The sequence below is a fragment of the Lentilactobacillus farraginis DSM 18382 = JCM 14108 genome (genome assembly GCF_000583655.1).
Classification (GTDB): Bacteria; Bacillota; Bacilli; order Lactobacillales; family Lactobacillaceae; genus Lentilactobacillus; species Lentilactobacillus farraginis.
Genome location: NZ_BAKI01000012.1, coordinates 1 through 57,671, shown reverse-complemented (window position 1 = coordinate 57,671; position 57,671 = coordinate 1). Strand labels below are relative to the sequence as shown.

The following is a 57,671-nucleotide window of genomic DNA, read 5'->3' as shown; positions in this document are numbered from 1 at the left end:
CTTCTTAGTTGTAATGGTTGCCTTTATCGTACTACTTAAATTTCATGACTCAACAATTGCGAGTCCTGCAATTCTACTGGGCAGCTTTGCCCTAATCAGCTTGATTCGCGATTCATTGTCCGTTAAAAAATTAGCGGTTGAAAAATAAGGGATTCAACCAACCGGTATCGAGAATCGGTTTATGTAGCAAAGCCCACCAACGTCAAATCAAGATGTTGGTGGGCTTTGTTTTACTTTCATTTAAAGTTTAAACAACGGCAACTGTTCCAAAAAAAGAATATCGTTACGTTTGGCAGCGTCGCCTTCCGCTAAAATCGCGCATTTAACCAATACTTCTGCACCAGCCTTTTTTAAAAGCTGTTCGGCAGCTTCAAGTGAGCCGCCGGTGGAGATAACATCGTCTACTAATATCACCCGTTTACCACGCAGGTAATCAGCATCATATCCGTCCAAAACCAGCTTTTGTTGGGTAGTCGTCGTAATTGACTTTACGGAAACTTTAATCGGGTCTTTCATATAAGCTTTCGCACTTTTCCGTAACACAATAAATTTCGGATGACGAGTGATTCGGCTCAACTCTTCTGCCAACGGGATTCCCTTGCTCTCTAGTGTAACGATACAGTCGAACGGCTTTGAAATCCTAGCTGCCAATTTACCCGCCGCATAGTGTGCCAATTCGGAATCGCCAAGCAGTACAAACGACGCAATGGCTGTCGTTTGATTAACCGGAATAATCGGTAACGTTCGTTTTAATTTTCCAACAGTCAATTCATAAGTTTTTTGCATGATTAAACCCCCAAGCCAATTAATGGTAAACCAAATTTTAAAATTGCGCCGGTCATTAAGCCGGCGAACGGATCAATAATTGCTGTGATGACCAACGTTAAAGCCGCAATTACATTATCATTTCCCTGCATTGCAGTCGCTGCGTTTTCCGGGAAAATAACAACTGCTCCTAAAATCAATAGGAAACCAGCAATTGAGGACGCTGGCACATACCTGCCGATTTTTGGCAGCCAACCAAGTAACAGAATAACTGCCATCATTAACATCATCATAATGCCGGCAATTACCGGTTCGGGCGCGCTGGCAGTCGCGGAAATGATGGTTTCTACTGGTGCGCCACCCAACAGACTGGTTCCCATATCGGCAAACGCTTGCGTTCCGGTTAATAAATTCAAATTAACCGGATTCGGCTTAATTCCCGTCATTTGACCTGTAATCAGCCCATAGGAAATATTAGCCCCAACGTTTAGGCAGGCTAAACTTAACGCGCCGCGGACAACTTTCAAACTAAAACCGGTTTAAAAATCGAAGCCGGCGTTCGACGACATGTTCAGGTAAGTCAGCTCGGTAATGGGTCCCAAACACAGCTATTAAGCTTGAGCCAATAACTGAAAGAACAATCGTCCAAACCAGGTCTTTAGTCACCAAATAACTTAAAACAGCAATCCCGATTGACGATAACCCCGAAATCCGTTCTTTTCGGGCCATATCAACCGCAATTTTCGCTAACATAATGCCAACCCCGGCCATCATGCCAGCCATAATCCCGTTTCCAAGGATTGCCACAATTTTAGTCAACGTCCCGGTTACACCAATAACTGCCATAACCAGCGAACCACCAAAAATAATCGATGTCCGCTCCCGGGGCGTTTCCCCCAGATTTCCCGTCAAAGCTAAAGATTCGGCTTGAAACGAAATTGGCGCCACCGATCCGAATACGCCATTAACAGCTGATGCAAACGCAAACGAAAACGTTGTTGGAAATACCGCAAACCCCAAGGTCATTGCCATAATGCCCTGAGGAATCCCGTTTAAGACCACCCCGACTGCCGCAAGAAAGTCTGCCAACCAATGCATTTAATTAATCCTCCATATCCGAACACTACAATTATAAACCACTATATAGTTCGTTAATATCTATTATAATAACGCATTTAACGGTAACAAGCCATTTATTTTTGGCTTAAAGAGGAACAATGATGCCCATAATCGCTAAATCATTTGATAGTTTGTAAGTTAGCCCCCGCTTAACTGTTACCATTATTTACTACTGTGGCAAGATCCCTCAATTAGGGTTAAGATTAAGCTATATGTGAATTTATCAGTCAACCATCTAAGGAAGCGACAAACTATATGAAAGAATATCGAGATCAGTATTTCGAAGGGGAACGCCCACTCTTTGGCGAGCAGGACGCCACAATTGTCAACACGACCTTTGGCAAAGGTGAATCACCATTAAAAGAAAGCCGCAATATCACCCTAAAAGATTCTATTTTTAAGTGGAAATACCCGCTTTGGTACACCAACCATGCAAAAGTTGATCGCACCATTCTGGAAAAAGTCGCCCATGCCGGCATTTGGTACACTCACGATATTGAGATGACCAATTGCTCGATTCAGGCAACCAAAACTTTCCGTCGCAGCAGTCATATCAAGTTGGTTGATGATCACTTTTCAAACGCCGCCGAAACGCTTTGGAACTGCGAACACATCAATATCGACCACGTTCAAGCCAATGGTAACTATTTTGGCATGAACAGCAGCGATATTTACATCGACCATCTTGACCTGATCGGCAACTACTGTTTTGACGGGGCTCGAAATGTTGAAGTTCATCATTCAACATTGGTTTCCAAAGATGCGTTTTGGAACTGTAAAAACGTTACCGTTTACGATTCGGTTATTAATGGTGAGTACCTGGGCTGGAACACTAAAAATCTGACTTTGATTAACTGTACTATTGAAAGCGATCAGGGATTGTGCTATATCGATCACCTGACAATGCGCAATTGCCGGTTGTTGAAAACCGACCTGGCCTTTGAATACTGCTCAAATATTGATGCAGATATTAAATCAACCATTGTCAGTGTCAAAAATCCCATCAGCGGTCGAATTCACGCCCACGCAATCGGTGAAATCATCTTGGATCCTGCCAAAATTGATCCAAGCAAAACCACGATTACAACCGACACCAAAATCACAAAAAGGAAGTCAGCTTAATGTACGATTTCAAATCGATTATTCCCCGTCGCAATACCAACTCTGTTAAATGGGATGTTAAACCTAATGAATTACCGATGTGGGTAGCCGATATGGACTTTAAGGCCGCTCCCGAGATTATTGAAGCCATGCAAAAAAAGGTGGCTTTTGGTATCTTTGGCTACGAAGAACCCCATGCCGACTATTTCAATGCCGTAGCCGATTGGTACGAGGCCGAACATCACGCCCGCCCAAACGTTGATTGGATGCTTTTTTGCACCGGCGTTGTGCCGTCAATTTCTTCCGCGGTTCGCCGAGTCACAAACGTCGGCGATAATATAGTCGTTCAAGCACCCGTTTACAATATTTTCTACCATTCAATCGTCAATAACGGCCGCCATGTCCTCTCAAACGATTTACTTTATAATCGGCGTCAACACACATACAGTGTCGACTGGGCCGATCTGGAAGCTAAATTAGCAGACCCGTTAAGCACGATGATGATTCTATGTAATCCGCACAACCCCGTTGGCAAAGTTTGGTCGCGTGATGAACTTATCCGCATCAGCAAGCTTTGCGCAACCCACCACGTTACGTTGTTCAGTGACGAAATTCATGGTGATTTGGTTGTTGGCGAACCTGCCTACACCCCACTTTTTTCGCTGCCGGAATCACTACTTCAAAACGCGATCATCAGTGTTTCCCCCAGTAAAACATTTAATGTAGCCGCCCTTCACGCCGCAACGGTGATTGTTCCCAACGAAGGTCTGCGAAACATTGTTAACCGGGGAATCAATAATGATGAACTTGGTGAACCCAACCTCTTGGCGATTCCCGGTACGATTGCGGCCTATACCAAGGGCCACCAGTGCTGGCTGAACTCAAACAGCAAATTAGTCGGAACCGTGAAACCTTCACGAATTATTGCGAGTCGTTTATTCCCCAGGTTAAAGTCGTTGCCTCAAACGCAACCTATCTGGTTTGGATCGATTGCAGCGAAATAACCGACGATTCCAGTCAGCTTGAGGCATTCATCCGGCAGGAAACCGGCCTCTATGTATCCGCCGGGACCGTCTATGGTGGCAATGGCAATCAATTCCTAAGAGTGAACATTGCCTGCCCGCAACTCATGCTCCAGGACGTTTAAAACGTTTCAAACGCGGCATTCAAACCTACGTCAAGTCCCAAAAATAAATTCCGGTCTTGTGTCCCGTTTCAAAAGTCAGTATGATAGAAATTGTCGGCCGCTTTTAATTTGGAGGTCCACTTCCATAGCAAATCAGGTTGCGGGCAACCCGTTAAAAACCAAATAATTATGGAAACTCATAAAACTAACGGATAGTTGTTTTAAGACAACGGAGCGTTAAATTTTTTTGAGGCCTAACGATCCCTTGTCACTATAGGGCTGACTCGATCATCTGCTGAATTTTGCCGGGCACAATATATTGATTATCAGCTCCCGTCGAGATACTATATATAGTGTTAACTCGAACGAATTACGAGAATCAATATCAGCATCAATCGACGGGAGGAATCGTTATGCAAGCAATGAAATTGTCATCAGTCTCACTCTCTGATGAGTTTATCAATCAAATTAAAAACGAAATTACACCGCACTGGGGAGAATTGGGCTGGGTTACATATAAAAGAACTTATGCCCGTTGGATCCCGGAAAAGCAACGGACGGAAAATTGGGATGAAACCGTTAAACGAGTGGTTGAGGGTAATATCAACCTCGATCCACGGCTCCATCAGGATAACGTTGATCCACAAGTGATTAGCGAACTAACAGCTGAAGCAAAGAAACTTTATAAGTTAATTTACGGTTTGGCCGCAACTCCTTCAGGACGGAACCTCTGGATTTCCGGGACACCTTACGAGGCTCGAAACGGTGACGCCTTGAACAATTGCTGGTTTATTGCCGTTCGCCCACAACCGTACGGCGACAGCCATATTGTGCCGGAATATCTTAAGGCCAACCAGCCGGCCGTTTCCATGCCTTATTCATTTATGTTTGACCAATTGATGAAGGGCGGTGGCGTTGGCTTTTCCGTTACTAAAGAAAACGTCCACAAGATTCCACTGGTTAACAACAAGGTCAACTTAACCGTTGTTATCGATAAGAATAGCGCTTCATACGATGCCTCTTTAAAAATGGGTGCCGTTGATAAGGACGCCTACTTCAAAGAACACGCTGTAACGGATGCCGCTTACTATCGATTGCCTGATACCCGTGAAGGTTGGGTATTGGCCAACGCGCACTTAATTGACTTACACTTTAAGTCAACCAACCCCAAGGGACAGGAAAATCTGGTTCTGGATGTTAGTGATATTCGACCAAAAGGCGCTAAAATCAAAGGTTTCGGTGGGACTGCTTCAGGTCCAATGCCGTTAATTGAAATGCTTTTTGATATTAATGACGTTCTCAACAATCGATCCCGTCGCCACCTTTCATCCGTTGATATGACCGATATCGGCAATATGATTGGTAAAACCGTGGTTGCCGGCAATGTCCGCCGTTCCGCAGAATTAGCTCTGGGTTCAGCCGACGATGAAGCCTTTATTACCATGAAACAGGATAAGGAAAAGCTGTACCATCACCGCTGGGCTTCCAATAACAGCGTGGCGGTTGATTCCAAGTTTGATAATTATGGTCCAATTGCCGATTCTATTCGCCACAACGGTGAACCCGGAATCGTTAACTTGGAGCTTTCCAAAAACTACGGTCGTAAGATCGATGGGCTGCAAAAGGATATCGATCCAAACGTTGAAGGGACCAACCCTTGTGGCGAAATTTCCCTTTCAAATGGTGAGCCGTGCAACCTGTTTGAAGTCTTCCCTTACGTGGCATCTCAACAAAATTGGGATCTCGATGAAGCCTTTACGTTGGGCACTCGTTTTTCTAAACGCGTAACGTTCAGCCCTATGACTGGGAAGTCTCCCGAAAAGCAATCCAAAAGAATCGGCGAATCGGGATTTCAATGTCCGGTATTCAAGATTGGATTCTAAGTGAACTTGGCAACCGGGTCGTTACAGGCTATGAAGACGTTACTGATCCTGAAACCGGCGATTCATATAAGAAACCGATTTATGATCAACGTGCCATCGATAAAGTTAATGATTTGTATCATGCAGTGGTTAAAGCTGATAAAGACTACTCCGATGAACTCGGCTGCCAGCCTTCTATCAAGCACACAACTGTTAAGCCGTCCGGTACTGTAGCCAAGTTAGCCGGCGTTTCTGAAGGCATGCATTTCCACTACGCCCCATACTTGATTCAACGAATTCGTTTCCAAGATTCTGACCCGTTACTACCAGCACTAAAGGCTTGCGGTTACCATGTTGAAGCAGACATTTATTCCAAGAATACAATGGTTGCTGAATTCCCAATCCGGGCAGCTCACGCCGACAGCAAGAAATTCGCTTCGGCTGGTAACGTTTCGATTGCGGAACAGTTCGCTACTCAGGCATTCCTGCAGACTTACTGGTCCGATAATGCGGTTAGTTGTACCGTTACCTTCCAACCGGATGAAGGCGAACAAATCGCACCATTAATGAAACAGTATCGTTACACAACCAAGTCAACATCGCTGTTGCCATACGTTGGTAATGAATTTAAACAAGCACCAAAAGAGCCGATTGATAGTAAGACCTATGAAAAGAAAGTTATGCAGATTCATGGTGACGTTCAACGTGTCTTCAATCAGTTAAACAATAATCACGATCAAAAGGGTGCCGAAATCATCGGCCAAACCGACTGTGAGGGTGGCGCTTGCCCAATTAAGTAATTGGCCGGCATGAATCATGTTTATTTCCCGCACAATTAAACCCGAATTCAAATGATCAATTCCTTTTTGATCAGCCAAAACGGAAACCCGCTTCAAGGTTTCCGTTTTTACATACTACTATCGACTTTTAAACAACCGGATGGCTTTGTTAAAAAATTACCTTGGTGTTATCGTATTATATAGTATAACAACTTTTAGTAACCAGGAGGATTCAGATTGCAACCCTTTAAAAAGCCAGGAAAAGAACCGGAAAATTTCCTAAAGAGTCTCCGCTTTATCGATCCACGCGATTTCCAGCAATTCAAACCGGATGCCAGCAATGATTCACAGACAGAACTGATTCGAATCAAACGCGTACACCGGGAATACCGCCACGAAATCAGACGGGAAAAAGCTGAATTAAGAATTATTCATTTTAAACTTTTTTTGCTGGGCCGCGAGAGCCTGATAAGATTTATCCGTCACATGATTACCGGGCGAAACATCTCCTAAATTTTTGCAATTAACTATCGCAAATTTTTCAAAATTCACTTATGATTAAACTACTTACTTTTTATAAAAGGAGCCTTGAACAACAATGGTTAAAATTTACACTAAGGTTGGCGACCACGGTAAAACCAAACAAGTAACCGGTAAAATGGTCCCCAAATATGATCTGCAGATTGAATCGTTGGGTGCTATTGACGAACTGGACTCTTGGATCGGTTACGTTATTTCAATTCTTTCACCCAAGGCCCAATCATTAGCCCCCAAGCTGAAGACCGTTCAGCGAAACCTTTATGAACTTCAGGCTGATATTACCGTTAAACGGCATCACAAAATTTCAACCGCGGATACCCAGCAGCTTGAAACCGAAATTGACGAGATAATGGCCCAACTTCCAGTCATCAAGGCATTTATTCTACCGGGCGGCCATCCTTCGGGTGCTTCACTTCAATATGCCCGAGCGCTGGCTCGAAAAGCCGAACGGTTGGTTGTTGAATTAAACGATAAACAGCAGCCGTTAAATGCCGAAATCCTGGAGTATTTAAACCGGCTTTCCGATTATTTATTTGCGTTAGCTCGTTACGCCAACCTTTTGGAAGGCTATGACGAGGAAAAAAGTAAACTGTAACGGGGTGTGAAACAGTGCCAGTCAAAGATAATCAAAACTTCAAGCCGCTCAGCCTTGCCGACCAGGTTTCCCAACAGTTACAATCCGACATTTTAAATCACCGTCTCAGTATTGGTGAACGCCTGCCAACAGAGCCCAAATTGATGGCCCGGTTTAACGTTGGTCGATCTACCGTTCGAGAAGCCGTCAAAGTATTGGTAAATTTGGGCTTAATCGAGGTCAAACAAGGACGGGGGACAACTGTTATTAACGACTCACTGCCCGATCAAACGATGTCAACCACGCTAAAAAAGGCGTCGGTAATTGAAGTTTGTGAAGCCCGTAAGGCTATCGAGACAGGGATCGTCTATCTCACCTGCCATAACCGTAACGCAACAGATTTAAAAGCAATGACCTACTATCTGGAAATTCGGGTTGCGGCCGCAAAGCTTCGATCTTTGGATTCCTATCAGCATGCCGATGAACAATTTCATGAGGCAATCGCAAAAGCAACGCACAACCTGGTAATGACCAATCTTTATGCTGATTTTTGGCATTCGTTTAAACTTCGCTTTGGCGAGCAGTTCGCAAAGGCCGAGCTGTCTCAGGAACAGACTCCGATTCACAAAAACATTTTAACAGCTATTGAACAGCGAAATGCGCAACAGGCTGTTTATTGGATCGAACAAAACATTAACCTGTTGGAACAAACAGTCAATAACTAACTGCCAAAATATCCTGATAATCGGGATATTCAAAATAAATACTGGAGGTAAAAATAATTGAATACAAAACATGGGGGCATTAATTTTACATTCGAGGTCTTTCTGCTGGCCGCTAACTTACGGCTGGCAATTATCGGCATTCCGCCAATCGTCACCAAAGTGCAATCATATTTTCAACTAACGACCGCACAAACCGGTGTCTTAACGACAATTCCGTTACTTTGCTTCGGTTTCTTATCCGTGGCAACAGCACCCGTTATTCGTAAGCTGGGAACTAAGCAAACCATTTCCTACGCCCTTTTAATGCTGGCAATTGCCAATCTGCTTCGTACATACGTTGCCTGGGGAATGTTTGTTGGTACTATCTTTGTCGGTGCCGGCATTACGATGCTGAATGTTTCACTGCCGGCATTAATCGTTGAACGACATCCCGAGCAGTCCGCTAAATTAAATGGCGTCTACACTGCCTCAATTAATTTGATTTCCGCGATTGTTGGCGGGATTGCCGTACCGGTTGCCAATGCCATCGGCTGGCAGTTCACAGTTCAATTGTTCTCAATTCCGGCAATTTTAGCCTTTCTGGGAACTATGTTATTGCCACATCAACGTACCAAGCAGTCTAAGCAATCAACCAAAACCGCTGCCGGCAAATCACTCACGCCAATTTGGAAGCGGGGGCACGTCTGGCTGCTGGCCATCTTCATGGGGCTTCAATCCCTAACCTTTTATACCGTTGTCGCTTGGCTGCCAAGTGTTCTAACCTCTCACGGCCTATCCGCGACTACTGCCGGTTGGTTATTTTCCATCTTTCAGATTATCGGCGCACCGTTCGCCTATCTGGTTCCACGGGCAACCACAAGTGCTGCTCACTTAAAATCGCTGATGATCGCGCTACTAGCCGGTTACTTGGCAGGAATCGGAATCCTGATCGCCTTTAACGCGACATGGCTGCTAATTATTGCCTGCATGATTGTTGGGATTACAACCGCATCCGTCTTCACGCTGTCGCTAACCATGATCACAACTATTTCAACAACCCCACAAGAAGCCGGTTCCGTCGGTGGAATTGTCCAATCAATCGGTTACCTAATCGCCAGTATCGGCCCCACTATGTTTGGTGTTATCAAAACCACACTTGGCAACTGGCCGCAAACTTTAATCGTGCTTATCGCGATTGCTGTCGTTAACATTGCAGTTGGTTTTCTTTTGATTCGGGTTGTTCGGAAGAACCGATTTGTTTATTGATAATTAAAGAAGTCCGGCATTAGCATGGAATATCACTACTAGTGCCGACTTTTTTAATCTCGAAAGTTCCAAACGATAAAAGCGAGCTATTTCATCCAAAACCAAGTTTAAATTACACAACATCTCATTCTTGACACAAAAAACCGGAACATAACCGTTCCGGTTTTAAACATGTGATGGTTCGAGTCACATTCTTATTAATTTACTTTTCGCCAAATGCCTTGGCCGTTCGAATCATGTTTGATACAAAACCATATTCATTATCAAACCAAGTGGCTGTTTTGACAACTTGGAAGTCACCATTACTGGTTACTTCGGTTTGGGTTGGATCATAAACAGCCCCGTGGGTATCGCCAATGATATCAGACGAAACAATTTCGTCTGCATTCCAGCCAAATGCCGGATTATCCTTCGTGTAAGGTTTAACCGCATCATTGACCTGTTCAGCAGTAACGCCTTTCTTATTAAAGACGGAAACCAATTCGCAAACTGAGCCATCAACAACCGCTACCCGTTGTGCGTGACCATTTAAATGACCATTTAATTCCGGGATAACCAAACCGATTGCTTTTGCGGCACCGGTTGAATGCGGAATTGTATTGGCCGAAGCGGTTCGGTTTGGCCGTGCTTTCTTTCCCTTGGGACCATCAAGAATCATTTGAGAACTCGTAAACGCGTGAACAACAGTCATCGTTCCGACTTCAATTCCAAATTCTTTATTCAGGGCATAAGCCATTGGTGCCAATGCATTTGTCGTGCATGAGCCGGCAGAAACAATCTGATCGTTGGTGTTTAGCGTATCATCATTAACGTTATAAACAATTGTCTTGATCGGGCCGGCCGGTGCAGAAATCAAAACTTTCTTAGCGCCGGCATCCAAGTGCGCCTGGGACTTTTCCTCGGAAGTGTAGAAACCGGTACATTCAAGTACCAATTCAACACCATCATTTTTCACCCAAGGAATCTTTGAGGCGTCACGCTCAGCATAGACGTGAAATTCATGACCGTTGACAATGATTGAGTCGTCGGTTGAACTAACATCATATGGCAAAGTACCATGGGTTGAGTCATATTTGAACAGGTAAGCGAGCATTGAAGGTGTTGTTAAATCATTAATAGCTGTTACTTCAATTTCAGGATCGTTTACTTCCAAAATCCGACGAAGTGCTAACCGACCGATTCGTCCAAAACCATTAATCCCAATTTTAACCATATTCATTTCCCTCCTAGACTATCAAAACAAGCACAATTAAACTGTGCCCTAACTTTTAACAAGTAAAAGTATATGCCGGATTGTATTTTTAGCAAGCATTTCGACTTATCAGGCAGCATAATAGAAGTTAGCTATTTTTAATAATCTTTTTCGTAAAATCACTTGCTGATGACGTTACGTCATGCGGTATAAAAAGAGTCGGAGGTGATCTTCAATGCCAAACTACACTACTGGAGAAATCGCTAAACAGGCACAGGTTTCAATAAGAACCGTTCAATATTACGATCGTAAAGGGTTGTTAAAACCGGCAGCTATTTCTGAAGGCGGCAAACGACAATACACCGATCGAGAACTTGAACGCTTAAAGTTAATTCGTCTGCTTAAATCGTTGGGCCTGTCACTTAACGATATCCGTTCATTATTGGCTAGTCCTGATACAACCAACGTGCTTAATTCTTTATTAACAGAACAGGCAGCCACTTTGACACAGCAAAAGCAGGAAATTGAGCAACAACTCCGAACAATCCACCAGGTTCAACGAAGCATTACGGATCTAAGACTGGTTTCTTCAAATAATCTGATCGGCATTGAAAAGATTATGGAAAGTCAAAAGCATTTGAGAAAGCTGCATGCAACCATGCTGTTATTGGGTCTACTGATGGACGTCATTGAAATTGCAACGCTGGTATTTTGGCTGATGACCGGAATTTGGTATCCGGTATTGATCGGCTTTGGATTCGTGATTATAATGGCCGCCTGGCTTCTTAACCATTACTACCAGCAGGTCAGATACGTTTGTCCCCATTGTCACACAACGTTTCAACCGTCCTGGCGCCAATTTTCATTTTCAAAGCATAACGCCAAAATGCGCAAACTAACTTGTCCGCATTGCGGCTATCGGGGGTATTGTGTTGAGATCAGCCAAGTCTCATAACTCAAAACAGGCGTCGACAATTAGCGTCAACGCCTGTTTCATTTAGCAAATTAATTTGTAAAAGATGGTCATTACTTTTGATTTAATTCACGCTGGGCTTTTTGAGCAGCCACGTTAATAATGTTCCATGGCCGATCAAATCCTGGTTGGAAGAAGAAGTCAGCGTATGCCAAATCATCAACCGTGAGCTTCTGTTGAATGGCCAACGAAATAACATTCATGTTGGCAGTAACATCAGCCTTTGACATGATTTGGGCACCTAAAATCCGGCCGTCTTTTGGATCAAACGTTAATTTGAACTGAACCTTTGGATTTTGGTCCTTAGGTACAAACGGTGGTCGATAGGTATCTTCAACGTAAACGGATTGGGTTTGAACGCCGAATTTATCGGCAGTCCCCTCTTTAATTCCAGTCGAAGCAAAGTGGTAGTCAAAGACACTTAAAGCCGACGAACCGGAAACTGCCGGAGTTGGGTATTTGGCATCCGTTAAATTCTTCACGGCATAACGCCCCTGACGACGGCCATTAGTTGCCAAAGCAATTTGAGCCGGTTTATCGGTTGGTGCAAACTTAACTTTGGTTGCATCCCCAACCGCAAAGATATCCGGCTGGCTTGTCCGCTGGTACTCATCGGTCTTGATCGTACCGTTACTGTTCAAGTCCAATGTATCGGCAAGCCACTTGGTATTTGGTTTAACCCCAACAGCTTCAACGACTAGTTCAGCGGGATACTCAGCTTGATCGGTCACAACTTTGGCAACTTTACCGTCCTTGCCGACAATTTCCTTAACCGTTTCACCCGTAGCGGCGTGAATGCCATTAGCTTCCATTTCTTTAGTTAAGACGCTCGTAAATTCTTTATCCAGGTAAACACTCAACAGGCGTGGCAAAATATCCACAACCGTGACGTTTTTGCCGGCTTTGGCAAAAACCTCGGCTGCTTCAATGCCAATGTAGCCGGAACCAATTACCACCACGTTTTTAATGGTTGGTTCAACAGTTGCCCGCTTTAATTTCATTGCCCAGTCACGACCACGCATGTAGTAAACGTTTTGCAGATCGTTGCCCGGAATTGGCAATGCGACCGGTACTGCACCAACACTCAGGATTAACTTGTCATAGCTCTCATCACGTTCAGAACCGTCTGCCAGATTCTTAACGTGAACTTCATGCTTATCCGGTGAAATCGAAGCAACTTCTTGACGTACAAAGACGTGCACGCCCTTTGACCGCATCCCTTCTGCCGTTGCGTAACGAACGCTGTTAACATCTTTCACAACGCCTTCAAGGTACAGCTGCATGCCGCAAGAAAGAAATGAAACAAAGTCGCCCTTCTCATACCATTGAATCTCGCATCCGGTTGTGTTGCCAATAATTCGCGAACAGCTTCGTAACCACCATGTGATGAACCAACAACAATAACTTTCACGATAAATCCCTCCTGTTTTTTAACTACATCTACATTGTAACAATTCTAAACTAGGAATTCAACCTAATTTAGAATTGTTCTAAATAAAAATCAATGTGCCTGCTATTATTTATAGTAGCAAGTCCCTCAGATAAAGCCAAGCGCAAACATTTCAAATCGTGGTTAGGCAAAATATTACGTAGAATGTTACAAATTAATTTGAAATGTAAACTAATTGTTGCTTGTTTTACCGCCTAAAATCAATTATAGTAACATTAATTAATGATAAGAAGCACAAAATATCGAAACGCACACAACCATTGCCGGAGGTGGTAACCATGTTAAAAGAACTTATTTCTCGTCTGGTTAATTCCCTGTTACTATCAGCGATCTCTTTGGGAACCATTCTATTTATCGTGAAAGGAATCGTTGATTTGTCCTATACCGGCACGTATGCCTGGGGGCAATACACCACTTACTTTGTCACCGGAATTGGTTGGCGTTGGCATTATTATGTTTGCGTTTGAAATGATCGAAATCCTGACGACTCGCAATCGCCGTTGACTTTCTAAAAAACCAACTCCGGATTTAACAGCGACTGCCTAAAAACGTTCGATTATTTGCCTTATTTAATCATAGAATAAGGCAGTTAATCGAACGTTTTTTATTTAATCAGCTTTATTGCGTAACGGCGCCCTTGGCAAAATCGATAATTTCCTGCTTTTGATGACCATTAATGTTGCCCATCTTTGGCATCAAGCCATGCAGGAACAAATGCTCATCGGCAACCGGAATTTTACGCTTTTTCAAGACTTTGGTTAATTGCCGCTCAATAGTGAATACGCTTCCAGAAGTTCCAAACAAAATAACTTCCTTAACCTTTGTAGGATCCAAATCAGCCGCGTAGGCTTTCAGATGCTTATCGGCGCTCATGTTATAAACACCACCGCCCAAGAATAGTCGGTCAACAGGTTCATCAATGGGCGAATCAATTGACTCAGCTTTAACATGTAACTGTTCGCCTAATAAGTTAGCCAATTTTTCAGTATTTCCCGTTCTTGAATAAAATCTAATTGCATCCATTATGCCATCTCCCAAAATTATTCAGCAATCGATTCTCTGTCTTTAATTATAGTTCTGTATCCGCTTTCTTTCAAAGATTAACAGCTATTTGGGTTATCTTACGTGAACTAAAAAGACTGAAAACAGCGTAAATCTGCCATTTCAGTCTTTTCATGATTTTGATTATTTTTTATCAACCGTTAATTTTTGTTTGGTCGTGGCTGATAAATCATCATTCATCCGGCCACTCTTAAAGCCGGCCATGTCCACCGTGATGTATTTAAAACCAAATGTTGTTAACGCTGCCTGAATTTGGTCATGCTTGGCAATTAACGCCGGCAAATCAGTTGTTGGCACTTCAATTCTGGCAATCTCATTATGATAACGAACCCGGACTATTGGAAAGCCAAGCTCCCGTAAGTATTTTTCCGAACGCATTACCTGATTGATCTTAGCAGGCGTTAACGGCGTGTAATACGGGAAACGAGACGAAATCGAGCAGCTGGCCACTTTATTCCAGTTATGAAGGCCAAGTTCCTTAGCCAGTCGACGGACATCGGTTTTATAAAAATCAGCTTTTTGCAGGATACTGATGGCGCCCGCTTCGTTTCGGGCAACCAGTCCCGGCCGAAAGTCGTTCAAATCGTCCATAATCATCCCGTCAAAAACTGCCTGATAACCGCCTTCTTTGGCAATCGCCGTTAAGTGTTCGTAAAATAACTTCTTACTATAATACCAAGTCTCCGGTTCATTGGCAGCAATGTGTCGATTTGAAAGGTAATCAATCGTAATCCCCCTGACATTGGCACCCAGTTCCTTTGCCAGTGACAATGCCTTTTGGTATTCCTCGTCACTAAAAAGAACCGAGTTGGCGACTACCGCCAATACGTGGTCCTTTCCCAGCACCCGCAGCGCTTCTTCAAGAACCAGTGTACTGTCAATACCACCGGAAAAGCCGACAACCACCTTCCCAAAAGGCTTGATTAATGATTCCAACCGTTGTTGCTTGTCACTTAATCTAGTCATATCCGTATTCATCCTTTCCATTAATCCATTTATAAACTTTGATAAACTGCCTGATAAACGTCCTGCAGTGATACCTGGTACTTCCTGGCAGCCTTTAAGCAATCCTCGAATTCCGGGCTGGTCTTTTCAATGCCGTGAAATTTGGCTGTTTTGACTTTGATGACCCCGTATTTTGTCATCACTCGTCTAAAACTGCGGGCCATCACAAACCGGTCAAGAAATTGAAACCAAACCCCGATGGTTGTCGTCATTTTAAAAATCAAAGCGGTTAGTCTATCGAGGTCTTGCGGTGCCATTAGAACTGTCAGTTCGATGGCTGGCCGGTTTTTCTTCATTTGAATCGGCGTAAAATATGCATCCAACGCCCCTTTTTCCATTAACAGATCAATCATCGGTCCCAATGTTTCGGGAGATTGATCATCGATATTGGCAGCCATCGAAATAACCTGATCGCGGTGTGCATCGACAACCTGGTTACTTAGCGTTTTTTTTTACATTTTAAGACCCGTAATGCATTGAATTGTGGAATCTGCCGATTACCGAAGCCGTAACCAACGCCCGTAATTTCCCAGTCCTTCGGCAAGGGGCCAAAGCCGGTCACGATTTCTTTGATAATCCCCATTCCCGTTGGCGTGACTAATTCCGTGCGAATGTTGGTTTCTTGACGAATAGGAATGGTTGTACCGACCGCATCTGCATTACCGCGGGCACTGGGACCGGCATTATCCCATGGGCAACCTTAATAAAGCCTGAGCCATCAGCGATCTCTGAGCAGTAAACGTCGGTTACGTCCAACATTTCCAGATCTACAAACGCCCCCACAATATCAACAATGGAATCCAATGCGCCTACCTCATGAAAATGAACCGCTTCCAAGGGCCGATCATGAACCTTGGCTTCCGCTTGGGCTATATCGGTAAAAACGGCAATGGCATGAGCTTTAACCAAATCACTCAGCTTACTTTGGTTAATCAATTGCTTAATATCGCTTAAATGCCGGTGTGGTTCGTGGTGGTGATGGGCTTGGGCTTCTTCTGCCGTCACCACCGCGTCATCTTTACCCGCCACACTTAAAACTGTATCAAAGTTGGTCCCATAAATACTGCTGTGGGCAACCCGTTTCGCGTTGATTTCATATCCGGGAACGTTTAAAAGCGCCAATCGTCGTTTAAATTCGTTAAAATCAAGCCCCAAATCCAACAGCGCGCCAATAAACATATCCCCGCTAATCCCTGAAAATGCATCCAAATATAAACTAGTCGCCATTTTTACCTCCCAAATGATTAATCATACTGGCTGAATAAGCCGCACCAAAACCGTTATCAATATTGACCACCGTCACGCCGGACGCACAGCTGTTCAGCATCGCCAATAATGCCGTGACACCTTGAAAACTCGCACCATAACCAACGCTGGTGGGCACGGCAATCACCGGTTTGGCTACCAGGCCGCCCACCACGCTAACTAAAGCACCTTCCATTCCGGCAATTACAATCACGACTTTGGCCTTTCGAATGGTTTCAATGTTAGCCAGCAGCCGCTGCAGGCCGGCAACCCCAACGTCGTAAATCCGCTTTATCCGGTTACCGTACAATTCAGCCGTTACGGCAGCTTCTTCGGCAACCGGAATATCGGTAGTCCCTGCCGTCACGATCGCAATATAAGAATCGGTCGGCACTGGTTGATTTAGCATTACGGTAAGACACCTGCCGGCAGCGTGATACGTCGCTTCAGGAAATTGCTTTAAAATACCGGCAGACTGCTCTTTTGAAATTCGGGTTGCCAAAATGTTCTGACCATTCCCCTTTAACGCCGTCATAATATTAATAATTTGTGAAACAGTCTTGCCCTCACCGTAAATCACTTCCGGATAACCGGTTCGCCGTTCCCGTTCCAAATCGACCTTGGAAAAAGCCAAGTCCGAAATCGTCAGCCCGGCTAACCGGTCAGCCGCGTCATCAACGCTGATTTGATGTTGGGCCAATTGTTTCAAAACGTCTTTAAGTGACTCTGCCACGCGCTCACTTCCTTTAAATAGTTTCAATAAATTAGTGATTCGAAGCGGCAGTTGAAATTTCCGGCACCGTTAGTGAACCGGCCGGCAATACGATAACCGACGCATTCGGGCCCTTTTCGGCCAATGCTTTTGAAAAAGCGGTTTTTAAATCATGAAACGGCTTAAAATGAACGTTTCGCATTTCTTCATCAGTTAATTCCGTAACCGCCCAAGTCGAGGCCCAAGTGTCAATTTGAGCCATCTTAGCCGCTTTGTGGTAGCCGAGATGCCAACTTTGGTCAATCTTCTTGAGTACCCCCTCAGCCGTTTTTTCCGAACTCAGCAGGTTATAAAACGGCTTGGGACCAATGCCGGTTCGACAGGTCGCGACCAAGATTAAAATGCCGTTTTTATTCAACGCTAATTTACCATTATCCAACGCCTTTTGGGATTGATACAGGTCAACGTCCATTGGATAAGGTGCCGCTGAAATCACAATATCAGCCTTATGCGGAATTTGGACGCCGAAAACTTCTTTGGCTTTGTCAATGCCGGCATAAAAGGAGCCGTTCAAATCCCCCGTCGTAACGGCATATATATCATGATCACTGTCCAGCACCGTTTCGATCGCAAAAATATTGAGGTTCTTCAAAACATGCATCGCATCCATCATATCCTCATGGACCGGATTGCCTTTTAAATTCATCGCTCGGGCTGAATCCATTAATGCCAAATGATGATTTTCCGAAATCGTTTTATATGATGCCACCCCTGGTAAAAAGGACTTTCGACCACCTGTGTAACCGGCAAAGTAATGCGGTTCAATCGAACTGATTGGTATCACCCGGTCAGCTTCGGCAACAATCTTATTAATGTACATTTCGGTGCCATTCTTGGACTTGCCCAGATAATCCATTGGATCGTTCTTACTGTCATGGCTATGAATCAAACCACGGGCATGCAGCTCTTCATAGATTTTGTCACCAAAAATAAATCGATATTCCTTCTCGGTCGGTGCCCGGTGAACGCCAGTCGCAACGATAAAGGAAATATTTTTACCTTTTATTTTTGGATAAATCAGCTTTAAAATTTTAGCTGTCGGCGTCGGCCGAGTACCATCATTAACAATAAAAACGATCTTCTTATCCGTATTGATAAAATCATCAAACGACACCGAATCAATTGGATGATTTAACGCCGAATCAATTACCTCGGTAGCGTCCGGCTTCGTAACCGGGTTGGGATTATATACACCAACCAGCTGATCAGATGGAACGTCAATGTCAAAAGCATCCTTTTCACCATACGGTACAGTTACTTCCATGCGACAGGCACCCTTTCTTTTTGGCTTTAATAATTAAATCACATAATTGTTTGCTTCCAGATTACCATTAAATTCCGGCAATATCATCATAAATTTTTGTCATGAACGCACATTAACTATCTACGGACAGAAAAAAGACCATCCTTTCACAGATGATCTTTTAAATATGATTTGATAATAATTATTATTTCGCAGCCATCACAATTTCAGCCATTTGTTTAGCCGACTTCTTCATCTTGTCAATTTCATTATCGGAAAGTGGTTCTTCAATCACCTTGGCAATTCCGCTGGCGTTAATTACAGCCGGGTTACCAATATAGATATCCTTTAAGCCATATTGACCGGTTAGCGGCGCACTTACCGGCATTACAACATTTTGGTTGTACAGAATCGCTTTGCTCAGTCGCATCAGACTAATGGCAACCCCGTAGAATGTGGCACCCTTTAAGCCGATGATTTGACCACCTTTACGTCGAACATCCACCTCAATTTGGGCCAGGTCGTCATCGGAAATATTCTTTTCCATGGCTACCATTCGAAGCGGTCGACCTTCAACAGTTGCTTCATCATAAGCAGCAAAGGAACTATCGCCGTGTTCGCCTAAAATCATGGCATCGATATTTTGAGTGCTGACATCAAACTTGTGGGCCAGTGCAACCTGCAGTCGAGACGTGTCGAGGGATGTCCCGGTTCCAATCACTCTTTCTCGAGGGAAGCCGGAAATTTCCTGGGTAATGGTGGTTAAAATGTCAACCGGATTACTGGATACCAGGAAGACGCCGTGAAAGCCGCTCTTTACAATTGGTTTGACAATTGATTCAAGAATCCGTGCGTTTTTGGCAACCAAGTCCAAACGGGTTTCGCCGGGTTTGCGGGGAACACCTGCTGTGATAACAACTAGGTCCGCATCTGCCGCGTCTTGGTACGAACCATAACGAAGTTTCATTGGGCTGGTCATTGGTAAGACATCTTCAAGATCCAAAACGTCACCACGAACATGGTCTTCTTTCAAATCAACGATTACCATTTCATCTGCGCCATTATTCTGCAGCATCGAAAAAGCATACGAAGAACCAACAGCACCGTCACCAACAAGAATTACTTTTTTAAATTTTTCTGCTTTATTTAACATCATTGAGCATCTCCATTTTCCGTGCGAGCCAGATTAACCAGACTTAATCTTTTTATTAAACGCTACTTGATTGTGCCATACAAAAATGAGGATAAGTTTCCTACTTGTGAATTCTCATACATTGTACAATGCTTTTTAAAAAATGTCAAAATAAAAGCTATTTTTTATAAAAGTTAAAATTACTTATTAAATAATCATCAAAATAAGCCTTTTTTCAGCAATAATTATGCAAATGATTGAAAATCAAACTGAAAATAATGGTTAATTTTGAAACAGTTGTGATGTTAATCACTAATTCAAATATCCTTAGAATCATCCTTATTTTTATCAGACAGTCTTTTTTAATAAAAATACTTTGATAAGCGTTAATTTTTATAATTATAAACGTTTAGCCACTAGTCTTGGCAACTTATAAATTAAGGTTAATTATTCTCAACTATCCGGTCATAAGCCCTATTTTGATTAGCCATTTCCTTTGAAATTAATAAGAAATTTCAAATTTCAATTTTTGAAAGATACTCGATAATTACATTTCAGAAATTTATTCAGCTACACAATTTGATTAGCAAAGGGACTATGTGATAACTACCCAAACAATTTAGATTACTGCTGTACTATTGGCAATTATAACGATAACCGGTGCAATTCAAAGTAACTGGAGGAAATATTGATGAAAAAGAAATGGGGTTTTAGTTCCATTGGTTTTTGGATTGCTATGGGGTGGCTTTTCATTGAATCAGTTTGATGCACATGCAGCAGCTGATCCTTCTGGTGATTCAGCTTGTCTTAATGATTCAACAGCATGGATACACTATTTTTATAACAAAAAACGGTGGGCCCACATAAAACTTGTATTTGGAATCCCACACATACAAAACGCCTGCATAATTTAAACAATTATAAAAATACTGACTGGTACGCTTACAGTTTTTATAACGGCTAAAAGAATGTTTTTCACCTGCACTTTAAAAAAAGAAATAAAAAGTATTTTAGGATCCGTTCTCCTCTTTCGTTTGGATGTTCCATTGACCCTGTTTTGTTTAAAATGGCTCTAAAACATTTGAAAGAACCTATTAGATGCTTATATTATTTTTCGTTAGATTTTTATATTAACCTAACCCAATAACAGTTAATAACTTTGCAAATGTCCCCTGACTATTAGATAATTTGGTTATTGAAAGGGGATTTAATAATGAATCAGAAGGTGGTCACCATAAAAAGGCAAATAAAATTCTTAACGCTGCTAACTTTGAGCCTGATCATTGGATTGGCTACAACGATGATTTGTACTAGTGCTGATTCGGGATATACCATTGTCAAAAAAATTGTTGGTAATCACCCTAACAGTGCTTATCATCTAACTAACAGGTCTAAAAATACTTACTTATGGAACAGTAATCATACAAAAGTTAAAGCTAATTTAAAACATTTTAAGAATTACAGTTGGCGTTATTATGATCAAAGTGTCATTCTATCGCATAATTCTAAAAAATCAGTTTATTACTATGTTCAAGGAATTACGCCTAATGGTAATGAGGGCAGTAAACTGCAGGGAATTGTTTGGCATGGGTATCTAGCTCCGGGTGTTAATCCCAACTATCAGCAACTTAATAATATTAACTTTCGTTATTTCAATAATGACAAGGAATATTTAAGTTATATTCAAAAATCACCCTCACAAAAATTAACCCGCGAAGTTCTAAAACTATTTCCCAACACCCAGCTATCCATTCAACTTACTAAAGCCGCTGGGGGTGCCAGTGCTTGGGACTTTAACGATCCGACTGTTAAAGGATATAAAGATGTTCTTGAATTTCCAACGGTACAAAGATACTTTAATAAGCGCTTTTATAAGCAGAATATTTCTGACAATAAGAGGTTTAAATTAATCAAGTCCGCTTTGGACAAAAGTGGCTACAATCAAACCAAACGGGTTGCGTTGGGTCAATATCAAATTGGCATTTATTACTACAATAATCCACATCGGCTAATCACCGATGAAGCCCCTGGATTTACTATCGCAGTTCCAGAATAAATAGTGGACTAGTGGCACAGTATCAGCTAGCTTATTTTTATCACCCCAAAATCAGGCGCCGGCAAAATTCGGCTCTTTGTCAAACATCCTAAAGTAAGAGGTATCAAGATTGTGACGGTAATGAAGTATACCCCCAAATTGCCAATCTTGGAAAAGATCGCAGCTCTGTTTAAGGTTCAAGCCAATGATCTATTACAGTATGATTTAAGTCGCTTAGATAAAAGCCGCGATATTTTACCCATGTATACACAACTGGTTCCAGAGCGTCAACAGCATGTCTATGAAGTGGTTGCTCAAGAACTGCAACAGCAACGAGACGCTGCCAAGGCAGTCGAATTACCTCTAGAAATATTAAATATAGCAGGAGTTGCTTCTGCTGGTACTGGTGAAGAATTAGTTGACGAACGCGATCAAATTAATTACCGCGGCCAACTACCTAAACTTGACTTTGCCATTAAGATTAATGGTGATTCCATGGAACCGCGGTTTCATGATCAACAGGTCGCCTTGGTTAAGAAAGCCTTTGAAGCTGAAAATGGCCAAATTGTGATTGCTTATGTCGATGGCTGCAGTTATATTAAACAATTCGAGCAGACAGAACGAACCTGTCGACTAATTAGCTTAAATCGTAAATATGCTCCCATTGAGGTTCAAGATAATCCTAGTTTTCAAATTAAAGGGATTGTCGTCGGCACCCTTAGTAATTAAACCGGTTATTTAAAAGCTCCCGCATCAAGAATTTCCTGATGCGGGAGCTTTTGGCTATCTAAATTGGCGGTACCCTGGCGTTAAGTGGTCGTAAGGATGGCGCACTATTTAGCTGAAATGACGATATGCTATAAGCGTCAAATCGATTTGATGCAAACTGCTAATTCAACTCCGGAATTGGATTAGCAAAAAAATTAATGAAAGCGGGTTTTTATCATGACAGAAGCAGATTTAACATATCGGTTACAAAACTTAAAGTATGGACACACGGTTGTTCAAAAAGCGTATATTGGAACATCTTATATTTACGCATTACAGTTAATTAATGATCAAACTGATGCATTACTCACCCGAACACCCAAAAAGTCGAAAAAACAAAACGTGAGTTTTAAAGATGCTCCTTCAAAATTAATGAAGGGGTTTCATCACGGTCAAACATTGGATTATGCCGGCAACAATAAATGGTTTATCGCGGTAAATCCAGGTAAGGATGGCATCTGGGATAAGCAGATTGGTCGGATCGCTTTTGATACCACCACTTTGACTTCCCATACGCAAGTACCACGATTGGCTAACTTGGACAGTATTGACGGTACTTTCAGTCTTAAACGGGTCGAGGCAGCGGTTTCCACTACACGGAAGTACTTCTTAATTGCGGCAATTGATAACAGTGGGAATGCTCATTTTGCCTTATACAATTTAGCTGATATTAATAGTGCCTTAGACGGTGTTGAAAGTAGTCATGGCTTTGTGGATGTAACAACAATCAGTAAAATTGATTCTTTTGAAGTTCCTAATATTGGTAGTGTAATTGGTCAAAATTCAATTCAAGGCTTTGAAGTCTCTGATGGCAAGGCAATCTACATTTCTAGTGGCGCTCCTGGAGATCCAACTAAAGTTGCTAAAATCCTCTGGGGACACACAACAGCTAAAACAGTCACGCTTAGAAACAGTCATTGGGAACCCTATTTAATTGAAACTGAGGGCTTACAATTGGGAAGCAAAATGTATATTAATATTGCCTACCATGATAAGGAAAAAGTTACACAACAAAATCGAGTTTATGAATTTGATAAACATGCTCTTAATTAATGAAGAACAAGTTTAAGGGAAACAAAAATGAGATTAAGCTTCTTTCGCTTACACGGAGAAGCCCAATCTCATTTTTTGGGATTCATTTCTGTGTTGGTGGTAATAGTTTAATAACAATTACACCGTAGTACAGACTATTTTTAGGAAAGGCATAGGCGCCAATTGACCATCCTGAAAAATCAGTAAATTTCTTTTTCTCAGAGGCTAAAGCTTTTTGTATCCAAGATTTTTCAAAAGGCAAAAAGCTAATTCGATTAGTTCTAAGTGGTTTGTATGCATTTTTAGCTGCTGTGTCGTTTATTAATCCAAAAGAAGCATTAACTTTTTTAGCGCCGAGAATCGACATTTCGTGATCATAATATGAGTCACCTGATTCCGTAGTCTGAATCGCATAGATGTAATATTCAGTCAGTTTTTGTAATTGCTTATTTGGAATAGTCCCCGGAAATAAGCTGATTAGCTTTTGATTTAGTTTTTTATCAATTAAACCGGCGGGATAATTTCCTTTGGTAATTGGACCCTTAGACAAGTAGCCTTTCCAAACGTATCCCTTAGCGAACCCTCGAGCATTAGAAACTTTATAAAAAATACCTGTTTTACGGCCATTGGTCATTTTTAATGACTTAGAAACGTACCAAGTCGTTACCGGATAGTGAGCCAGACGATGCTGGTGCTTGGTAAGGTTGTAATTCCATAGATAGGCATTGCTACTGTTTCCATTCCAGTGGTAGGGAATGTTATTGAAACTTTTCGATTTAATAGGATGGTACACTCCGGCAGCGCGAGTAGTGATCGAAGTGCTTCCTAAAACTCCTAAACCTATTGAAATAATTAAAAACAATAAATATCGTTTCATTGGTTAAACTTTCCTTTCAAACGCTCACTCTCATAATCTCGCAAGTATTTAATCTTTGAATTTAGATGGTTAAACACTACGGAATTAATTTTGGCGGATTTTTACATAAAAGTCAAAAATATAATAACAAGCAAGCGGTTTACTATTACGTTGGTGCCAGTGCTGATTTCAAAATTAAAAGTTGGATCTGGAGTGGCTATCTTACTCGTTTACTTGCTAAGTCACCTGCAGATTTTAAAACAGAACCAACATTTATCAATTATGTTAAAACGGATCGAAAGCTTGGAGTATTAATTTAGCTAAACCATTGTAACTTTCAAAATAACACGATAAAGGAGGAACTAAAACGCATTTATCTTATCGCGCTAGTTCCTCCGTTTATTTTCTTAAAACATACTATTGGTAAATCGGCTTGATTGCTTGTTAATCAGTAGTTAAGACACGCTTTAATCTGTTTCATACAATTATTTCCATGTGACTTTGTCAACAACACGAAACTATATCTGCTTTATCAAAATCTTTTATAAATCTGGCGGGCCTAAAACACCTATTCAGAAAATGACTTTTTCAAACTGCTTAACTGATAGGTCGGAGTTGCTTAAGTATGCCAGGCTTTAAAAGCGCAAACCAGAAACCACAAACTGTAAAATGAGCTTAAACACTATTTAGCAACCACAATCCCCGTTTTCAGTCCCACAAAAATCGTTAAAATCAACAAATCTGCTGACCCGCCCAGACTTAAGTTTTGGTTTTTAAAACTTGTGTTCAAGTCCTGTAACAATCGATAACCCGCCTCGGTTTGATAACCGCCGAGTTCAAAATAGGTTCGGATTTTCTGGCGAACTTTTTTCAAAATATGAGGATCCCCCGAACGCTTGATTAAGTTTGAGTCGTCAGCATGCAATACGATTAATAATAAGGTATCCAGCAGCCGAGCATTTAGCGGACCAGTCCGCTTTTCCAAGAACGGAACGGCATAATCAAACACCACCGGAAAGCCCGCTGCAGCCTCACCTCTAACCCCCAGTAAACCGTATTTAAGGTATTGCCGCTCACCTGCCGTGAGATTTTTGGTAGTTTCAAAATGCGGTGTCGCCAAGTCATCTGTAATCAGATTTTGCAACATTTCCCTGATAATCTGCTGCAGTTGTTTCAGGCCTCGGTCCCCAATACGCGCTTGATAAGCAGCGGCGGTTGCCAGAATACCCAACGAAAAGACAGCGCCCTTATGCGTATTGACATGGTGCGTTGCCTCAAACATCGTTTCTTCGGCTTTGATGCCCATACCGCGAATTGTTTGAAACAACTCGGTCAGGTCATCTCCGTCAAACTCATAGCCGGCTGAAACGCAGGCTTCCAGATATCCCCGTAGGCTGACAGCACTGTCAATGAACATAAAGACGTTCATATCCGGGTGGGGCCCGACATCTACCGGATCAACCAATCCTGGCTTGGGATTTACCACAACTTCATACAATAGCGATTCCAACGCCATCGAAGCCAGTTGAGTTACTTCAGCTGGTTTTTTACGATTTGTCATACTCATTCTCCAAATTCCTGATTATATTTTTGCTGGATAACCCGCTGCAACTCCGAAACCGAATGACGCCTGGATCGAGCACACTCTTTTGCCGGACGCCCACAAATAAAACACTTACGGGCTTGAAATCCCAATTCTTTCCGCGAGATTGCCTTGGCACTGTCATGACCGAATACATCAATGTCAAACAGCCTGCCCAGTTGGTCTTCATCTTCAAACTGGATAGCCGCCGCTTTAATCTGGTCAGCTGAACGATCAGAAGTCGCAAAGGCTTCATTGCCGGTTGGCTTATGCCATTGTTCAACTATTCTCACCGATTTGATTTGGGTCAAGAAACGCTTTAGTCCGGCATTAAACAGCCGAGTTAGATACTGATTGTTTTTAATCGGCCCTGGGATATTTAATTTGATGGCTAATATACTTTTAGTTGGATACTCGTTTAACAGTTGATGCTGGTAGGCCACTCGTTCGTCTTTTGACTGCAAAATGGCCATAATTCCCTGCTCGGAACCAACTTTAAATATCTCACTCACACAAATTCCTCCAATTCGACGCCTTATATTCCGGGTGCTAACCGCTTTGCTCCGCACACTTTCTAGGACTGCTGCACTAACCACAAACCTGCATGTAAGGCAATCGCCACCAAATTCCAAAACCGGGAATTCACTGCCGCTTACCTTACACTCCGGTTTATCCCGGTTAGCTCCGCACACTTTTTAAGACTGCTGCTCAAAGCAATGCCACGCCATATAAGGGATAAATCTTAAAAATCCAAACCCGGGATTTCTAAGATTCACGCCTTATATTCTGGGCATTAACCGCTTTGTTCCGCACACTATCTAGGACTGCTGCTCAAAGCAGCACCGCTCCATATAAGAGATCGATCCGCAAAATCCAAACCCGGGATTTCTCGGATCGACGTCTTATACTCCGGGTGCTAACCGCTTTGCTCCGCACACTATGTATTAGCACAGCGCCACCAGCTTGTATCGGCTTTGCTGCACTTTTTTAACTACTGCATATGTTTAATCATATTAAAACGTTAATCCTTCACTTCATGAATGGCATCGATAATGGTGCCATCCCGATACTCAACCAGGGCAACTGTCCGGTCAGTAAATTCGAGTGGCTTTGGCTTGCCAACCTTTGCTTCAGCCATTTGTTGCAGCTCCTCAATCGAGTAAACCGGAACACCCGGCAAATGCGCAAAGGCTTTGACCAGATCCTGGCGCTTTGGATTAATGGCAATACCATATTCAGTAACCAAAACATCTACAGAATCACCCGGTGTGACATTGGTCGTTACCTTTGGCACTACCGTTGCGATTCGCCCACGAACCAACGGCGCCGAAATAATCGTCAGCTTCGCCGTTGCCGCGTCTTGGTGACCACCGACAGCGCCCCGAATAACCCCATCGGAACCGGTCATAACGTTAACGTTAAAGCCGGTATCAATTTCAAGGGCACTCAGGATAACAACGTCCAACTGATCAACCATGGCCCCTTTATTATCAGGATCCGCGTACCAGGACGCGTCAATTTCCTGTTGGTTGGGATTATGATGCATAGACTCGGCCGCACCTTTATCAAAGTCTTGGACGTCCATTACCCGACGGACCAGACCTTCTTCCAGTAAATCAGTGGTTGGCTTGGTAATACCGCCCAAGGCAAAGGAAGCCTTAATCTGATTGTCAATCATTGCCTGACGTAAGTATCTCGTAACCGCGAGCGCTGCACCACCGGAACCGGTTTGGAATGAAAAGCCATCTTTGAAGTAAGGCGAGTTGACAATCACGTCATTAACCATCGAAGCGATTTTTAATTCCTTGGGATCCTTCGTAAACCGGGTAGCACCGGAACCGATCTTATCCGGATCGCCAACTTTATCAACTTTAACAACGTAGTCAACCTGCGTTTGTTTGATAGAAGCCGGCGTATTCGGATAAGGCATAATATTATCGGTCAGTAAAACCACGTTGTTGGCATATTGGGCATCCATTAAGGCGTATCCCAGTGAACCAAAAACCGCGTCACCTTCCATACCGTTGGCGTTACCCAATTTATCGGCATTTGGCACGCCAAGAAAAGCAACGTCGATTTTAATATCACCATGTTCGATTGCTCGAGCTCGGTTTCCGTGTGAACGGAAAATAACCGGATTCTTCAAGCCGCCGTGTGAAACAAAGTCTCCAAGCGAGCCACGCATACCGGAACTGGTGATATTGGTAATGGTGCCCTTTTTAATGGCTTCAATAACAATATCATTCATCACTCCGGTCAGCGAAGACGGTGCCAGTGTTAAATTCTTGATACCGGCATCAATAATAATTCGCATTACCTTGTTAAAGACAAAGTCTCCGTTTCGGAAGTGGTGATGAAATGAAATCGTCATGCCGTCACGAACCGTTTTTTTAACTACCGTTTCGATTGAATCAACGACTTTATCATCACCCGTTGTAACTCGGACTTTTGGTGCCACTCGCTGAACAGTTGGCTGACCAATATCGGTTGTTTTGAAGCCTTCATAATTTAACTTGTTCATTAAATCATCTGGTAAATCACGATTTACACTATTTTTCAATGTAGTTACCCTCCTCATCAAGCAGGTTGGAAGCTTTGGCAAGTTTCATAACACGTTGTGCCCGCATCACAACCGGTCGATCAACCATTTGACCGTTCATTGAGATAACGCCGGAACCCTTCATCTTAGCTTCCTCGATAGCGTTAATTACGTTCTTGGCATTCTCAATTTCTTTTTGCGTTGGTTCGTAAACTTTGTTAACCATCGCAATTTGTCGTGGGTTAACCAATGACTTGCCATCAAAGCCAAGCTGGTGGATGTATCTGGTCTCACGATAGAAGCCTTCGGTATCATCCATATTGGTAAAGACGGTATCAAACGCCGCAATCCCGGCAGCTCTGGCCGCGTGCAGCACCATATTACGGGCAAATGACAACTCCGCGCCATCCGGATAATGGTGGGTCTTCATGTCGGTTGTGTAGTCTTCAGCAGATAATGCAATCCCAATCATCCGATCTGAAGCCGCCGCAATCTCAGGTGCATTCAAAACACCCTTGGCACTTTCGATGGCCGCCATCAAGTGGGTTGAACCTTCCTCTCGGCCAAACTGTTTTTCTGCTGCCAAGACATCCTTTTCAAGGTCGTGAATCATCCCCGCACTTTCGGTTTTTGGCAGCCGAATAACGTCAACGCCGGCCTTAACCATTGCTTTGACGTCATTTGCATAATAAGGCGTATCGGCACCGTTAATTCGAACAACTAATTCCGCGTCGCCGTAGTCTTGACTTTGCAGTGCTTCATAAACCAAGTCTCTGGCAGCGTCTTTTTCAGCCATGGAAACAGCGTCTTCCAAGTCGAACATAATTGAGTCGGCGCCGTAAATGCCGGCATCCTTGACCATTGCCGGATTGTTTCCCGGAACGAACATCATTGTTCGTCGTAACCGTTCGTCATTGTTTGCCATTTTACAATACCTCCCATGCCGGTTGATCCGTTGTTTTTAAGGCACGCTGGGCAACCGCAATTGTCCGGGCTTTGATCACACAATCCAAAGCACCCTTGTCAACTGCTTTTACCTTTGCATTTTCAATGCCGAATTTTTTTAACGTTGTTGTGATAACCGAAATGATTTGGTCGCCGAATTGTTTCTTAACATCCGACTCCAAATCAATTTCAATGCCGTGATTGCCCTTGGAAAGCATGATTTGAATATCAGACGATTCCAACGTACCGGCTACGGCAGTTTGCTTAATTTCCATCAATGTTCATTCCTTTCTTAATCCTTAACTCAAGCATGTCGAGATGGTCCTCGATAAATTGATAAGTTGTCTTTGGCAGCAATTCCTTTATTCGGGTAACATCACCTTCTTGAATGATTTTTCTAACTTGGGTTGCCGTTATATATTGACCGGCAGCCGTTTTTAGTCGTTTAATTTCTCTTACCTTAACTTTGGGCGGTAACTCCCGCAAAAGGGCTTTATTATATTGACTGGTTGTGTTGGAATAAGGTTCCGTTCCGATGTAGCGGGTGCCAATATGAAGTGCCGGGGCAATTCTGTCTCGAAAAATCCTGGCATCCATGGTTGTCTGATAGGCAATGTTGGTGACGCTATCCGGTAGAAAATATGCCGGAAAAGTCGCGTAGCTCACCATATAATCACCACCGCTAACGACCATCACATTCTTTAAATCGGCAGTCCCCTGCTTGACCAGGGCAACCCGTTCATCGGTAGAAAATAACGATGCATCCGTATTCACAACGAAAACGTACACCCAATCATTTTCCGAAGCTGCCCGCTCAATCAAGTAACGATGCCCCAAAGTAAACGGGTTGGCATTCATCACAATTCCGGCAATTGATTGGTGCTCTTGATCGACAACCTTGGGAAGTTCGTCCAAGTAATCTGTAATGTTTGGACTACCGGTTTCCAAAAAGGCCGCTGAATCCGTACTGGCCAACTCTGTAAAGCCCAAATGCTGGAAGCTTTGCGAGTACTTCTTTTTGGTAAAAACCAGAATGTGGAAAATCTGATTTTGGTACAGTCGACTGGTTAATTCACTGATGATCCGATTAAACCGGGCACCCTGGGTCACACCTTTGTTACAGACACCGATAAACTTCAAAACGTTTCCGGCAGCCGACCCTGTTCCAACCAGCTCATTACCATCATACATCCCCAGCGTTAAATCGATACCATTAATTTCTTTATCGCTAAAATTTGAAATCCCCAGCGACTTCAGAAAGTTTTCCCACTGCTGTCGCTTTCGAGGATCATTTAAATTGAGCTGCTCAATCGACTCGTACATAAATCAACGTCCTCCAAACTTAAACCAACTGTTTGTCTTTTCGGCGGTCAGCATCCGTGATCAATGATGAACTGACCGTTTCAACAACACCCTTATCAAAGACACCGGGGATAATTTTTTCAGCCGTTGGCGTTTTAACCATTTCAGCTAATGCTTTGGCAACAACGATTTGAAGGTCATCATCCACGTGATTGATGCCGGCAGCCAATAAGCCCCGGAAAAGACCAGGAAAGACCAAAATATTATTTACCTGGTTGGGGTATTGGCTGGAGCCTGTTGCAATTACCGCAGCACCGGCTTCTTTAGCAATGTCGGGATTAATTTCCGGCTTTGGATTGGCCAAGGCAAAAATAATTGGCGCTTGATTCATTTGGCGAACATCTGCTTTAGTCAGTACATCGGCATCGGATAACCCAATAAAAGCATCCTGACCGCTAATAATATCTGATAGTTGGCCATCCTTTAACGCTGGATTGGTTCCCAACTTGGCAGCCATTTCAAGTTGATAGGCATTGTAACGACTGTCACGTGGCGTCACAACCCCATACTTATCAACCAGGGTCAGTTTTTTAATACCAGCGTGGTATAAAAGCTTGGCAGTTGCCAATCCTGAAGCCCCAACACCGTTAACAACCACGTTTAAGGATTTCAACGACTTACCGGTGACTTTGGCAGCGTTCATTAAGGCGGCCAAAACAACGATTGCCGTTCCCTCCTGATCATCATGGTAAACCGGAATGTCTAATTCCTGAGCTAACTTTTGTTCAATTTCAAAACACCTTGGTGCGGCAATGTCTTCCAAGTGAATCCCCGCGAACGAACCCGAAAGATTCTTAACGGTCGAAACAAACTCGTCTACCGGCACTTGGTCAACTGAAAGTGGAATAGCGTTGATACCGGCCAAATCCTTATACAATAAAGCTTTTCCTTCAATTACCGGCAATCCACCGGCCGGGCCGATATTGCCCAATCCCAGCACCGCTGAACCATCACTAATTAAGGCAACTAATTTACCACTCATGGTGTACCGGTTTTTAAGTTCCGGGTTGTCAGCAATCAATTTTGATAGTACCGCAACGCCTGGGGTGTAAGCTTTCCCCAGATCTTTTCGATTTTGAACAGCTAAATCGGAATGAATGTCCAGCACACCGGTATGCAGTTCATGAAGTTTTAAAATATCCATTCTCTCACTCATAACGCGATCTCCTCTTAATTTGACATGCCGACACTAGGCCGCGCATTTAAGTTATTCATTTTCACTTAAATAGCTTACTGCATTTTTTCTAATTTATCAAATTTATAGCTATTTTTTGAAATTTTTAAAAAATGTTTTTATGATAATTTGATATTTGAAAATAAAATTTCATTATTAAAAAATATGCTATAATATTGACAATACAGCGAGGAGGAACGCCATCATGGATGTTAAACATCAGGAACTGTTAGCCAATATCGCCCAAGATTATTATCTTTCCAAGTTAACCATTACGGAGTTGTCCGATAAATATAATCTCAGTCGATACCTGGTTACGAAATCTTTAGACGAAGCCCTTTCATCCGGCTTGGTTAAAATTACCGTCAATACACCGATTACCAGAAACTTCGAACTGGAAGTCCTTTTCAAAAAAGCTTTCAATATTCGAAATGCTTTCATTATAAAAGATTCTGATACGCCAAACGACAATAACGAAAATATCATCGAATATGCTGCCGAAGAAATTCAAAATTTAATCCGCCAAAGCAGAGTTGTCGGCCTAACATGGGGGGATACAGTTCTAAGCATCATCTCCCACTTCCAGACGCAGCTTAAAGAAGATACTGTTTTCACCCAATTCGTCGGTGATAATATGAAATATAATTCATTATCCGGGGCAACGCCAATCGTTGAAAAAGCTGCCGCCAGATTTGGCTCCCCATATTTAACAATGCCAGGGCCACTTTACATTATTAATGATTCTGCCCGGTCGTCACTGAAAAGGGAACCGGCACTGTTTCCCGCCTTTAACACCGCCTCAAGAATGGACCTGCTCTTCACTGGCGTCGGAACGCTGTCTTCGGTGGATACGATTCCAGTATGGAAACAGCACCGAACGGAGATCTTTGAAGGCGTTGATTTGAATCAGGTAGCCGGTATGCTTTACGGCCGTCCGTACGATATTGACGGCAATATCTTAAACGCTGGCAAAGACAAAACTTTTGGTATCTCAATGGACAACATCATGACAACAATCCACAGGATCGGCATCGTTAAAAGTAAGTTTAAGGCCCGGGCATTATTAGGCGCGCTTCGGGGGCAGCTGTTAACTGAATTCGTCACAAATGAGGGGGTTGCCAATCGAATCCTGCAGGAAATGAATGAAACACCCAAACCAGGCGATTAACTTTTTACTTTTAAAAATGGCCATAGTGATTTCAAAAACTTGTCTGGTTGTTCGGCCATCACCAAATGACCGGCACCGGCAATGACTTTAGCATCACCTTTTTTGGCAAGTTGAGCGGTCGTTGTAGCAAAGGCCGGATCAAAATACGGCGACTGCTCACCAGCAACAACCAACAATGGCATTGTCATTTGGACAATAACATCGCGCCAATCCTGAAAGGCATGATCCACCAAAAATGGGTAGTTAAGATCAGCATCATAAGGATTCTGTTTGGCTTGCTGCTTCATTGTACTAAACGTTTCAGCATTGATTTTATGCACGGTCGCCCTGCCCATCGGAAACTTCAAATAATCAGGAAAGTTTTCCCAGGTCAACCCCTTAAAGCCAAACCGCCACGTTTTATCCGTAATCATTTTGGGGCTTTGATCAATATCAACTATTTTTAAAAACCGCCGATCATCAAATAAGGACAGATAGGCAAACAGCGTAGCGGCACCCATTGAATTGCCGATGCCGATGACGTGCTTAAGCTGCAGCTCATCCAGTAATTCCTTAACATCGAGCGCGTGCCGGCTAATTCGGCGCCCTTTGACAGTCCGTTGCGAGGCACCCTGATTACGGGCATCCAGGTTGACTACCCGAAACCCCCTTTCCAGCAGTGGTGATATAATCGGCTGGAAAACTTCCTTATAACCACCGACTCCGGATAACAGCAACACGGCAGTTCCCGAACCCTGGTCTGTATATTGAAGTTTGACCTTGTCACTTGTTATAAATTCCATAAATGAATCCTTCCGTATTACCGTTACTTCTATAGTAATCATTAAAGAATAAGGGGCCGGCGCAAAAGTTTAATTTTGTTCCAGCCCCTTTCATATAATCAAAATTCTGATTTTTAATCTACTATTTTCGATTCAACCAATATATTTCCGAACATTTTTACCAAATGCCGATCACTTTCATCCAAAGGCCGCCAATACCGATCCAAATTACCAAATACAGCAAGGCTAAAATGGCATTCAATCGCCACCAATCCGATTGCTTAACGTAACCAGAACCAAACAAGACGGTTGCCGGACCGTTGGCAAAGTGGGTGGTTGAACCAAAGATTGCGCCCGTGAAGCCCAAAATAATGGCAGCCATGACCGCCGGCGCACCGGCAGAAATCGCAACACCCAGCAATGCGGAATACATTGCCGATACATGGGCCGTGCCACTTGCAAACAGGTAATGTGAATAGAAGTAAACCAGTACCAGCACTAATAGAACCAATATCCAGCTCACACCGTGAAGGGCGGTTCCAATTGATTTGGATAACCACGGAATAACACCAAGTGTGTTTAATTCAGTAGCCATAAAAATCAGAATTGAGAACCAGAGAATTGTATTCCAGGCACCTGTTTCGTGCAGGATGTCATCCATCGTCAAAACGCCCGTCAATAACAGAAGGGTAACCGCCAGAAAAGCAACGGTTGCCGCGTCCAGCCCGATAAAGCTTGAAATGATCCACAGTACCAATGCAATCGCAAAGACACTGGCCATCATTTTTTCAGGGGTGGATGTTTTGCCCATTTTTTCCAACTCCGAATCAGCCCATTCTTTGGCATTCGGGGTTTCCTTAATCTCGGGCGGATACATTTTATAAATCAGCACGGTACAACAATCAAACTGATGAGCCCGGGAACAACCCCCGCCATAAACCAGGTCATCCACGAAATGTGCACACCCAGTGATTTGGCAAGTGTTGCCGCAACCAGGTTAGGCGCCATCGCTGTCATAAACATCCCCGACGTAATAATATCACCATGAAATTCGGAAAATACCAGAAACGAACCAATTTTCCGCCGGGTTGCGTCATCAGGCTTGGACCCATATGTGTGGGCCAGCGAATCAATGATTGGATAAACGATTCCACCAGATCGGGCCGTATTACTTGGCGTTGCCGGTGCGGTTACCAGATCAACTCCGATTAATGAATAGGCTAATCCCAGCGTTCGCTTACCAAACAGCCGAATAAACACCAGGGCAACCCGTCGGCCAAAGCCGGTTTTAATAAACCCGCGCGAAAGGAAATAGGCCATCCCAATCATCCAAACCGTACTATTACCAAATCCGGCTGTTGCTGTATCAATATCAACAATGCCCAAAAGAACCGTCACGGTCATTCCCAAAAGGGCCGTCGCACCGATTGGTAATGGCTGAGTAATACAGCCGATGATCGTTGCGACAAAAATTGCCAGCATATGCCAGCCGTTAACCGGAATACCAGCCGGCTTAAACGGCGTCAGCAGCCAGATAATCAGCCCAATTACGATTGGCCAGATAAATTTTGAGTATTTTACTTTACTTAAGTGCTGCATAAAACATTTCTCCCTTTTTAAAAAGCAAAGGCAAAGGGTTAACTTTGCTCAAAACCAGTCTATTTAAATTACTTATTAACAACATACTTATACGATTGCTCACCGGCTTGACGGCCAAAGATGACCGTCTCGGCGATTGAGTTACCGCCAATTCGGTTATTGCCATGAAGGCCGCCGGCAACTTCACCACCGGCAAACAAACCTTTGATTGGCTCGCCATCAGCTGTCAGCACTTGGGCCTTCCGGTTGATTTTGACACCGCCCATCGTGTAGTGAACGGCCGGCGCAATATGAATCGCGAAGAACGGTGCCTGAGAGATATCCCGATCCATGCCTGTTGAACGGCCAAAGTCGGCATCCTTTTTATCAGCCACAAAACCATTCCAATCAGAAACCGTTTTTTCCAAATTGGCAGGATCCACTTTGATATTTTTAGCCAATTCAGCAATGGTTTCACCGTGGACCACTAACCCGATATGATCGTAAAACTCAATTGCTTTAACATGGGAACGAATGCCGGTATCCAAAATCAAATAAGCACTCTTTTCCGGTAATTGGTTAATCGCGTTAGTAACGTTCTTTCTGGTATCCAGTTCATTAACGAACCGTTGACCTTTACCGTTAACCAAAATAGCCCCTTCGCCACGGGTAGCTTCACCGATTAAAAAGGCGTGGTCGGTATCCTGTTGGACAGTCGGATGAACCTGAATCTGATCCATATCAACCAATCCGGCACCGACTTGTCGGGCCAATTTAATTCCGTCGCCGGTAGCGCCCGGCTGATTGGTTGTGTTGTAATCAACCAAATCAGGTCGGTACTCCTTAATGATATCTTTGCTGGCACCAAAGCCACCGGCTGCCAGAACAACTGCTTTGGCATTGATCTGCTTTTGCGTGCCATCACCTAATGTTGCAGTGACACCACTAATCACACCATCAGTTTGCAATAACTTATCAACGTGAACATCGTTAAATACCGGAATCTTTTCCTTTTCAACCAATTTAAGCAATTCCGTTACCAGAAAGTTGCCAATCGGGGCCATGCTGCTTGGCCGGTGAGTTCGCTTAATTTTCATCCCACCGGTGATGGTCACGTCATCTAGATGAATGCCGTGATCAGCCAGCCAGTCGATTGCCAATGCCCCGTGGGTAGTAAAATACTGCAGCATTTCTTTATCATTTAACTCACCGCCGCCACGGTAGGTATCTTCATAAAATTCCTCATAACTATCCACAATATGGTGCTTCAACTGAACATTGGTTTCGGCAGCATTCATTCCGGACGAGGCCCGGTTGGTGTTGCCACCAAATTTATCCATCTTTTCAAAGATCACTGGATTTAATCCCAATTCATGAGCTTGAAGAGCGGCGGTCATCCCCGTTGCCCCTGATCCAATGACAACTAAATCATATTGGTCTTTTAATTCTTTAATATCAGTTGGTTGAAAGACGTATTTTGCCATTTTGCGTTTCTTTCCTCTCTGTTTTTTGCTTGTTTTAATGTGAGGGAGCGGTTTGAAAATGCCTTATAATCCGGGCATTAACCGCTTTGCTTCGCACACTACTCTAGGACTGCTACTCAAAGCAACGTTCTACATATAAGGGATCCATTTCAAAAATCCAAACCCGGGATTTCCGAAATCGATGCCTTACACTCCGGTTTATCCCGGTTAGCTCTGCACACTATCAATATTTGTCATCTTCAGCGGGTCCACCCACTCGTCGAATTGTTCCGCTGTTACTTTTCCTGACTTAATAGCTGCTTCACGCAACGTGCTGCCTGCCTTATCCGCTGCCTGGGCAATTTTGGCACTGTCATGGTAGCCGATATGTGGTGACAAAGCCGTTACCGTCATTAATGAATTATCAACCAATTCAGTCATTCGATCGGCATTCACCGTTAAGCCGTGAATCATCTTATCTGCAAACCCGGTCATGGTTCCTGCCAACAAATCAGCTGATTCCAAGAAGGCATCAATCAGCACCGGTTTGTAAACATTCATTTCAAAGTTGCCTTGCGAGGCTGCCAAATCAACAACCACATCATTTCCCATTACCCGAACGGCGGCCATCGTAACAGCCTCTGCCTGTGTCGGGTTAACTTTACCCGGCATAATTGATGAACCCGGTTCGTTGGCCGGAATATTCAATTCATCGTAGCCGGCACGCGGACCACTTGCCAAGAAGCGAACGTCATTGGCAATCTTCATTAAATCAGCAGCCAGGGTCTTCATGGCACCGTGGACAACGTTCAAGCCGGAATGAGCTGCCAAACCATCAAATTTATTAGTGTCCGCTGTAAATTTAAGACCGTATACCTGACTCATACGTTCCGCAATATCATCAGCGAAATGCGGTGCGGCATTCAAGCCGGTTCCAACAGCGGTACCACCCATTGCTAATTCAAGCAGGGTTGCGTCCAAACTCTTTAAGTAAGCCAGATCATGTTCAACCATGCTGACCCAACCGCTGACTTCTTGACCAAACGTCAATGGTGTTGCGTCTTGTAAATGAGTCCGACCGATTTTAACGGTTCGCCAATACTTCTCCTGCTTAACTTTCAATTCATCAATAAGGTGTTGTGCTGCCTTCTCCAATTTTTGAACGGCTTCACTTGCCGTAATGTTCATTGCAGTTGGAAAAATATCGTTGGAGCTTTGGCCATGGTTAACATCATCATTGGGCAGGATTTCAATACTGTCATCAATTTGGGCAGCTTTGTGAGCCACAACTTCGTTAACGTTCATGTTGGTTTGAGTTCCCGATCCAGTTTGATAAACTTTCAGCGGGAAGTCCTTGCGAAGGTCTTCATCAGATAATGCCAATAATGAATCAATTGCTTTGACAATCAAATCACTTTTATCCTGCTTAGCGCACCTTCCTCGGCATTAGCCTGGGCAGCGGCTTTCTTAATTTGAAGCAGCGCTTTGATGATCGGCAACGGCATGAATTGGCCGGTTGGGAAGTTATTTCGACTTCTCTCGGTTTGTGGCCCCCATAGTGCTTTTGCGGGAATTTCAACTGGACCCAACGTATCTTCTTCAACGCGTACATCTTTGTTTGACATAGTGATTACCTCCGCTATAAATAAAATTCAAGATAAACAATTAACATTATTAAGGCACTCAATTGTTATGAACATCACAAGAACAACCAAAAAAATAATCAGTCGGTCTAAAACGCTTTCAGTTAGCCTTCAGTGTGATAATACTATCCCGGGTAAGTTATAGTCAAATCCCTAAGAGATCATTAATTTAATTAATATGTCGAACTGGCTTTTAAAAGAGAACCTCTTTAATAGCAACATTTAGCTCGTCCATATTCCAACCAGCCGATTCAATTGCTTATTTGAAAGTACAATAAAAAATATTTATGTTTTCAACTTCTCGATTACATTTTTTAGATTAAATTTGCATTGATTTTCACAATCTTCGTTTCTTTCAACTAATTTTCATTTCACAAACTCATTTTTAATAAAATCGGCTAATCCGCTGGTCTATCAAAAGGCATTTCGTAAATCAGATCGATTTTTTACCTAATTCACGATCAAAAAAAGTAATTTTTTCCGAGTAAAGCGTTTACATTTCACAATCATAAAACTATACTTGAGTAAGTGAAGGATATTATCCAATAGAATTTTATAGGAGGCTTCATTTATGGTTGAAAAGATTAGTGGCTCTGATGCTGTATTAAAGGTGCTGGAACAGTGGGGTGTTACCAACATCTATGGCCTGCCAGGTGGTTCATTTGACTCGACCATGAACGCGATTCACAATCAAAAGAACAAAATTAATTTCATTCAGGTACGACATGAAGAGGCCGGTGCGATCGCCGCATCAGCTTCCGCAAAATTAACCGGTAAAGTCGGTGTTTGCTTCGGTTCTGCCGGTCCCGGCGCCGTCCATTTACTTAACGGTCTTTATGATGCCAAGAGTGATGGTGTTCCAGTTGTCGCTTTGGTCGCTCAGGTGCCAACCAGCAACATGAACATGGACTTCTTCCAAGCAATGGATGAAGAACCAATCTTTGATGACGTTGCCGTTTGGAACCGAACCGCAATGACAGCCGAAGCTTTACCGAGAATGACGGATGAAGCCATTCGTCAGGCTTACATGAAGCATGGCGTTGCCGTCTTAACCATCCCGAAAGATCTTGGCTGGGCTCAAATTAACGATACCTACGAACCAAACGTTAACTCACATACCGAACCGGCATATCCGGATCCGCGTCCCGAAGACGTTACCGAAGCTGTCAAGCTGATCAAGGAAGCCAAATCGCCAATGATTTACTTCGGACTGGGTGCCAAAGACGCCGCCGATGAATTAAAGGCCGCTTCCGAGAAATTCAAGATGCCGCTGGTATCATCAGTTTTGGCCAAGGGAATTATTGACGACAATTATCCGGCATACCTGGGGTCAACCGGCCGGGTTGCACCAAAACCAGGCGCTGAAATCGGCTTTAGTACCGACCTGATTCTTTGGGTAGGTAATGACGTGCCATTTAGTATCTTCCTCTTTAACAAGAAAGCTAAAGTTATTCAAATTGATATTGAAAGTGAAAAATTAGGTAAACGTCGTCACAACGATGTTTCTATGTTAGCTGATTCCAAGAAAGCTCTTCAGGCAATCTTGGATGCCGGCGAAGAAAGAAAGCCGTCTGCCTTCTATCAAGCTGCATTAGCCGACAAAACCAACTGGCTTGACTGGCAGAACAGCTTTAAGGATTCGACCGAAAAACCGGTTCGTCCAGAACCAATCTTTGATGTTATCAATCAGACAGCCAGCGATAAAGCAATCTTTGCCGTTGATGTTGGTAACGTCAACATCAATTTTGAACGCTTAATCGATATGCATGGTGATCAAAAGTGGGCTACTTCCGGGATTTACGCAACGATGGGCTTTGCATTGCCAACCTCAATTGCCGCAAAGCTTGAGTACCTGACCGTGACGTTTACAGCTTAAGTGGTGATGGTGGCTTTGCCATGCTGATGGAAGAGGTTATGACCCAAGTCAAGTATGGATTGCACGTTGTCAACGTCATCTTCAGCAACGAGACACTCGGCTATATTCAAGCCGAACAAACTGACGATACACATCAGCCATTATCCGGAGTTGATTTGCCGGACACCGATTGGCAAAAAGTTGCCGAAGGTATGGGAGCCGTCAGCTACACTGTTCGAACCAAAGATGACATGAAGCAGGCAATGGCCGAAGCTGATAAGACTGATAAACCGGTTGTCATTGATGTTAAGTTGACTCATAAGATGCCGTTGACCACCCAACACATGTTTATCGACCCGGCATGGCAGGATCAAAAGAAGATTGACGAATTCGTTAAGAAGTATCAAGCTCAAGATTTGAAGCCGTTCAGCTACTTCTTAAAAGAAGCTCAGGAAGGTCAACTGCAAACCAACTAGTAGCTGGCAGTTATCACTTCTCTCATATTTCGACCAGACAATCATGATTTAAATGTTATTTTTAAGGGGCTGAGACAAAAGTAATTTTGTCCAGCCTCTTATTTACATAATCACAATTATTACCGAGCAGAAACGTGCGCCAAAAGGCGGTTAACTTCCTGCCTCGTAACCGAACTATCCAAATATTCAAGCCCGGCATATTCGAATAGTTCGGTTACGCTCCGGAAGTTAACCGCCTTTTGTCCCACTCTTTTCGTGGTTGGATAAATTAAATTATGGTTGAGTGATTGCTTTGAATCTTTTATGATGGAACCTAAGTGTCAATCTTCGTTTTTTAAAACCATTTTGGGGAGCAGCCGATTATGCAAGTTATTTATCTCAATTCACAGCAACAATCATTTCCTTCGTCAAATCAACCGATTGTCTTGGCGCTCGGCTTTTTTGACGGTGTTCACAAAGGGCACCAATTTGTCATCCGTACCGCTCGAAAAATTGCCACGCAAAATGGCCTGACACTAGCTGTGATGACCTTCAACCGTCACGCGTCACGGATCTTTAATCACGGTCCATTGGCAACCTTTCGCTATTTGACAACCTTGAAGCAAAAAGCCGAACTGATTGAAAAGTTGGCGGCCGATATCTTATACGTCGTCGACTTTAACCGCCAATTTGCCGGCCTCTCTCCAAAAGCTTCATCGAAAACTACGTTATTGGGCTAAACGCCAAAATTGTCGTTGCCGGCTTTGACTACACCTTTGGCCGCGGGGGCACCACAACCATTGATGATATGGCGGCCATCAGTAATCATCGAATCAAAACGGTTACAGTTAAGGAATTGGATAGCCAACACTTGAAAATCAGTTCAACTCGGATTAGAAAACTAATTGGTCAGGGAAAAATCACAGAAGCTAATCAACTACTGGGACACCCCTACGAAACCACCGGTAAGCTTATCCGGGCCAAAATCGACGGCCTATCCATCGTGAATCCGTCAAGCCGCTTACAGCAACTCCCCAAAACTGGCGGCTATCTCTGTGACGTGACCATTTCAAAGCAAAAACAAAGACTGACCGTTCAGGTTCATCAACCTGAAACTAGTCAGTCATCAGCTGTTATCTATCTTAACCGAACAGCATTTCAGCACTTACCGCGGATTAACTCGCTGCCGGTTTCGATTAAGTGGCTAAGTGAATAATTAGTTATCCCTTAGCGCCTTGGCCTGCAACCAAAACGCACTGATTATACAAATATCAACAATCAGAAAAGTAAACAGTGACAAGTTTTCCGGGATGGCATGAAGCGAAAACGTTACTAACAGACCACCTGCAACTAGCATTAGCAATGAGATGACAGGTCGATTACCAGTAATCGCTTTTCGATAACGCCAGATCCAAATTAGATAAATGGCTACACTCACAATTGCCACTTGAAAAATAGATCCATTGATCATTTCCATCTTTGACTGGTGGGTCGCAAATTGAATTAACAAATTCACCCCAATACCCGATAAGAATACCAGCCAAACGGTCACAGCAGGATGCCTAGCAATAACTTTAACCAATCGATTCAACATAATACGCTGCCTCCTTCATTAAACTTACAGAAATAGTGATTAAAAAGGATGTTTTGAAATTATCATAATCAACGAATTATTAGATAACACAACATCATATTTTTATGTATATTAACATAAGTTTTTTCTTGGTGGTTATTATACACCCCCCTTTCGGATTTCAAGAAGCCGGCTGGCAGGTTGATATTTAAAGTACCTATTTATTTTTGCACTAAATTTGCCTATACTTGAAGAAGTTTTACTATTGCCAAATAAGCCGAGGTTTAGAAAATGAAATTACGTGACTTGGAATACTTTTGCTACTTATATAAAGTCGGCACGTTCACCGGCGTTGCCAAACATTTTAAGGTGGAACAGCCCACCGTTACATTGGCTATTAAACGGCTGGAAGATGCCCTTAAAACCAAATTGGCTTTTCGTGACCGCTCCAAAGGCCTTATTCAAATTACACCGGCCGGTGAAATTCTGTACCGTCATGCCAGCAACATGCTTCGAGATGCCAAGCTGGCCGACCTGGAAATCAACCATTACAACAGTAAGAAAATTCGCTTTGGCTTACCGCCAATCATCGGCTCGCTTTATTTTCCCCTGGTTATCGACGGGATTATTCAAGACCATTTGTTAGACGATTTGGAAGTTGATGAAACCGGCTCTCAGCAGCTCTTATTGGACCTGTTGGGCGGCAAGGTCGATATCGCTTTATTAGGCAGCCCACTGCCAATCCAAAACGATGCCATCAACACAACTTTTTTAACCAGTCGCCAATTCGTTATTATTTCTTCAAGAGATCATTGGTTAAATAATCGTCAGTCAATCTCTTTTTCTGAATTAAAAGATGAGCCATTTATCAGCCTAAATGGCCGGTTTATTCACTCAGAAGTTTTAAAAGTCTATTCCGATCAGGCTAAATTTCATCCCCACATTATCTTTGAAACCCAAAGCATCGAAACAATGAAACGGTTGGTTGAAAAAAATGCCGGCATTGGTGTTTTAGTAAAAGACGCGATTAGTCCGGCCGATCAATTAGCCACCACCACTTTGAGGAATCCGCTGCCCGAACGATTCAACATTTCAATTGCCACCCGAAAAGACTACTTGGCCGATGCCCATGAACAAGCCTTCATCAGTGATCTGTTCAAGCTCCAGTCCATCATCAACCATTAAAAGTAGTTCCAACCGGCATTACTTTTTTTATTTTCAAAACATTTTTAAAACATTCATGATTTTTTCCTGGGGTTCACTAAAAACCATTCCGTGACGCCATGCCAAACCAATTTTAAATAACGGCTGAGGAGAATCTGCCAGTGGTACCCGAACAATTCGCGGATCAGTGATTTTAATCGCGTTGGTCAAAAAGCCGAGTCCGATGCCCTGAGCAACCATGTTCACAATACTTTGGGCGGCATTGGTTCGAAAAACCACCGTGGGACGAATCTGGTTAACCGTTGCCAGCTGGCGAAAGACCCGGTCGTGAACAAAACTATCTTTAAATAAAATAAAGTTTTGATTTTTCAAGTCGGCAAATCCGACTTTTTTCTGTCTGGCTAATCGACTGTCAGCGGCGGTTAAAATGGTGAATGGTTGTTGGTCAATTTGTTTCACTTCAATCAGTTGGTCCGTAACTTGGCCAATATATCCCAGAAAAGAAATATCCAGAGCTCCGGTCTTTAAATCATTAAGTGCCGCAATCGACCCTTCTTCGATTGTTTGGATACTCATCAATGCTTTCGTTGATAACTGCTTGGCAATTTTGGGGAAATAATTGGTCTCAATAATTGGTGGCATACCAACTACCAAACGTTGCCGTTCACTGTTATCAATTTCCGTTTTTGCCAATCGATAATGATAGCGGATTTCTCGCGCGTGACTTAAAAGCTGTCTTCCAGTGTGCGTCAACGTAATTGCCCGATGTGGATTGCCCCGCACCAATAATTGACTGCCAAACTCCGTCTCCAGTCGCTTAATTGCCGCCGAAACGGTTGGTTGGCTCACATGATATTTCTTGGCAACGTTTGAAAAACTTTTTTCTTCTGATAGCGATACATAATATTCAACTTCTTTAATATTCATGATAGATCCCTCGTTTCAAAGCCCGAATAGACATTACTATTACCAATCATAATCGAATTAACCCTATTTGACTATAATAGAAAACGGCGATTACACTGACGACAATGATTCTAAACAGAAAGTCAGTGATTAAATGCCTACAAGAAATATTTTAAACGATCCATTTAAAAACAAGGGAACCGCTTTTACGTTAACGGAGCGCCAACAATTGGGATTAACCGGCACACTGCCACCCAAAGTTCAGACACTTGATCAACAAGCCGAACAAGTCTACGCGCAATACTCGAAAAAATCCAGTAACTTAGAAAAACGACTATTTCTAATGACCATTTTTAATGAAAATCGGGTTCTTTTCTACAAAGTCTTTAGCCAGCACGTCGCTGAATTCATGCCGATTGTTTACGATCCGACTATTGCGACAACGGTGGAAAATTACAGCCAATTATTCGTCCAGCCACAAGACGCGGCTTTTCTTTCCATCGATAATCCGGAAACTATCAAGGAAAGCTTAAAAGACGCGGCTGGCGATCGTGATATTCGACTACTGGTCGTTACCGACGGCGAAGGAATCCTTGGGATCGGTGATTGGGGAACCCAAGGTGTCGACATTACCGTGGGTAAACTAATGGTTTATACAGCGGCCGCCGGCATCAACCCGCGTCAGGTCCTACCAGTCGTCTTGGATGTTGGCACAAATAATCAGCAGCTTCTCCATGACCCACTGTACCTGGGCAACCAACATCCTCGCGTGCAGGGCGCTAAATATGATGCCTTTATTAACCAATTTGTAAAAGCAGTGGAAACATTATTTCCCAATGTTTATTTGCACTTTGAAGACTTCGGTCGCGATAATGCCGCTAATATTCTCAACCGCTTTAAGGGCAACAACCTGGTCTTCAACGATGACATTCAGGGAACCGGCATCATCGTTTTAGCCGGCATCCTTGGTGCCTTAAACATTTCCAAACAAAAGCTGACTGATCAACGCTACCTGTGCTTTGGCGCCGGAACAGCCGGAGTCGGAATTACGCAACGAATCTTTGAAGAAATGGTTAATCTCGGATTGAGTCCGCAGGAAGCTCGGAAACATTTCTATATGGTTGACAAGCAAGGACTACTGTTTGACGATATGTCCAACCTGACGCCGGAACAAAAACCATTCGCCCGTTCACGAAGCGAGTTCGACAATGCTGACGATTTAACCGATCTGCTTAGCACCGTGAAAGCAGTTCAGCCAACAATCATGGTTGGCACGTCCACTCAAGCCGGGGCGTTTACGGAAAGGGTTGTAAAAGAAATGGCGGCTCATACTGAACGACCAATTATCTTTCCAATTTCAAATCCGACTAAATTAATTGAAGCGCACGCGGACGATCTGATTAAATGGACCGATGGAAAAGCTTTGGTTGCGACCGGCATTCCATCTAAAAACGTTGACTATAACGGCGTTTCATATGAAATTGGGCAAGCCAACAATGCCTTGATTTATCCCGGGCTTGGTTTGGGTGCGATTGCCAGCACCGCCCGCGTTCTCAACGATAAGATGATTTCAGCCGCTGCTCATTCACTTGGTGGGATTATCGATGTTAAAAAGCCCGGTGCGGCCGTTCTACCACCGGTATCAAAACTGTACGAATTTTCAGAAACTGTTGCGGAAGCCGTTGCTAAGAGTGCGGTTGACCAACGGCTCAATCAACGGCCAATTGAATCAGTTGTAGACGCGATTAAAGAAACCAAGTGGGAACCAAAATATTAAGCTTAGAAATTTGTCAAGAAGCCCGGCAGGCTGGAGTTTGCCGGGCTTTTTTTGTTAACTATCAACTTGAACAGCACCGTGAGCCACCCTCGATTCATAAGCCTGGTCCGCTTTTACCAGGTAAATGATACTGGCGACAAGCAACGGCGCAAACACAGCCAGAATTATGCCCCAACTGGTGGCAGTAATGCCGGATTTTAAGCCGGCGCTGGGGAACCAATCCAGCAGGAAATGTAACAGAATGCCCCACCAAAGTGAATTAGTCGTGAAACGAAGCGCGGAGAAAAAGACGCCCAGTACAAACGCCCAAAAGATTTGTTCAAAGACGGCAGCCGGATTATTCCCCATTAAATTCACCAAGTGAAAGACGCCAAAAAGAAATGACGAGTAAACCGCGGACCGGGTCATCTTATAAGTACGGCTGTTATACTCAGCATGTACCAGAAAAGCTGAAAGAAACAACCCACGACAAATACTTTCTTCAAAGATGGCAGCTGACAGTGCAATAAGCGTATTAACCAGAAAATGCTTTGCCTGAAACACCATCACAATATGTTGCGGCACCTGCGCAAATATAAATACGATCACTAGCATCACTAAAGCAATTAGGCCCCAAATAATTAACGGCCTAGTCATAGAAAGTCGACGTGTAAATACTTTGGTCGACTTTAACGCCCAAAACGTAATCGCAAACGATAGTAACGCAAAGCCAAATTCTGCAATTGTATAATCCAGAAGCGCCGCATTATACAAATACATTGATAAAGCATTAAAAACCAGAAACAACCCAATTGCCAACGTTATCTGGCGACCCCATGACCAACGATTTTCGATTATCACCGCAACCAACCTTTCCTAACTTATACCATTTCACACCTTATTAAAGTTATTCACATTATATCCTTAGGAAAGTTATTTGAACAGGTACTAGAGCATTTAGCTACTATGGCCAACTGACTGGACGTACTTAAAAAGTGCATTAACCATGCTTTCCTAAAAAAACAAATAAGATCCATCTAAATCAATCTTTTAACCCCTTTTAACATGTTACAACTAACACCAATAAAGCCATTTGGGGGATCATTTAATGAAACATCGCAAACTTATTTTATGGGGTACAGGAATTATTGTCGTTGTCGGGATCGGCTTGGCATTTGCAAAGGCCACTTGGGATCCAAACGAAGTACCGACTTCTGTAACGGCAATTAAGCAGACAGTCGCGCCAAACCACATTTATCAAACATATCGCTTTCCATATAAACTAACTATTGTGGATAAAAGTGCCAAACTGTATTCGGCACCGGCTGGAACAAAGGGGTCTAAATATTTGGGAACCGCCGCTTCGAATCACTTAAACACTAAAATTACCGGCCAGACTCGAGACGATTTAAATCATAATCAGCGAGCCGGCTACATTAAGTTCAATCAAAATAACCATCATTATTGGGTTAGCGCCCAGCAAACCAGATTTCGTGATTTAAACGCTTTAAAGGGCCCCAATAAGCAAATTGAGACGGCTATTTCTGCCGGTTTAAAACTTGTTGGCCATTCCAAATACGATTATGGCGGTGGTCGAAATCTAACTGATATCCGGCATCACCGTTTTGACTGCTCATCATTTGTCAGATACTGTTACGGTAAGGCCGGCATCACATTAGGAAGCTGGATAGTGTCACTACTTTTACACTGGTTACAATGGGTAAGCCTGTCAGTTTTAATCAAATGAAACGGGGAGATTTATTCTTCTTCACAAATGCTAAGGGACAGGTCAACTCACATGTTGCTATTTACCTGGGCGATCATTTATTTTTGCATGACCATGGTCAATCAGATACCGGTGGTGTTGGGATTACCTCTCTGAACGCGCCCAGCTGGCGAAAAGAAAGTAATGGTACGGTACGTCGGATTGTGAACTAAACTCGGCTGTGATCATTACACGAGAAATTAAATAAGACGATCATCATTAAAAGTGACGTTCAGCCAATCCCTGAACGTCACTTTTAACTCATATTTATTTCGCTGCCACTGCCGTATCCTCACGAATATCCTTTAGCAACAAGACTAGAAGACTCAATACATAACCTAATATCGTCAAACCACTTATCATAATTATCACGGCGCCATTGAATCTACTTTGAAATAAAAACGTATACACAAGTGTTCCAATTGGCATAATTGCCGTAACCGAAGTTGTCAACGTTGAACTGACCCGCCCCAAAAGATGGGTTGGAACAGTGGTTTGCAACCGTATGTTTAGTGAGATATTCATCACCGCATTCATTAACCCGATCATAAACAAAATTATGCCACCAATTATTGCCAACTGAATTGGCTGCGTAACTAAAATAAATAACAGCCCAAGCATCGCCATCCCCGATCCCATAAGAATAACTGGCAGCAAAATTTTAACCGCGAAATGATAATCGTTAGGGATTACGGATGTCAACAAGCTGCCAACAAAGATGCCAGCTGAAAAACCGGCTTCGATATAGCCAATTGGTAGATTCCCAGCATGCAGTTGATTCGTGATGACAAAAGGCATCCCAATCGTTACTGCTGTAAAAAGAAAGTTAATCACTACCGCCATTAAGATTAAATCACGAATTAACGGGCGTTGCCGAATGTAAATCAACCCCGTTTTAAATCCTGAAAGCTGTGAGGATATTCCACGACGATGACGCATTACGTTATCGTTATTCTCCTGATAGTGAAACTGCATCAGGATTAGCAGCACCAACGCTACCATTGTCGCCACAATTTCAACAATAATAAACGTTTCAAAGCCGATCAGTGCGTATAGAGCAACTCCGATCGCAGGTGCCAAAATAGCCGAAAGGGCTGAAGCAGCCTGTGTCAATGAACTTAATAATGGAATCTTTTGATCGTTTACCAATTCGTGAACAGATGCTGCATAAGCAGTCGTATTGACATTGGTTGAAATAGCATTGACTGTAACATAACAGACCACCGGGATAAACTCACTGACCCCTTTAAATAAAGGTAAAAGAAGCGCAAAAATCACTAAACTGATTAGTCGGGTTACCAAACTGGTTACTAAAATTGTTTTATGCCGGCATTGATCCACAAGATTGCCGACCGGTATCAGAATCACTATGCCCACAAGCGGTACAATCGCAGTTTCCAAGCCAAAGCTTAACGGTGAATGAGTGTCGTGAAGTAACATCAATCCCATGGCAAGTGAGAACATGCCACCACTAAGGGAACCAACAAAATTGCTGACAACATCTTTTAAAATTTGATAATTGGATTGTCGATTTGTAATTAAAGCAACCCGATGATGCATTTTGGCTGACATGGCCATTTTATCTTCAATCATCATCAAAACCTCGATCCTAAAGTTCCAAGCGTTTTTTAAATTTATTTTATCTACTAAATAAATTTAGTTGATAAATTAAATATAGTCAATTGAGTAAACTTTGTCAAACGTTTATGATAGAAACGAGGTGAAAAAAATGGCAAAAAACACAGTTTCTAAATTAGCGAAACTCATGGCAGACGAAAAAGTTATCGCTATTTTAAGAGCTACTAAAGATAAACAGGGGCTCACATCTAAAGAAATTTCCAAAAAAGTTCACATTCCAACTAACCAACTTTATTACACCGTTAAGAAAATGACTGACGAAGGGTTATTAGAAGTGACTCAAAAGAAAAACATCAAAAATTTTCAGGAATTTTATTATTCCAGTTACCAAATGACCCACCATGATCCTCGCCTGGGCCCTGAAGATCCTGAGTTAACTAAAAAAGGCGTCAATATTTCGGCTGACTGGGTTCAAAAGCACAGCCAGGAAGTTGCTCAAATGATTTTATATCAAACACAACAATTTCTTGGTGCTATGCAGTCGGACATGGAAAAGTATACTCAAAATCCCGATATTAAAGGTATCCATTCGGGCGCTATTCATAGTACTTGGAAATTAAGCTGGGCAGAGGAACAAAAGCTTTGGCAAAAAATTATCAAGCTTATTAACAATACCGAAAAGGAAAGCCAAGGCCAACAGACTCATAATGTCCACCTGCTCGTCGAAAAGTGGGTACAAGACACTGACAAAGACGCTGAATAATACCAAAAAAAGACTTGCAGCCATTCGTTGCAAGTCTTTTTATTAATCCAGTCGTATTAAATTACCACACTACACTGTCAAAGTTTCAATGACCCGTCCCAGATTTACCAAATTTACCTTTAGCGCCTGTTTTCCAATTGGCGCTAATAATTTAAGCGGCAATTTGGTTTGAGTTGGATCGGTAAATAAGGTTTCTCGAATCTGTAACTGCCCATTACTTTCAGTTAATTCAAAAATCAGATCATAAGCTAAGCGTCCCTGACGACTGTGGTAGGTGATCTTTGCGTCGGTAGCTTCAACGGCCATTACTTCGAACTGGTTCAAAGCCTCCTTGGAACGAGTGATGGAAAAGGCACCGTCCTTTTGATCAACCGCATTGATTTCCGGAACCCATTTCAGTAACCGTGTCGGATTTACCAGAATTTGCCGAGCCTGATCTGCCTTGGCATTAACTTTAATAACATTGGTAAATAATTGTGTATTCATATTGATGAAGCCTCCTTGTATTTAATGGCTTCACTTTATCAATTTTCAATTCAAGATAAAAATCAGTATTCTGATATTTAAAATTTTTCGTAGGGCTTCTCATTGAATAATTCCGAGAAAATCTCGGATCGTCGATGAGCATCATCGGATAAGTCTTTCTGTTCTTCAATGTCTGCCGTTTTAGCCAAAAGATAATAAATATTTGCCAACATATAGTGAGAATCATGCGCTGTCGCAAAATCAATTCCCTTTACAAGCCAATTGACGACTTGGGGGTACTGTTTTAATTCAAAGTAACTCATGCCGGCCAAATAAAAAATAACATTCAGGTTTTCCTCATAGGCGGCTTTTTCAATTCCCAAAAATGCTTGGTCAAATAATTTTTCAACCGCCCGAACGTAGCCTAATTGTGCTTTGATAATCCCGGTCGAAGCCAACCCCAGCCTGGTTAATGCTGATAACTGATTGGGATGCGCGTTTGCCAATGACAATTGAAAATCTGTTTCAACGGTTTGAATATCATCTTGCAGGTGCCATTTCGATACACCTAAGTAATAGTAATAAGCCTGCATTTGTGCGTCCGTTTCAATATGATCCAACACGTCATCAGCTTGTAGAAAATCGAGCAGTTCTTGGTACCGGTGCGCGTTACACAGCCGATCCAATTTTTGATTTAAATTAGTTGTTGCACTGATATCAAAGTTGGCCGACAAGCTGATTTCGTCCAAACTAATACCCAGTCTTTTACATAGGGCCAGCAATAATTTGGCATTCGGCGTGTACTGCCCCTGCTCGATGGCCGAAAGCATCGGTTGAGAACAAATCCCCGCTGCCAATTGTTTTTGAGTCAAATGACCAGCCTTTCGAGTCTGCTTAATCATGCTGCCAAGTTCAACTGCCATTGAAACGCACCTCCAGTTATGATGTGACATTTAAATAAATAAAAAGACGGCCGTATCCCAGCCACAGTGCAGGATCGTCCCCGGCCATAAGTTGCGGGAACGATAGAAAAGCCAGCCGAACACAAATCCCAGCGGTAACACCGTTGAAACATTAGCCGCCCATCCCATCAAAGACAATCCTTCCGCCCAATAAATTGGGAAATGAATTGCTTGAAACAGTAACGTTTGAATAACAAGTGCCTTTATCGGCCTGAGCCTCGTCAATAAGAAATTACAGAAAAATCCCCGAAAAACGAATTCTTCGATCAAACCGGCTGCCAAAGTAACTGTTAAAAAGTTGCCGCCTGCTTTAGTGAACGGATGTGGTGTGACGTACAACCCATGATGTCGAAACCACATTGACAAGAATAAATATCCCCCGAGAATAACGAAAAGTAACCAAAATTCAAAGGGAAAGCGACGATTGTACAGTTGTTGTTTCGACAGCCAAAGCTGTCCTCGTGTCCGATGCAACCAAACAAACCCAAATGCCAACCAGACAACCGTTTTAATGCCGACATTGGCTAAATCATTAATCATTCCGGTGACATATTGTGTCTGAATATTCTTTAAATATTCCTGGGCAACCAACCAAACCAGCCAAAAAATCAGATAGTTGCCATAAAATGTTTTGAACGACCATTGTTTATACTTTTGCATTGAGAATACGCCTCTTAGTTTCTCTCATTATCAGCGCCTTGTCGTATTTTGTCCAGTAGTGTTTTTAACTTACTGATTAATAAAAAATAATCAGTTTTGCTTGCATCTTCGTTAATTTCGTTATACTGTATTAGTTGAATAGTACAATAATACAAATTAAAAATTCAGCCATTCAAATGATTATCGTTAAATTGGAGGAGGTCATTAAAATGATTGTTAAATCAAGGGTTATTAAACCAGCTGCTTTATTAGCTGTTTTGGCACTAATGCCGATTCTGTCCGGATGCCAAGGCGACAGCAGCCAGGCAAAATCACTCAAAACGCTCATGGCAAGTACCAAGAAGGCACAAGCAGCTTCATCCTTTAGAAAATATGACTGGGTGAAAGTTTCAAACGCTCAGGGCGAAGAAGTCGCACAAATCACGAATCGACCAGACGTTGTCTATGTTTCCGATATTGTCGGAGACGCTGCCAATGTTGACCAGGTGGGCTTGGGAAAAAAGTATCTCAGCCATGCTCACCCTCACTACCACTATACTTTTTATGATGCTGAATCCAAAGTAGCCATTCACATGACCACCTATTCAGATACCCAACACGTTCAAGTCACCAATCTGCCGATTATCCACGCGGTTCACTACAAACTGTCACCAACCAGTTATCAAAAGCTGAATCACCCATTTAAATATTTAAAGGCGGTGAAAGTAACGCCTTAGGTGGCCCTCAGGAACTTCAGTCATTCGGTTTTTAAAAAACTAATCAGCAATTAATAGAAATGAGGTCTTTCTTTTGAAGCAACCAATTTTACAAGTTCAGCAATTAAACAAGTCGTTTGGATCAAAGCAGGTGCTTCACGATATTTCATTCACGGCGCAAAAAGGACACATTATCGGCCTGGTTGGTGCAAACGGTGCCGGTAAAACAACCTTGATGAAAGCTATTTTGGGGCTAACCTCAGCACAGGGGATCATTACCATTGACGGGCATCCCAGCTCATTTGACCACCATGAAATTTTGAAAAAAGTCGGTGCGTTAATCGAATACCCGAGCATCTATCCGTTTATGACTGGCCGGGATCATCTGAAATTATTTGCCAAGGGCGCCAATCAAAGTCAAAAGATTCAATCAGTTATTCATGACATGCACCTGACAAAGTACATCGATCGAGCCGCCAAAAAATATTCACTCGGCATGAAACAAAAATTGGGAATTGCCATGGCGATCCTAAACAATCCCGAGCTGGTAATTCTTGATGAGCCGATGAATGGGCTGGATCCTCAAGCTAATAAGGAATTACGGCTATTAATCAAAGCCAAAAGCCAGGCAGGAACTACTTTTTTGATTTCCAGTCATATTTTAAGTGAACTGCAAAAAGTAGCCGATGAACTGCTGATCCTTGATCACGGTCGTATTATTCAAGAAACTACCATGAAGGCCCTTTTAGCGGCAAGCAATCACTATCTGGTCCTTTCAACCAGTGATGATGTTTTGGCCAGAAAAGTCCTGACTAATGCCGGCTATCAGTTAACCGATAACACTGAACTCAAAGTCCACGTTGGTGCCAAAGCTAATTTGGAACCAATTCTTAAAGTTTTCGAACAACATGACATTACGGTTTTGGACATTCAACATCGTGATGAAAACCTGGAAGATTCGGTTTTGAAATTATTAAATAAGGATCAACTTGAAGTGGAGGGTCAAAAATGAATACATTATTGTGGCAGGAAAGTTTTAAACTGCTAAAAAAGAAGAGTACGTATTGGGTTTCAATTATGTTGGCCGGCATTGTACTTGGGTTCGCGCTGCTCAGTAGACTATATCCAAAAGTTTTTCCGGCCAAAATGTTCTTTACATCCAGTTTTGGTGCCACAACATGGGTTGTCTTTGTGATGATCGCTGCCTGTGCGACATCTTTATCAATGGAATTTCAATACGGCACAATCAAAGAAATCATCTACCAACAATATTCCCGCAGCACAATTTTAATTAGTAAATGGCTGATAATGCTGGTTTATTCACTTTATCTCTATCTGATGACCGGCATTGCCGCGCTGCTGGGAAAGCTACTCTTTGTTAACAGCAAGTTCTCATTAACCGATATCGGTGTCTACACGCACCATCAAACCGTTTTACAGCAGTGGTTTACTAATATGGGCAGCAATTTCGTGACGTTATGGTTCGTTTTAAGCCTGGTCTTTCTATTCGCCACCCTTTTCAAAACGTCGACAACAGCCGTCACGGTTGGAATCGTAACCTTCTTTGCTTTCAACGTTGTCAGCACGCTGATGTTTCAATTAATTGCCAAATTCAACTGGCTTAAATGGAATCCGTTTAACTTTATGAACTACGCTAATCAGGTCCAGGATTCAACGCGAGATGCCCTGACCAAATTATCCGACACCCAACTACTGGTTGGCAGCCTGAGCTATACAGCACTCTTTCTTGGTATTGGGTTCTTATTCTTTCGGCGACGGAATGTCTAAGACAGTTAAATAGTTTTAAAAAAGCCGGAAATCACGTTAGTTCCTTAACATGACTTCCGGCTTTTATAGCCGATTAAATTTTATTGGTGATTTAATAAGTAATCAACTAAAAAAGGTTCCTTTCTAAGTTATAGATACCGATCATCAACCAAATGCTGCAATGGTCGCCTCTTGATTTCAGTAATAATCCCCTTTTCAGTTAATATCTTAATTTCACGCTGAACTTTATTCTTATGATACTTCTTGGAATCCTCGTCATAAAGTACCTTAATCAGCTCCGTATCTTTGATTCCCATTTCGGCGTTCTCACTAAATAACTTGGACTGCGCTAGAATATATACGATTGCCCGCTGAACCGGATCTTTAAACGATGCTAATATTTTGTGATAAGTCTCCTCAAGCTGATCAGATAATTTCCCTAAATTAACAATTACATCCATCTGCCTTCGCTGATGATTTCCATTATCTTTTGAATAAACACTGTCACATCAGCTCGATTTTCCCAGTTATCTGCTTGTTTAAATGCTTTATAATAAGCTGACTGATTGGCATGAATCGCACTTGAGACAGATAGTCCCGTGTAATGATCCAACTTACTGGCCAAATATGATGATAAAAGGTATCTACCCGTTCTGCCATTTCCATCATTGAAGGATGAATATTTTCAAACATAAAATGGGTCACGACTGCCTTTACCAAATCCTGTATCTCGTGCTGATTCATAAACTGAATCAACGGCAGTAGCTTTACTTCAATTTGCTGTTCGCTTGTCGGCGGCGTGTGAACCTTTTGACTTGATGTGCCAATATACACAGACCGCTTCCTAAATATCTTACCGTCTGGCTGCTTATTATCACTGATTTCACCACGCAACAATTCATCATAAATTTTACGAAAGTCTTGGAGCTTCCTAACCTGATAGGTTTTACCAGATAGGGCTGTATTATATAATCTAACTGTCGAAGCCAGTCGCCGATCCGGCTGACTTTTGGACGACAACTGGCCAACAACGGTCCCGATCTCTTCCTTAGTCGTTTTAACGCCTTCAATCTCATTTGTATAATAGATTTCAGAAGTTAAAAGTTTTCTAGCATAACTCATTTTTGCCACACCGGGTAGGTTTTCAGCTATTTCATCGATTCTTCGTGAATTCCTGGTGACTAGATTAATTAGTTTATTGATATCGTTTGTCTGAACAAAGAATAACGGATAATTATCAACCTGTTCATATTCCTTCTTATCCAAAACAGGATACATATCAGTTACAATCGTCGAATAACCCTTTAAGCGTCGTTGATATTCTGTCTCAACTTCAGTATCACTTTTAGAAGGGCCACTGCCGTTATATTTGTAAATCGAAAGTAGTTGGTACTCCATATTTTTTAGCTTCTTTCAATAATTAACTTTTAAGTGTTATTATACAGATTTATAATTTAAAAAACAGCTAAATATTAAAATATACACTAAATTCTAGGACTATAAATCGTTAAATAGCAAATAATTGATTTTAATCAGTCTAAAATCAATTTTAAAGGTAAAAATAACCACTTATGAATATTTGATTCAAAGGAGTAAATCATATTGATTAAACCAAGCCAGCTTCACCCGGGAGACCGGGTCGCTATCGTCAGTCTTTCCAGTGGCATTTTAGGCGAGTCAACCGCTCAACATCAGTTAGCACTAGGATTAGACCGCCCACCGGTTATTATGCCAAACGCTTTAAAAGGGGTAACCTTTTTGAAACATCACCCAAAAGCCCGGGCAGCGGACTTAAAAGCAGCATTTGCCGATGACTCGATCAAAGGAATTATTTGTGCCATTGGCGGTGATGATACTTACCGTCTACTGCCCTATTTGCTGGACGACCAGGAATTCATTCAAAACGTCAAGACATCGCCTAAATTATTTACCGGTTTCTCAGATACCACGATTAACCACCTCATGTTCTACCGTTTAGGAATGACCAGTTTTTATGGCCCAAACTTTCTAAATGACCTGGCTGAACTGAATACGGAGATGCTGCCCTATAACAAGCGTTATTTTACCCAATTTTTTTAAAAACGATTTAAGTGTTGAAATCAAATCCAGCCATACTTGGTATGAGGAACGAACTAATTTTTCATCAGCTGTTCTTGGCACTCCCCGAATTAGTCATACAGAAGATCGTGGCTATGAAGTTCTTCGAGAAACGGGAATTGTCGAGTTGACTTTATACACAAAACTATTAAAACGATCGAACCGTGGTTTAGTGTCCATTAAAGGTTATGCTAAGGTCTGTCTTATAAAATTCAATAGTAGTTTTAGTAGCTGTAGCACTTCCCCACAAAAAGCTAACAACACCCTTTTTGCTTGCATATTATCCTGCACTTTTAATTTATTTTTGAGTTTGGCTACACTTAGACGTTTCTGTATAATAAACCATGCAAGAAGTTTTAAGGGCGGTGGCTGTCTTTTCCCTTACGAGGTGATG

47 protein-coding genes and 10 pseudogenes (1 of these 57 running past the window's edge) are annotated in these 57,671 nt (G+C 42.6%); 25 read left to right on the top strand and 32 right to left on the bottom strand.

Features of this window, described 5'->3' with window-relative positions:
- A protein-coding gene (locus tag JCM14108_RS06225; RefSeq protein WP_035179303.1) for a hypothetical protein crosses the window boundary here: on the top strand, positions 1–148 show its 3' end. 239 nt of this gene lie to the left of the window's left edge; the window shows 148 of its 387 coding nt (coding positions 240–387); its start codon lies beyond the left edge, outside the window; its stop codon occupies positions 146–148.
- Positions 149–240: 92 nt separating this feature from the next.
- On the opposite strand, the gene JCM14108_RS06220 is transcribed toward JCM14108_RS06225, so the two are convergent.
- Together JCM14108_RS06220 and JCM14108_RS06215 are read right to left on the bottom strand one after the other, a co-directional pair.
- Positions 241–786: a phosphoribosyltransferase family protein gene (locus JCM14108_RS06220; RefSeq protein WP_035179302.1), complete on the bottom strand. Its 546-nt coding sequence runs from the start codon at positions 784–786 to the stop codon at positions 241–243.
- 2 nt (positions 787–788) lie between these two features.
- Positions 789–1,863 (bottom strand): annotated as a pseudogene (locus JCM14108_RS06215) (NCS2 family permease).
- A gap of 276 nt (positions 1,864–2,139) precedes the next feature.
- Between JCM14108_RS06215 and JCM14108_RS06210 the strand changes: the two are divergent.
- The 7 genes and pseudogenes from JCM14108_RS06210 (at position 2,140) to JCM14108_RS06180 (ending at position 9,836) form a co-directional block, all read left to right on the top strand.
- Positions 2,140–3,006, top strand: a complete 867-nt coding sequence (locus JCM14108_RS06210; RefSeq protein WP_035179299.1) for a DUF3737 family protein — start codon at positions 2,140–2,142, stop codon at positions 3,004–3,006.
- Positions 3,006–4,179: pseudogene (locus JCM14108_RS06205) on the top strand (MalY/PatB family protein). Before JCM14108_RS06210 ends, JCM14108_RS06205 begins: the two are co-directional and overlap by 1 nt.
- A 345-nt stretch (positions 4,180–4,524) precedes the next feature.
- A pseudogene (gene nrdJ, locus JCM14108_RS06200) lies at positions 4,525–6,773 on the top strand (ribonucleoside-triphosphate reductase, adenosylcobalamin-dependent).
- Positions 6,774–6,989: 216 nt separating this feature from the next.
- Positions 6,990–7,265: a hypothetical protein gene (locus JCM14108_RS06195; RefSeq protein WP_035179298.1), complete on the top strand. Its 276-nt coding sequence runs from the start codon at positions 6,990–6,992 to the stop codon at positions 7,263–7,265.
- Between the two features lie 85 nt (positions 7,266–7,350).
- Positions 7,351–7,887, top strand: coding sequence for a cob(I)yrinic acid a,c-diamide adenosyltransferase (locus tag JCM14108_RS06190; protein WP_035179295.1), 537 nt, complete (start codon positions 7,351–7,353; stop codon positions 7,885–7,887).
- A gap of 14 nt (positions 7,888–7,901) precedes the next feature.
- Positions 7,902–8,591 carry a FadR/GntR family transcriptional regulator gene (locus tag JCM14108_RS06185; RefSeq protein ID WP_035179293.1) on the top strand — a complete coding sequence of 230 codons (690 nt, stop codon included), beginning with the start codon at positions 7,902–7,904 and terminating at the stop codon, positions 8,589–8,591.
- A gap of 57 nt (positions 8,592–8,648) precedes the next feature.
- Positions 8,649–9,836: an MFS transporter gene (locus JCM14108_RS06180; RefSeq protein WP_035179291.1), complete on the top strand. Its 1,188-nt coding sequence runs from the start codon at positions 8,649–8,651 to the stop codon at positions 9,834–9,836.
- A gap of 202 nt (positions 9,837–10,038) precedes the next feature.
- On the opposite strand, the gene gap is transcribed toward JCM14108_RS06180, so the two are convergent.
- Positions 10,039–11,049, bottom strand: a complete 1,011-nt coding sequence (gap, locus tag JCM14108_RS06175) for a type I glyceraldehyde-3-phosphate dehydrogenase (protein WP_035179289.1) — start codon at positions 11,047–11,049, stop codon at positions 10,039–10,041.
- A 214-nt stretch (positions 11,050–11,263) separates the two neighbouring features.
- Between gap and JCM14108_RS06170 the strand changes: the two genes are divergently transcribed.
- The gene (locus JCM14108_RS06170; RefSeq protein WP_035179287.1) at positions 11,264–11,983 is read left to right on the top strand and encodes a MerR family transcriptional regulator; all 720 of its coding nucleotides are present in this window, start codon (positions 11,264–11,266) and stop codon (positions 11,981–11,983) included.
- Between the two features lie 71 nt (positions 11,984–12,054).
- Here JCM14108_RS06170 and JCM14108_RS06165 read toward each other — a convergent pair.
- Positions 12,055–13,412 (bottom strand): annotated as a pseudogene (locus tag JCM14108_RS06165) (FAD-dependent oxidoreductase).
- A 317-nt stretch (positions 13,413–13,729) separates the two neighbouring features.
- On the opposite strand from JCM14108_RS06165, the gene JCM14108_RS06160 reads away from it, so the two are divergent.
- Complete coding sequence (locus tag JCM14108_RS06160) at positions 13,730–13,918, top strand: hypothetical protein (protein ID WP_235807044.1); 189 nt, start codon at positions 13,730–13,732, stop codon at positions 13,916–13,918.
- Between the two features lie 151 nt (positions 13,919–14,069).
- Here the strand turns inward: JCM14108_RS06160 and JCM14108_RS06155 are convergent, their stop codons facing one another.
- From JCM14108_RS06155 to JCM14108_RS06125, 7 genes and pseudogenes are all read right to left on the bottom strand, one after another.
- Complete coding sequence (locus JCM14108_RS06155; RefSeq protein WP_035179286.1) at positions 14,070–14,474, bottom strand: flavodoxin family protein; 405 nt, start codon at positions 14,472–14,474, stop codon at positions 14,070–14,072.
- Positions 14,475–14,636: 162 nt separating this feature from the next.
- Positions 14,637–15,479 (bottom strand): ATP-dependent sacrificial sulfur transferase LarE, encoded by an 843-nt coding sequence (gene larE, locus JCM14108_RS06150; RefSeq protein WP_035179285.1) that lies wholly within the window; start codon positions 15,477–15,479, stop codon positions 14,637–14,639.
- A gap of 29 nt (positions 15,480–15,508) precedes the next feature.
- Positions 15,509–15,916 (bottom strand): nickel pincer cofactor biosynthesis protein LarC2, encoded by a 408-nt coding sequence (larC2, locus tag JCM14108_RS15840; RefSeq protein ID WP_035179284.1) that lies wholly within the window; start codon positions 15,914–15,916, stop codon positions 15,509–15,511.
- A 41-nt stretch (positions 15,917–15,957) separates the two neighbouring features.
- Positions 15,958–16,745 (bottom strand): annotated as a pseudogene (larC, locus tag JCM14108_RS15835) (nickel pincer cofactor biosynthesis protein LarC).
- Positions 16,735–17,496, bottom strand: a complete 762-nt coding sequence (larB, locus tag JCM14108_RS06135) for a nickel pincer cofactor biosynthesis protein LarB (RefSeq protein ID WP_035179283.1) — start codon at positions 17,494–17,496, stop codon at positions 16,735–16,737. Before larB ends, larC begins: the two are co-directional and overlap by 11 nt.
- Before the next feature lie 31 nt (positions 17,497–17,527).
- Entirely contained in the window at positions 17,528–18,799 is a 1,272-nt protein-coding gene (locus JCM14108_RS06130; protein WP_035179281.1) for a lactate racemase domain-containing protein, read from the bottom strand.
- Between the two features lie 184 nt (positions 18,800–18,983).
- Complete coding sequence (locus tag JCM14108_RS06125) at positions 18,984–19,931, bottom strand: L-lactate dehydrogenase (protein ID WP_035179280.1); 948 nt, start codon at positions 19,929–19,931, stop codon at positions 18,984–18,986.
- Positions 19,932–21,123: 1,192 nt separating this feature from the next.
- Here JCM14108_RS06125 and JCM14108_RS06120 point away from each other — a divergent pair.
- The 3 genes from JCM14108_RS06120 (at position 21,124) to JCM14108_RS06110 (ending at position 23,766) form a co-directional block, all read left to right on the top strand.
- A complete protein-coding gene (locus tag JCM14108_RS06120; RefSeq protein WP_035179278.1) occupies positions 21,124–21,966 on the top strand; it encodes a hypothetical protein in 843 nt (280 codons plus the stop codon).
- A gap of 120 nt (positions 21,967–22,086) precedes the next feature.
- Complete coding sequence (locus JCM14108_RS06115; RefSeq protein WP_235807048.1) at positions 22,087–22,674, top strand: S24 family peptidase; 588 nt, start codon at positions 22,087–22,089, stop codon at positions 22,672–22,674.
- A 216-nt stretch (positions 22,675–22,890) separates the two neighbouring features.
- Positions 22,891–23,766, top strand: a complete 876-nt coding sequence (locus JCM14108_RS06110; protein WP_035179277.1) for a helveticin J family class III bacteriocin — start codon at positions 22,891–22,893, stop codon at positions 23,764–23,766.
- An 82-nt stretch (positions 23,767–23,848) separates the two neighbouring features.
- Here the strand turns inward: JCM14108_RS06110 and JCM14108_RS06105 are convergent, their stop codons facing one another.
- The 8 genes from JCM14108_RS06105 to JCM14108_RS06065 form a co-directional block, all read right to left on the bottom strand.
- Complete coding sequence (locus JCM14108_RS06105) at positions 23,849–24,622, bottom strand: hypothetical protein (protein WP_035179276.1); 774 nt, start codon at positions 24,620–24,622, stop codon at positions 23,849–23,851.
- 661 nt (positions 24,623–25,283) lie between these two features.
- Positions 25,284–26,162, bottom strand: a complete 879-nt coding sequence (citG, locus tag JCM14108_RS06095; protein ID WP_051996051.1) for a triphosphoribosyl-dephospho-CoA synthase CitG — start codon at positions 26,160–26,162, stop codon at positions 25,284–25,286.
- Positions 26,163–26,164: 2 nt separating this feature from the next.
- Complete coding sequence (gene citX / locus JCM14108_RS06090; RefSeq protein ID WP_035179272.1) at positions 26,165–26,695, bottom strand: citrate lyase holo-[acyl-carrier protein] synthase; 531 nt, start codon at positions 26,693–26,695, stop codon at positions 26,165–26,167.
- A 509-nt stretch (positions 26,696–27,204) separates the two neighbouring features.
- On the bottom strand, positions 27,205–28,743 hold the full coding sequence (citF, locus tag JCM14108_RS06085; RefSeq protein ID WP_035179271.1) for a citrate lyase subunit alpha: 1,539 nt from the start codon (positions 28,741–28,743) through the stop codon (positions 27,205–27,207).
- Positions 28,733–29,647 carry a citrate (pro-3S)-lyase subunit beta gene (gene citE, locus JCM14108_RS06080; RefSeq protein WP_035179269.1) on the bottom strand — a complete coding sequence of 305 codons (915 nt, stop codon included), beginning with the start codon at positions 29,645–29,647 and terminating at the stop codon, positions 28,733–28,735. Before citE ends, citF begins: the two co-directional genes overlap by 11 nt.
- A 1-nt stretch (position 29,648) precedes the next feature.
- Complete coding sequence (gene citD / locus JCM14108_RS06075) at positions 29,649–29,942, bottom strand: citrate lyase acyl carrier protein (RefSeq protein WP_035179268.1); 294 nt, start codon at positions 29,940–29,942, stop codon at positions 29,649–29,651.
- The gene (gene citC / locus JCM14108_RS06070; protein ID WP_035179267.1) at positions 29,932–30,990 is read right to left on the bottom strand and encodes a [citrate (pro-3S)-lyase] ligase; all 1,059 of its coding nucleotides are present in this window, start codon (positions 30,988–30,990) and stop codon (positions 29,932–29,934) included. The genes citD and citC overlap by 11 nt, the downstream gene beginning before the upstream one ends.
- A 19-nt stretch (positions 30,991–31,009) precedes the next feature.
- Positions 31,010–32,185: an NAD(P)-dependent malic enzyme gene (locus tag JCM14108_RS06065; protein ID WP_035179266.1), complete on the bottom strand. Its 1,176-nt coding sequence runs from the start codon at positions 32,183–32,185 to the stop codon at positions 31,010–31,012.
- Between the two features lie 223 nt (positions 32,186–32,408).
- Between JCM14108_RS06065 and JCM14108_RS06060 the strand changes: the two genes are divergently transcribed.
- Positions 32,409–33,371, top strand: a complete 963-nt coding sequence (locus tag JCM14108_RS06060) for a sugar-binding transcriptional regulator (RefSeq protein ID WP_035179265.1) — start codon at positions 32,409–32,411, stop codon at positions 33,369–33,371.
- Here JCM14108_RS06060 and JCM14108_RS06055 read toward each other — a convergent pair.
- From JCM14108_RS06055 to JCM14108_RS06040, 4 genes and pseudogenes are all read right to left on the bottom strand, one after another.
- Positions 33,368–34,153, bottom strand: a complete 786-nt coding sequence (locus tag JCM14108_RS06055; protein ID WP_035179264.1) for an alpha/beta fold hydrolase — start codon at positions 34,151–34,153, stop codon at positions 33,368–33,370. The two genes, JCM14108_RS06060 and JCM14108_RS06055, sit on opposite strands and share 4 nt — an antisense overlap.
- Positions 34,154–34,310: 157 nt before the next feature.
- Positions 34,311–35,731: pseudogene (locus JCM14108_RS06050) on the bottom strand (anion permease).
- A gap of 68 nt (positions 35,732–35,799) precedes the next feature.
- Positions 35,800–37,194, bottom strand: a complete 1,395-nt coding sequence (locus JCM14108_RS06045) for a flavocytochrome c (protein ID WP_035179263.1) — start codon at positions 37,192–37,194, stop codon at positions 35,800–35,802.
- A 207-nt stretch (positions 37,195–37,401) separates the two neighbouring features.
- A pseudogene (locus JCM14108_RS06040) lies at positions 37,402–38,798 on the bottom strand (class II fumarate hydratase).
- Between the two features lie 589 nt (positions 38,799–39,387).
- On the opposite strand from JCM14108_RS06040, the pseudogene spxB reads away from it, so the two are divergent.
- Both spxB and JCM14108_RS16090 read left to right on the top strand, forming a co-directional pair.
- Positions 39,388–41,147 (top strand): annotated as a pseudogene (spxB, locus tag JCM14108_RS06035) (pyruvate oxidase).
- A 362-nt stretch (positions 41,148–41,509) separates the two neighbouring features.
- Positions 41,510–42,342, top strand: a pseudogene (locus tag JCM14108_RS16090) (FAD synthetase family protein).
- On the opposite strand, the gene JCM14108_RS06025 reads toward JCM14108_RS16090, so the two are convergent.
- Positions 42,343–42,720, bottom strand: coding sequence for a hypothetical protein (locus tag JCM14108_RS06025; protein WP_035179262.1), 378 nt, complete (start codon positions 42,718–42,720; stop codon positions 42,343–42,345). It abuts the pseudogene before it with no gap.
- A 270-nt stretch (positions 42,721–42,990) separates the two neighbouring features.
- Between JCM14108_RS06025 and JCM14108_RS06020 the strand changes: the two genes are divergently transcribed.
- The gene (locus JCM14108_RS06020; RefSeq protein WP_035179261.1) at positions 42,991–43,884 is read left to right on the top strand and encodes a LysR family transcriptional regulator; all 894 of its coding nucleotides are present in this window, start codon (positions 42,991–42,993) and stop codon (positions 43,882–43,884) included.
- A gap of 33 nt (positions 43,885–43,917) precedes the next feature.
- Here JCM14108_RS06020 and JCM14108_RS06015 read toward each other — a convergent pair whose 3' ends face one another.
- Positions 43,918–44,790, bottom strand: a complete 873-nt coding sequence (locus tag JCM14108_RS06015) for a LysR family transcriptional regulator (RefSeq protein ID WP_035179260.1) — start codon at positions 44,788–44,790, stop codon at positions 43,918–43,920.
- Between the two features lie 133 nt (positions 44,791–44,923).
- Between JCM14108_RS06015 and JCM14108_RS06010 the strand changes: the two genes are divergently transcribed.
- Positions 44,924–46,546, top strand: a complete 1,623-nt coding sequence (locus JCM14108_RS06010; RefSeq protein ID WP_035179259.1) for a malolactic enzyme — start codon at positions 44,924–44,926, stop codon at positions 46,544–46,546.
- A 54-nt stretch (positions 46,547–46,600) separates the two neighbouring features.
- On the opposite strand, the gene JCM14108_RS06005 is transcribed toward JCM14108_RS06010, so the two are convergent.
- Complete coding sequence (locus JCM14108_RS06005) at positions 46,601–47,386, bottom strand: CPBP family intramembrane glutamic endopeptidase (protein ID WP_035179258.1); 786 nt, start codon at positions 47,384–47,386, stop codon at positions 46,601–46,603.
- Between the two features lie 247 nt (positions 47,387–47,633).
- Between JCM14108_RS06005 and JCM14108_RS06000 the strand changes: the two genes are divergently transcribed.
- Together JCM14108_RS06000 and JCM14108_RS15830 are read left to right on the top strand one after the other, a co-directional pair.
- Positions 47,634–48,272 carry an NlpC/P60 family protein gene (locus tag JCM14108_RS06000; RefSeq protein ID WP_272944519.1) on the top strand — a complete coding sequence of 213 codons (639 nt, stop codon included), beginning with the start codon at positions 47,634–47,636 and terminating at the stop codon, positions 48,270–48,272.
- A complete protein-coding gene (locus tag JCM14108_RS15830; RefSeq protein ID WP_272944518.1) occupies positions 48,269–48,463 on the top strand; it encodes an NlpC/P60 family protein in 195 nt (64 codons plus the stop codon). Before JCM14108_RS06000 ends, JCM14108_RS15830 begins: the two co-directional genes overlap by 4 nt.
- Before the next feature lie 94 nt (positions 48,464–48,557).
- Here the strand turns inward: JCM14108_RS15830 and JCM14108_RS05995 are convergent, their stop codons facing one another.
- Positions 48,558–49,886: an MFS transporter gene (locus JCM14108_RS05995; protein ID WP_237745732.1), complete on the bottom strand. Its 1,329-nt coding sequence runs from the start codon at positions 49,884–49,886 to the stop codon at positions 48,558–48,560.
- A gap of 133 nt (positions 49,887–50,019) precedes the next feature.
- Here JCM14108_RS05995 and JCM14108_RS05990 point away from each other — a divergent pair, with 133 nt between their 5' ends.
- The gene (locus JCM14108_RS05990) at positions 50,020–50,631 is read left to right on the top strand and encodes a winged helix-turn-helix domain-containing protein (protein WP_035179256.1); all 612 of its coding nucleotides are present in this window, start codon (positions 50,020–50,022) and stop codon (positions 50,629–50,631) included.
- A gap of 69 nt (positions 50,632–50,700) precedes the next feature.
- On the opposite strand, the gene JCM14108_RS05985 is transcribed toward JCM14108_RS05990, so the two are convergent.
- From JCM14108_RS05985 to JCM14108_RS05975, 3 genes are all read right to left on the bottom strand, one after another.
- Complete coding sequence (locus tag JCM14108_RS05985) at positions 50,701–51,117, bottom strand: hypothetical protein (protein WP_035179255.1); 417 nt, start codon at positions 51,115–51,117, stop codon at positions 50,701–50,703.
- 77 nt (positions 51,118–51,194) lie between these two features.
- Complete coding sequence (locus tag JCM14108_RS05980) at positions 51,195–52,019, bottom strand: helix-turn-helix transcriptional regulator (protein WP_035179253.1); 825 nt, start codon at positions 52,017–52,019, stop codon at positions 51,195–51,197.
- A 30-nt stretch (positions 52,020–52,049) separates the two neighbouring features.
- Positions 52,050–52,718 (bottom strand): CPBP family intramembrane glutamic endopeptidase, encoded by a 669-nt coding sequence (locus JCM14108_RS05975; protein WP_035179251.1) that lies wholly within the window; start codon positions 52,716–52,718, stop codon positions 52,050–52,052.
- A gap of 209 nt (positions 52,719–52,927) precedes the next feature.
- On the opposite strand from JCM14108_RS05975, the gene JCM14108_RS05970 reads away from it, so the two are divergent.
- The 3 genes from JCM14108_RS05970 to JCM14108_RS05960 all read left to right on the top strand — a co-directional run bounded on the left by JCM14108_RS05970 (position 52,928) and on the right by JCM14108_RS05960 (position 55,201).
- Entirely contained in the window at positions 52,928–53,434 is a 507-nt protein-coding gene (locus tag JCM14108_RS05970; protein ID WP_035179249.1) for a hypothetical protein, read from the top strand.
- Between the two features lie 73 nt (positions 53,435–53,507).
- Positions 53,508–54,425 carry an ABC transporter ATP-binding protein gene (locus JCM14108_RS05965; protein ID WP_035179247.1) on the top strand — a complete coding sequence of 306 codons (918 nt, stop codon included), beginning with the start codon at positions 53,508–53,510 and terminating at the stop codon, positions 54,423–54,425.
- A complete protein-coding gene (locus JCM14108_RS05960; RefSeq protein WP_035179246.1) occupies positions 54,422–55,201 on the top strand; it encodes a DUF2705 family protein in 780 nt (259 codons plus the stop codon). Before JCM14108_RS05965 ends, JCM14108_RS05960 begins: the two co-directional genes overlap by 4 nt.
- Before the next feature lie 128 nt (positions 55,202–55,329).
- On the opposite strand, the gene JCM14108_RS14305 is transcribed toward JCM14108_RS05960, so the two are convergent.
- Together JCM14108_RS14305 and JCM14108_RS05950 are read right to left on the bottom strand one after the other, a co-directional pair.
- A complete protein-coding gene (locus JCM14108_RS14305; protein ID WP_035179244.1) occupies positions 55,330–55,641 on the bottom strand; it encodes a hypothetical protein in 312 nt (103 codons plus the stop codon).
- Positions 55,642–55,684: 43 nt separating this feature from the next.
- The gene (locus JCM14108_RS05950) at positions 55,685–56,578 is read right to left on the bottom strand and encodes a Fic family protein (RefSeq protein ID WP_081759860.1); all 894 of its coding nucleotides are present in this window, start codon (positions 56,576–56,578) and stop codon (positions 55,685–55,687) included.
- A gap of 204 nt (positions 56,579–56,782) precedes the next feature.
- Here JCM14108_RS05950 and JCM14108_RS05945 point away from each other — a divergent pair.
- A pseudogene (locus tag JCM14108_RS05945) lies at positions 56,783–57,413 on the top strand (LD-carboxypeptidase); the annotation flags it as partial.
- Positions 57,414–57,671: the final 258 nt, after the last annotated feature.

Coding starts and splice junctions, on each gene's coding strand:
- JCM14108_RS06220 (WP_035179302.1), bottom strand. CDS start 786: ATGCAAAAAACTTATGAATTGACTGTTGGAAAATTAAAACGAACGTTA.
- JCM14108_RS06210 (WP_035179299.1), top strand. CDS start 2,140: ATGAAAGAATATCGAGATCAGTATTTCGAAGGGGAACGCCCACTCTTT.
- JCM14108_RS06190 (WP_035179295.1), top strand. CDS start 7,351: ATGGTTAAAATTTACACTAAGGTTGGCGACCACGGTAAAACCAAACAA.
- gap (WP_035179289.1), bottom strand. CDS start 11,049: ATGGTTAAAATTGGGATTAATGGTTTTGGACGAATCGGTCGGTTAGCA.
- JCM14108_RS06170 (WP_035179287.1), top strand. CDS start 11,264: ATGCCAAACTACACTACTGGAGAAATCGCTAAACAGGCACAGGTTTCA.
- JCM14108_RS06160 (WP_235807044.1), top strand. CDS start 13,730: ATGTTAAAAGAACTTATTTCTCGTCTGGTTAATTCCCTGTTACTATCA.
- JCM14108_RS06155 (WP_035179286.1), bottom strand. CDS start 14,474: ATGGATGCAATTAGATTTTATTCAAGAACGGGAAATACTGAAAAATTG.
- larE (WP_035179285.1), bottom strand. CDS start 15,479: ATGACTAGATTAAGTGACAAGCAACAACGGTTGGAATCATTAATCAAG.
- larC2 (WP_035179284.1), bottom strand. CDS start 15,916: ATGGCTGCCAATATCGATGATCAATCTCCCGAAACATTGGGACCGATG.
- JCM14108_RS06130 (WP_035179281.1), bottom strand. CDS start 18,799: ATGGAAGTAACTGTACCGTATGGTGAAAAGGATGCTTTTGACATTGAC.
- JCM14108_RS06125 (WP_035179280.1), bottom strand. CDS start 19,931: ATGTTAAATAAAGCAGAAAAATTTAAAAAAGTAATTCTTGTTGGTGAC.
- JCM14108_RS06120 (WP_035179278.1), top strand. CDS start 21,124: ATGAATCAGAAGGTGGTCACCATAAAAAGGCAAATAAAATTCTTAACG.
- JCM14108_RS06115 (WP_235807048.1), top strand. CDS start 22,087: ATGAAGTATACCCCCAAATTGCCAATCTTGGAAAAGATCGCAGCTCTG.
- JCM14108_RS06110 (WP_035179277.1), top strand. CDS start 22,891: ATGACAGAAGCAGATTTAACATATCGGTTACAAAACTTAAAGTATGGA.
- JCM14108_RS06105 (WP_035179276.1), bottom strand. CDS start 24,622: ATGAAACGATATTTATTGTTTTTAATTATTTCAATAGGTTTAGGAGTT.
- citG (WP_051996051.1), bottom strand. CDS start 26,162: ATGACAAATCGTAAAAAACCAGCTGAAGTAACTCAACTGGCTTCGATG.
- citE (WP_035179269.1), bottom strand. CDS start 29,647: ATGGCAAACAATGACGAACGGTTACGACGAACAATGATGTTCGTTCCG.
- citD (WP_035179268.1), bottom strand. CDS start 29,942: ATGGAAATTAAGCAAACTGCCGTAGCCGGTACGTTGGAATCGTCTGAT.
- citC (WP_035179267.1), bottom strand. CDS start 30,990: ATGTACGAGTCGATTGAGCAGCTCAATTTAAATGATCCTCGAAAGCGA.
- JCM14108_RS06065 (WP_035179266.1), bottom strand. CDS start 32,185: ATGAGTGAGAGAATGGATATTTTAAAACTTCATGAACTGCATACCGGT.
- JCM14108_RS06060 (WP_035179265.1), top strand. CDS start 32,409: ATGGATGTTAAACATCAGGAACTGTTAGCCAATATCGCCCAAGATTAT.
- JCM14108_RS06055 (WP_035179264.1), bottom strand. CDS start 34,153: ATGGAATTTATAACAAGTGACAAGGTCAAACTTCAATATACAGACCAG.
- JCM14108_RS06045 (WP_035179263.1), bottom strand. CDS start 37,194: ATGGCAAAATACGTCTTTCAACCAACTGATATTAAAGAATTAAAAGAC.
- JCM14108_RS06025 (WP_035179262.1), bottom strand. CDS start 42,720: ATGTTGAATCGATTGGTTAAAGTTATTGCTAGGCATCCTGCTGTGACC.
- JCM14108_RS06020 (WP_035179261.1), top strand. CDS start 42,991: ATGAAATTACGTGACTTGGAATACTTTTGCTACTTATATAAAGTCGGC.
- JCM14108_RS06015 (WP_035179260.1), bottom strand. CDS start 44,790: ATGAATATTAAAGAAGTTGAATATTATGTATCGCTATCAGAAGAAAAA.
- JCM14108_RS06010 (WP_035179259.1), top strand. CDS start 44,924: ATGCCTACAAGAAATATTTTAAACGATCCATTTAAAAACAAGGGAACC.
- JCM14108_RS06000 (WP_272944519.1), top strand. CDS start 47,634: ATGAAACATCGCAAACTTATTTTATGGGGTACAGGAATTATTGTCGTT.
- JCM14108_RS15830 (WP_272944518.1), top strand. CDS start 48,269: ATGAAACGGGGAGATTTATTCTTCTTCACAAATGCTAAGGGACAGGTC.
- JCM14108_RS05995 (WP_237745732.1), bottom strand. CDS start 49,886: ATGATGATTGAAGATAAAATGGCCATGTCAGCCAAAATGCATCATCGG.
- JCM14108_RS05990 (WP_035179256.1), top strand. CDS start 50,020: ATGGCAAAAAACACAGTTTCTAAATTAGCGAAACTCATGGCAGACGAA.
- JCM14108_RS05985 (WP_035179255.1), bottom strand. CDS start 51,117: ATGAATACACAATTATTTACCAATGTTATTAAAGTTAATGCCAAGGCA.
- JCM14108_RS05980 (WP_035179253.1), bottom strand. CDS start 52,019: ATGGCAGTTGAACTTGGCAGCATGATTAAGCAGACTCGAAAGGCTGGT.
- JCM14108_RS05975 (WP_035179251.1), bottom strand. CDS start 52,718: ATGCAAAAGTATAAACAATGGTCGTTCAAAACATTTTATGGCAACTAT.
- JCM14108_RS05970 (WP_035179249.1), top strand. CDS start 52,928: ATGATTGTTAAATCAAGGGTTATTAAACCAGCTGCTTTATTAGCTGTT.
- JCM14108_RS05960 (WP_035179246.1), top strand. CDS start 54,422: ATGAATACATTATTGTGGCAGGAAAGTTTTAAACTGCTAAAAAAGAAG.
- JCM14108_RS14305 (WP_035179244.1), bottom strand. CDS start 55,641: ATGGATGTAATTGTTAATTTAGGGAAATTATCTGATCAGCTTGAGGAG.
- JCM14108_RS05950 (WP_081759860.1), bottom strand. CDS start 56,578: ATGGAGTACCAACTACTTTCGATTTACAAATATAACGGCAGTGGCCCT.